Origin of the sequence: Acidovorax facilis (assembly GCF_050626955.1) — a bacterium.
Taxonomy (GTDB): domain Bacteria; phylum Pseudomonadota; class Gammaproteobacteria; order Burkholderiales; family Burkholderiaceae_C; genus Acidovorax; species Acidovorax facilis.
In genome coordinates this window covers 4,429,241-4,483,540 of sequence record NZ_CP192460.1, presented here as the reverse complement: position 1 = coordinate 4,483,540, position 54,300 = coordinate 4,429,241, and the positions used below count along the sequence as shown (strand labels likewise).

General features: G+C 66.5%; 55 protein-coding genes (2 of these 55 only partly in view). 30 read left to right on the top strand and 25 right to left on the bottom strand.

Going from position 1 to position 54,300, the window contains the following annotated elements:
- Together ACQ4MJ_RS20560 and ACQ4MJ_RS20555 are read right to left on the bottom strand one after the other, a co-directional pair.
- Positions 1–147 carry the 5' portion of a Bug family tripartite tricarboxylate transporter substrate binding protein gene (locus ACQ4MJ_RS20560; protein ID WP_431151458.1) on the bottom strand. 849 nt of this gene lie to the left of the window's left edge, so the window shows 147 of its 996 coding nt (coding positions 1–147); its start codon is at positions 145–147; its stop codon lies off the left edge, out of view.
- Positions 148–237: 90 nt separating this feature from the next.
- On the bottom strand, positions 238–2,190 hold the full coding sequence (locus tag ACQ4MJ_RS20555) for an AMP-binding protein (RefSeq protein WP_431151459.1): 1,953 nt from the start codon (positions 2,188–2,190) through the stop codon (positions 238–240).
- Positions 2,191–2,447: 257 nt separating this feature from the next.
- Between ACQ4MJ_RS20555 and pssA the strand changes: the two genes are divergently transcribed.
- From pssA to ACQ4MJ_RS20540, 3 genes are read left to right on the top strand one after another with little or no spacing between them, the layout of a single operon-like run.
- Positions 2,448–3,074 carry a CDP-diacylglycerol--serine O-phosphatidyltransferase gene (gene pssA / locus ACQ4MJ_RS20550; protein WP_055397283.1) on the top strand — a complete coding sequence of 209 codons (627 nt, stop codon included), beginning with the start codon at positions 2,448–2,450 and terminating at the stop codon, positions 3,072–3,074.
- A 55-nt stretch (positions 3,075–3,129) separates the two neighbouring features.
- Positions 3,130–3,495 (top strand): hypothetical protein, encoded by a 366-nt coding sequence (locus tag ACQ4MJ_RS20545; protein WP_147433790.1) that lies wholly within the window; start codon positions 3,130–3,132, stop codon positions 3,493–3,495.
- A 58-nt stretch (positions 3,496–3,553) separates the two neighbouring features.
- Positions 3,554–4,396: a PhzF family phenazine biosynthesis protein gene (locus ACQ4MJ_RS20540; protein WP_431151460.1), complete on the top strand. Its 843-nt coding sequence runs from the start codon at positions 3,554–3,556 to the stop codon at positions 4,394–4,396.
- A 48-nt stretch (positions 4,397–4,444) separates the two neighbouring features.
- On the opposite strand, the gene ACQ4MJ_RS20535 is transcribed toward ACQ4MJ_RS20540, so the two are convergent.
- The gene (locus tag ACQ4MJ_RS20535; RefSeq protein WP_431153163.1) at positions 4,445–5,392 is read right to left on the bottom strand and encodes a LysR substrate-binding domain-containing protein; all 948 of its coding nucleotides are present in this window, start codon (positions 5,390–5,392) and stop codon (positions 4,445–4,447) included.
- A 66-nt stretch (positions 5,393–5,458) separates the two neighbouring features.
- Between ACQ4MJ_RS20535 and ACQ4MJ_RS20530 the strand changes: the two genes are divergently transcribed.
- Both ACQ4MJ_RS20530 and ACQ4MJ_RS20525 read left to right on the top strand, forming a co-directional pair.
- Complete coding sequence (locus tag ACQ4MJ_RS20530; RefSeq protein ID WP_431151461.1) at positions 5,459–6,604, top strand: MFS transporter; 1,146 nt, start codon at positions 5,459–5,461, stop codon at positions 6,602–6,604.
- A gap of 57 nt (positions 6,605–6,661) precedes the next feature.
- A complete protein-coding gene (locus ACQ4MJ_RS20525) occupies positions 6,662–7,174 on the top strand; it encodes a hypothetical protein (protein WP_431151462.1) in 513 nt (170 codons plus the stop codon).
- 100 nt (positions 7,175–7,274) lie between these two features.
- Here the strand turns inward: ACQ4MJ_RS20525 and ACQ4MJ_RS20520 are convergent, their stop codons facing one another.
- Complete coding sequence (locus tag ACQ4MJ_RS20520; protein ID WP_431151463.1) at positions 7,275–8,201, bottom strand: DMT family transporter; 927 nt, start codon at positions 8,199–8,201, stop codon at positions 7,275–7,277.
- Between the two features lie 25 nt (positions 8,202–8,226).
- Positions 8,227–9,774: a hypothetical protein gene (locus ACQ4MJ_RS20515; RefSeq protein WP_431151464.1), complete on the bottom strand. Its 1,548-nt coding sequence runs from the start codon at positions 9,772–9,774 to the stop codon at positions 8,227–8,229.
- Positions 9,775–10,078: 304 nt separating this feature from the next.
- On the opposite strand from ACQ4MJ_RS20515, the gene ACQ4MJ_RS20510 reads away from it, so the two are divergent.
- The 5 genes from ACQ4MJ_RS20510 (at position 10,079) to minE (ending at position 13,407) form a co-directional block, all read left to right on the top strand.
- On the top strand, positions 10,079–10,837 hold the full coding sequence (locus tag ACQ4MJ_RS20510) for a hypothetical protein (RefSeq protein ID WP_431151465.1): 759 nt from the start codon (positions 10,079–10,081) through the stop codon (positions 10,835–10,837).
- A gap of 207 nt (positions 10,838–11,044) precedes the next feature.
- Positions 11,045–11,347, top strand: a complete 303-nt coding sequence (locus ACQ4MJ_RS20505) for a hypothetical protein (protein WP_055397269.1) — start codon at positions 11,045–11,047, stop codon at positions 11,345–11,347.
- A gap of 165 nt (positions 11,348–11,512) precedes the next feature.
- Positions 11,513–12,274 carry a septum site-determining protein MinC gene (minC, locus tag ACQ4MJ_RS20500; protein ID WP_431151466.1) on the top strand — a complete coding sequence of 254 codons (762 nt, stop codon included), beginning with the start codon at positions 11,513–11,515 and terminating at the stop codon, positions 12,272–12,274.
- Positions 12,275–12,318: 44 nt separating this feature from the next.
- Positions 12,319–13,137, top strand: coding sequence for a septum site-determining protein MinD (gene minD, locus ACQ4MJ_RS20495; RefSeq protein WP_055397265.1), 819 nt, complete (start codon positions 12,319–12,321; stop codon positions 13,135–13,137).
- A gap of 3 nt (positions 13,138–13,140) precedes the next feature.
- A complete protein-coding gene (minE, locus tag ACQ4MJ_RS20490; protein WP_010465263.1) occupies positions 13,141–13,407 on the top strand; it encodes a cell division topological specificity factor MinE in 267 nt (88 codons plus the stop codon).
- Positions 13,408–13,494: 87 nt separating this feature from the next.
- Here minE and ACQ4MJ_RS20485 read toward each other — a convergent pair whose 3' ends face one another.
- Together ACQ4MJ_RS20485 and ACQ4MJ_RS20480 are read right to left on the bottom strand one after the other, a co-directional pair.
- Positions 13,495–14,085, bottom strand: coding sequence for an MOSC domain-containing protein (locus ACQ4MJ_RS20485; RefSeq protein ID WP_431151467.1), 591 nt, complete (start codon positions 14,083–14,085; stop codon positions 13,495–13,497).
- Positions 14,082–14,603 carry a flavin reductase family protein gene (locus tag ACQ4MJ_RS20480; protein ID WP_055397294.1) on the bottom strand — a complete coding sequence of 174 codons (522 nt, stop codon included), beginning with the start codon at positions 14,601–14,603 and terminating at the stop codon, positions 14,082–14,084. Before ACQ4MJ_RS20480 ends, ACQ4MJ_RS20485 begins: the two co-directional genes overlap by 4 nt.
- A gap of 94 nt (positions 14,604–14,697) precedes the next feature.
- On the opposite strand from ACQ4MJ_RS20480, the gene ACQ4MJ_RS20475 reads away from it, so the two are divergent.
- Together ACQ4MJ_RS20475 and ACQ4MJ_RS20470 are read left to right on the top strand one after the other, a co-directional pair.
- Entirely contained in the window at positions 14,698–15,486 is a 789-nt protein-coding gene (locus ACQ4MJ_RS20475) for an alpha/beta fold hydrolase (RefSeq protein WP_431151468.1), read from the top strand.
- 113 nt (positions 15,487–15,599) lie between these two features.
- Positions 15,600–16,358, top strand: a complete 759-nt coding sequence (locus ACQ4MJ_RS20470; protein ID WP_055397259.1) for a YdcF family protein — start codon at positions 15,600–15,602, stop codon at positions 16,356–16,358.
- Between the two features lie 4 nt (positions 16,359–16,362).
- Here the strand turns inward: ACQ4MJ_RS20470 and ACQ4MJ_RS20465 are convergent, their stop codons facing one another.
- Positions 16,363–16,938: a flavodoxin family protein gene (locus ACQ4MJ_RS20465; RefSeq protein WP_121421841.1), complete on the bottom strand. Its 576-nt coding sequence runs from the start codon at positions 16,936–16,938 to the stop codon at positions 16,363–16,365.
- Positions 16,935–17,594: a TetR/AcrR family transcriptional regulator gene (locus ACQ4MJ_RS20460; protein ID WP_431151469.1), complete on the bottom strand. Its 660-nt coding sequence runs from the start codon at positions 17,592–17,594 to the stop codon at positions 16,935–16,937. The genes ACQ4MJ_RS20465 and ACQ4MJ_RS20460 overlap by 4 nt, the downstream gene beginning before the upstream one ends.
- An 88-nt stretch (positions 17,595–17,682) precedes the next feature.
- On the opposite strand from ACQ4MJ_RS20460, the gene ACQ4MJ_RS20455 reads away from it, so the two are divergent.
- On the top strand, positions 17,683–18,375 hold the full coding sequence (locus ACQ4MJ_RS20455; protein WP_431151470.1) for a hypothetical protein: 693 nt from the start codon (positions 17,683–17,685) through the stop codon (positions 18,373–18,375).
- Positions 18,376–18,415: 40 nt separating this feature from the next.
- On the opposite strand, the gene ACQ4MJ_RS20450 is transcribed toward ACQ4MJ_RS20455, so the two are convergent.
- Entirely contained in the window at positions 18,416–19,315 is a 900-nt protein-coding gene (locus tag ACQ4MJ_RS20450; protein WP_228896959.1) for a LysR substrate-binding domain-containing protein, read from the bottom strand.
- Positions 19,316–19,428: 113 nt separating this feature from the next.
- Here ACQ4MJ_RS20450 and ACQ4MJ_RS20445 point away from each other — a divergent pair, with 113 nt between their 5' ends.
- Positions 19,429–20,133 (top strand): SDR family oxidoreductase, encoded by a 705-nt coding sequence (locus ACQ4MJ_RS20445; protein WP_228896958.1) that lies wholly within the window; start codon positions 19,429–19,431, stop codon positions 20,131–20,133.
- A gap of 66 nt (positions 20,134–20,199) precedes the next feature.
- Here the strand turns inward: ACQ4MJ_RS20445 and ACQ4MJ_RS20440 are convergent, their stop codons facing one another.
- Complete coding sequence (locus ACQ4MJ_RS20440; RefSeq protein ID WP_228896957.1) at positions 20,200–21,543, bottom strand: D-amino acid dehydrogenase; 1,344 nt, start codon at positions 21,541–21,543, stop codon at positions 20,200–20,202.
- Between the two features lie 176 nt (positions 21,544–21,719).
- Here ACQ4MJ_RS20440 and ACQ4MJ_RS20435 point away from each other — a divergent pair, with 176 nt between their 5' ends.
- Together ACQ4MJ_RS20435 and ACQ4MJ_RS20430 are read left to right on the top strand one after the other, a co-directional pair.
- Complete coding sequence (locus tag ACQ4MJ_RS20435) at positions 21,720–22,640, top strand: LysR family transcriptional regulator ArgP (protein ID WP_055397292.1); 921 nt, start codon at positions 21,720–21,722, stop codon at positions 22,638–22,640.
- Positions 22,641–22,724: 84 nt separating this feature from the next.
- Positions 22,725–23,339 carry a TetR/AcrR family transcriptional regulator gene (locus ACQ4MJ_RS20430; protein ID WP_431151471.1) on the top strand — a complete coding sequence of 205 codons (615 nt, stop codon included), beginning with the start codon at positions 22,725–22,727 and terminating at the stop codon, positions 23,337–23,339.
- An 88-nt stretch (positions 23,340–23,427) separates the two neighbouring features.
- Here ACQ4MJ_RS20430 and ACQ4MJ_RS20425 read toward each other — a convergent pair whose 3' ends face one another.
- The 5 genes from ACQ4MJ_RS20425 to ACQ4MJ_RS20405 all read right to left on the bottom strand — a co-directional run bounded on the left by ACQ4MJ_RS20425 (position 23,428) and on the right by ACQ4MJ_RS20405 (position 27,431).
- Complete coding sequence (locus ACQ4MJ_RS20425; protein ID WP_121421846.1) at positions 23,428–24,366, bottom strand: fasciclin domain-containing protein; 939 nt, start codon at positions 24,364–24,366, stop codon at positions 23,428–23,430.
- Positions 24,367–24,423: 57 nt separating this feature from the next.
- Complete coding sequence (locus ACQ4MJ_RS20420) at positions 24,424–24,879, bottom strand: fasciclin domain-containing protein (RefSeq protein WP_121421847.1); 456 nt, start codon at positions 24,877–24,879, stop codon at positions 24,424–24,426.
- A 179-nt stretch (positions 24,880–25,058) separates the two neighbouring features.
- Positions 25,059–25,481, bottom strand: coding sequence for a universal stress protein (locus tag ACQ4MJ_RS20415; protein ID WP_176887810.1), 423 nt, complete (start codon positions 25,479–25,481; stop codon positions 25,059–25,061).
- Between the two features lie 110 nt (positions 25,482–25,591).
- A complete protein-coding gene (locus ACQ4MJ_RS20410; RefSeq protein WP_431151472.1) occupies positions 25,592–26,437 on the bottom strand; it encodes a metallophosphoesterase in 846 nt (281 codons plus the stop codon).
- A gap of 34 nt (positions 26,438–26,471) precedes the next feature.
- Complete coding sequence (locus ACQ4MJ_RS20405) at positions 26,472–27,431, bottom strand: LysR family transcriptional regulator (protein WP_431151473.1); 960 nt, start codon at positions 27,429–27,431, stop codon at positions 26,472–26,474.
- Positions 27,432–27,557: 126 nt separating this feature from the next.
- Here ACQ4MJ_RS20405 and ACQ4MJ_RS20400 point away from each other — a divergent pair, with 126 nt between their 5' ends.
- Positions 27,558–27,998, top strand: coding sequence for a hypothetical protein (locus tag ACQ4MJ_RS20400; protein ID WP_055397233.1), 441 nt, complete (start codon positions 27,558–27,560; stop codon positions 27,996–27,998).
- Positions 27,999–28,181: 183 nt separating this feature from the next.
- Here the strand turns inward: ACQ4MJ_RS20400 and ACQ4MJ_RS20395 are convergent, their stop codons facing one another.
- From ACQ4MJ_RS20395 to norR, 5 genes are all read right to left on the bottom strand, one after another.
- Positions 28,182–30,053 (bottom strand): phosphoenolpyruvate carboxykinase (GTP), encoded by a 1,872-nt coding sequence (locus tag ACQ4MJ_RS20395; RefSeq protein WP_431151474.1) that lies wholly within the window; start codon positions 30,051–30,053, stop codon positions 28,182–28,184.
- A 293-nt stretch (positions 30,054–30,346) separates the two neighbouring features.
- The gene (queC, locus tag ACQ4MJ_RS20390; RefSeq protein WP_431151475.1) at positions 30,347–31,057 is read right to left on the bottom strand and encodes a 7-cyano-7-deazaguanine synthase QueC; all 711 of its coding nucleotides are present in this window, start codon (positions 31,055–31,057) and stop codon (positions 30,347–30,349) included.
- An 88-nt stretch (positions 31,058–31,145) separates the two neighbouring features.
- Positions 31,146–31,292 (bottom strand): hypothetical protein, encoded by a 147-nt coding sequence (locus tag ACQ4MJ_RS20385; protein WP_199727054.1) that lies wholly within the window; start codon positions 31,290–31,292, stop codon positions 31,146–31,148.
- Positions 31,293–31,368: 76 nt separating this feature from the next.
- The gene (locus tag ACQ4MJ_RS20380; protein ID WP_121507949.1) at positions 31,369–32,568 is read right to left on the bottom strand and encodes a threonine ammonia-lyase; all 1,200 of its coding nucleotides are present in this window, start codon (positions 32,566–32,568) and stop codon (positions 31,369–31,371) included.
- Positions 32,569–32,682: 114 nt separating this feature from the next.
- Positions 32,683–34,248: a nitric oxide reductase transcriptional regulator NorR gene (norR, locus tag ACQ4MJ_RS20375; protein WP_431151476.1), complete on the bottom strand. Its 1,566-nt coding sequence runs from the start codon at positions 34,246–34,248 to the stop codon at positions 32,683–32,685.
- A 238-nt stretch (positions 34,249–34,486) separates the two neighbouring features.
- Here norR and ACQ4MJ_RS20370 point away from each other — a divergent pair, with 238 nt between their 5' ends.
- The 6 genes from ACQ4MJ_RS20370 (at position 34,487) to ipdC (ending at position 42,343) form a co-directional block, all read left to right on the top strand.
- On the top strand, positions 34,487–36,769 hold the full coding sequence (locus ACQ4MJ_RS20370; RefSeq protein WP_431151477.1) for a nitric-oxide reductase large subunit: 2,283 nt from the start codon (positions 34,487–34,489) through the stop codon (positions 36,767–36,769).
- A 71-nt stretch (positions 36,770–36,840) separates the two neighbouring features.
- Positions 36,841–37,269, top strand: a complete 429-nt coding sequence (locus ACQ4MJ_RS20365) for a hemerythrin domain-containing protein (protein ID WP_055402463.1) — start codon at positions 36,841–36,843, stop codon at positions 37,267–37,269.
- 217 nt (positions 37,270–37,486) lie between these two features.
- Complete coding sequence (locus tag ACQ4MJ_RS20360) at positions 37,487–39,505, top strand: ribonucleoside triphosphate reductase (RefSeq protein WP_431151478.1); 2,019 nt, start codon at positions 37,487–37,489, stop codon at positions 39,503–39,505.
- Between the two features lie 99 nt (positions 39,506–39,604).
- Positions 39,605–39,814, top strand: coding sequence for an anaerobic ribonucleoside-triphosphate reductase (gene nrdD / locus ACQ4MJ_RS20355; RefSeq protein WP_218301327.1), 210 nt, complete (start codon positions 39,605–39,607; stop codon positions 39,812–39,814).
- A 34-nt stretch (positions 39,815–39,848) separates the two neighbouring features.
- Complete coding sequence (locus ACQ4MJ_RS20350) at positions 39,849–40,496, top strand: anaerobic ribonucleoside-triphosphate reductase activating protein (RefSeq protein ID WP_431153164.1); 648 nt, start codon at positions 39,849–39,851, stop codon at positions 40,494–40,496.
- Between the two features lie 188 nt (positions 40,497–40,684).
- Positions 40,685–42,343 carry an indolepyruvate/phenylpyruvate decarboxylase gene (gene ipdC, locus ACQ4MJ_RS20345; protein WP_431151479.1) on the top strand — a complete coding sequence of 553 codons (1,659 nt, stop codon included), beginning with the start codon at positions 40,685–40,687 and terminating at the stop codon, positions 42,341–42,343.
- 68 nt (positions 42,344–42,411) lie between these two features.
- Here ipdC and recQ read toward each other — a convergent pair whose 3' ends face one another.
- Positions 42,412–44,283: a DNA helicase RecQ gene (gene recQ, locus ACQ4MJ_RS20340; protein ID WP_431153165.1), complete on the bottom strand. Its 1,872-nt coding sequence runs from the start codon at positions 44,281–44,283 to the stop codon at positions 42,412–42,414.
- Positions 44,284–44,456: 173 nt separating this feature from the next.
- The gene (locus ACQ4MJ_RS20335) at positions 44,457–45,887 is read right to left on the bottom strand and encodes a PLP-dependent aminotransferase family protein (RefSeq protein WP_431151480.1); all 1,431 of its coding nucleotides are present in this window, start codon (positions 45,885–45,887) and stop codon (positions 44,457–44,459) included.
- 108 nt (positions 45,888–45,995) lie between these two features.
- Between ACQ4MJ_RS20335 and ACQ4MJ_RS20330 the strand changes: the two genes are divergently transcribed.
- From ACQ4MJ_RS20330 to yegQ, 5 genes are all read left to right on the top strand, one after another.
- Positions 45,996–46,457: a rhodanese-like domain-containing protein gene (locus ACQ4MJ_RS20330; protein ID WP_431151481.1), complete on the top strand. Its 462-nt coding sequence runs from the start codon at positions 45,996–45,998 to the stop codon at positions 46,455–46,457.
- Positions 46,451–46,921, top strand: a complete 471-nt coding sequence (locus ACQ4MJ_RS20325) for a GNAT family N-acetyltransferase (protein ID WP_431151482.1) — start codon at positions 46,451–46,453, stop codon at positions 46,919–46,921. Before ACQ4MJ_RS20330 ends, ACQ4MJ_RS20325 begins: the two co-directional genes overlap by 7 nt.
- Before the next feature lie 50 nt (positions 46,922–46,971).
- The gene (locus tag ACQ4MJ_RS20320; protein ID WP_431151483.1) at positions 46,972–48,036 is read left to right on the top strand and encodes a homocysteine S-methyltransferase family protein; all 1,065 of its coding nucleotides are present in this window, start codon (positions 46,972–46,974) and stop codon (positions 48,034–48,036) included.
- Positions 48,037–48,320: 284 nt separating this feature from the next.
- Entirely contained in the window at positions 48,321–49,256 is a 936-nt protein-coding gene (ttcA, locus tag ACQ4MJ_RS20315; RefSeq protein ID WP_431151484.1) for a tRNA 2-thiocytidine(32) synthetase TtcA, read from the top strand.
- A gap of 36 nt (positions 49,257–49,292) precedes the next feature.
- The gene (gene yegQ / locus ACQ4MJ_RS20310; RefSeq protein ID WP_431151485.1) at positions 49,293–50,735 is read left to right on the top strand and encodes a tRNA 5-hydroxyuridine modification protein YegQ; all 1,443 of its coding nucleotides are present in this window, start codon (positions 49,293–49,295) and stop codon (positions 50,733–50,735) included.
- 65 nt (positions 50,736–50,800) lie between these two features.
- On the opposite strand, the gene ACQ4MJ_RS20305 is transcribed toward yegQ, so the two are convergent.
- Positions 50,801–51,112: a hypothetical protein gene (locus ACQ4MJ_RS20305; RefSeq protein WP_431151486.1), complete on the bottom strand. Its 312-nt coding sequence runs from the start codon at positions 51,110–51,112 to the stop codon at positions 50,801–50,803.
- 138 nt (positions 51,113–51,250) lie between these two features.
- Positions 51,251–52,252 (bottom strand): LysR substrate-binding domain-containing protein, encoded by a 1,002-nt coding sequence (locus ACQ4MJ_RS20300; RefSeq protein WP_431151487.1) that lies wholly within the window; start codon positions 52,250–52,252, stop codon positions 51,251–51,253.
- A gap of 174 nt (positions 52,253–52,426) precedes the next feature.
- Here ACQ4MJ_RS20300 and ACQ4MJ_RS20295 point away from each other — a divergent pair, with 174 nt between their 5' ends.
- The gene (locus ACQ4MJ_RS20295; protein WP_431151488.1) at positions 52,427–54,067 is read left to right on the top strand and encodes an argininosuccinate lyase; all 1,641 of its coding nucleotides are present in this window, start codon (positions 52,427–52,429) and stop codon (positions 54,065–54,067) included.
- Positions 54,068–54,172: 105 nt separating this feature from the next.
- Positions 54,173–54,300, top strand: partial view of an SH3 domain-containing protein gene (locus ACQ4MJ_RS20290; RefSeq protein ID WP_228896940.1) — the start only. Its footprint extends 1,267 nt past the window's final position; the window shows 128 of its 1,395 coding nt (coding positions 1–128); its start codon is at positions 54,173–54,175; the stop codon falls past the right edge of the window.

Genomic DNA, 54,300 nt, shown 5'->3' with positions numbered 1-54,300 from the left:
GGTGGCGCCACCAGCGGCAAACGGCACCACGATCTTGATGGGCTTGTTGGGGTAGGCCTGCGCGAAGGCGGTCGTGCCAGTGCAGGCGGCGGCCAGCGCTGCGGCGCCGAGCCAGGTGCGGCGGGACATCAGGGGGTGGAAGGGCATCGGTTTGTCTCCTGTCATGGTTATCAAAATTTACTCAGCGGGCTCCGCATGCATGGTGGCGGGCCGGGGCTTGGCTGTCACGCCATGGGCTTATGAGGTCTGGGGGCTCCCTGCGGCGGGGGCGGTGGTGATGCGCACGGTGATTGGCAGGGGCGCGAGCACCTCGCGCAGGCGGGCGGCCAGTGCGTCTGCCTGTGCGCAGGGGGCCACAGCCACACGCACCGCGTTGTCGCCTTCGGGCTGCACCTGGGGACGGAGGCCGTTCGTGACGGGTCCGCACACCCCATCGACCAGCGCTTGCACCGTGTGGCAGGCCGCGCGCTGGCGCAGCTCGGGCTTGTAGATCTTGCCCACGTTCGTCACGGGCATGGTCTCCAGCACCTGCACCCAGCGCGGGCGGGCCACGGCTTCGTCCACGCGTTCGGCGGTGAAGGCCAGCAGTTCGGCCTCGGTCACGGCCTGTGCACCGGGCACCAGCGTGGCGTAGACCACGGGCAGCTCGCCCGCATAGGCGTCGGGCGCACCCACGGCGGCGCACAGCTGCACGGCGGGGTGGGCGCCCAGCGCGTCTTCGATCACCTTGGGGTCGATGTTGTGGCCGCTGCGGATGATGAGGTCCTTGGAACGACCGCTCAGGTGCAGGCGACCCTGGTCGTCCACAAAGCCGAGGTCGCCGGTGGCCAGCCAGCCATCGTGGGTAAACGCCTTGGCCGTGTCGGCCGCGTCGAGAAAACCCGAGAACAGGTTGGGGGACTGGAAAAGCACCATGCCCGGCTGGCCGGGTGGCAGGTCCTGGTCGGACGCATTGCCCTGCGCATCGAGCGCCACCACGCGCAGCTGCGTGTAGGGCAACCGCCAGCCCACGCAGCCTGCGGGCGCGCGCACGCCCGGCGGGGTGATGGTGGCGATGCCCGCCATCTCCGTCATGCCCAGACTTTCGTGGATGTGCAGGCCAAACAGGCGCTCAAACCGCGCCGCCAGCTCGGGCGCCAGGATGGCCGCACCCGTGCGGCAGTAACGCAGCGTGGAGATATCGGCGCCGCCCAGCCCCACGTTGGCCAGCGCCGCCAGCACCGTGGGCACGGCCGACAGGTAGGTGCAGCGGTAGCGCTCCACCAGCCGCCAGTAGTTGGCGATCACCTCGCGGTTGCGGAACAGGCCGGTCGTGGGGATGATGGTCTCCACCCCCGCCGACAGCGCCGCGAGCGAGCCCGGCAGCACGCCTGCCACATGGAACAGCGGGTAGCCGTTGATGCCCACGTCCTCGGGCCGTATGCCCTGCATCTGCACGCTGCCCCAGGCCGTGAACACCTGTGCGCCGTGGCTGTGGCGCGCCAGCTTGGGCGCGCCGGTGGTGCCGCCGGTGTGAAAGTACGCCGCGATGTCGGTGGCGGCAATGTGGCGACCGCTCACCAGGTGGTCGCCAGGGTGCTGGTGGCGTTCGGCCAGGTCCACCACACCGGCAGGCAGCGGGCCCGCCGCGCCGGGGGCTTCCGTGTGGGGGGCCACACGCAACACGGTGGTGAGTGTGGGCACCAGGGCGCGCAGGCGCAGCGCCTTGCTCCAGTAGCCCACATCACCTTCGCCGCCATAGGCAATCAGCACCTTGGCACCCGCCAGGGTCATCATGGCTGCGATCTTCTCGTCGGTGAGCATGGGGTTGAGTGGTTGCACGATGCCCGCCGCCTCGCCGCCCCACAGGGCCAGGTGGTATTCCAGGCAGCCGGGCAGCAGCACGGCCACGGCATCCTGCGGGCCCACGTCAAGGTGGTGCAGCAGGTTGGCTGTCTGGTGGATGCCGGTGAGCAGCTGCGCATACGACCAGCGGATGGGTTCGTCTGCGGGGTCGGCCGTGGGCAAAAAGCTCAGCGCCGTCTTGTCGCCAAACGCCGCCGCCGAATTCACAAAGATTTCGTAGGTGCTTTGCACTGGCAGCGCTTCGGCCAGAGGGCGGGCTTCATGCCGTTCTACATCCTGCAGGCTGCGCACCGGGGGACCGGGGGAGAAAGGCGTGTGGAGCGGGGGCATCTGTGGGAGGCGCATGGCGGGTCTCGGGTCTGATGGGGCTGCGGGTCGGTCACCGGCGGGGGGCGGATGCGGCATCGTCCTACCCGGCTGCGCCCGCCGCGTGGCCACAGTCTGTCTGTGTGCCGGCGCAAAAGCAGTCACGCAGATGTCAGAGAGGGTTCAGGACCCCCTGCGAGACCGTCCGCAAGCTCTCAGCGCCGGGTGGTGCTGCGGCACACCCATAATGGACCTTGTTGATTGCCACTGCGCGCCCCGCCGCGCGCCTTCCCTCCATGAACACTCCGCAGCCGCCCAAACGTTTTTCGATGATCCGTGAGTTCCACCTCGCCGACTGGTTCACGCTGGGCAATGCGGTCTGCGGCGTGGGCGCGCTGTTCTCGGTCATGTCGTACCTGGAAACGAACGACGTGCTGCATGTGTACTTTGCGTGCGCTCTGGTGCTGGCCGCGCTGATCTTTGATGTGCTGGACGGCCGCATCGCGCGCTGGCGACAGAAGAGTTCAGCCATGGGCCGCGAGCTGGATTCGTTGGCCGACGTGATCTCCTTCGGCGTAGCGCCCGCCATCATTGCCTACGGCTGCGGCATGCAGGGCCTGTATGACCGCATCGTGCTGGCCTACTTCGTGGCCTGTGGCGTGTCGCGCCTGGCGCGCTACAACGTCACGGCCGAAACCCTGTCGGGCGACGACGGCAAGGTCAAATACTTTGAAGGCACGCCGATTCCCACCTCGATCATGCTGGTGGCGTTGATGGCCCTGGCCGCCTATCTGGGCGCTGTGCGCGAGAGCCTGTGGTTTGGCAAGGTGCTCATTGGCGGCTTTACGCTGCACCCGCTGGTGCTGCTGTTTGCGGTGTCGGGCTCGTTGATGATCAGCCGGATTCGCATTCCCAAGCTCTGAGCCACTCGACACTCGGCACGGCGCTGAGCCCCGCACTTTTCCATGGTGGCAATCCATGAAGCCGACTGCCAAAAGAGCCAAGCATGTCCCCAATCGTTTTCGCCGTGAGCACCTGGTACGGAATGCGGCGCTCGCGATGTGCCTTGTCGCATCGGGTGCGGCTGCGGTCTATTCCAACCAGCTGAAGCTTTCTGCAGGCCGAGGCAGATCGCTGGTTGTGCTGAGCGATGGCCCTATGTGGCTCGCACTAGGGGCCATGGTTTGTGGGGTGCTGGGGCTTCTGGCCGTCGTGGTGGACCATCTGGATCGTCGTGACAATGAGCGCGCGTACGAGGCGTTTCAGTGGATATCGTTGCGTTTGGGTGGGGTGTTATTGGCCTCTGCGCTCATTGTTCATTTTTGCGTCACGATGCTGCGTTGAGCGCTGTTGCAGCGGTTGGGCCGTTTGACAAATCCATCTTCTCCCTTGCTTCATCACCATGTCTCTTCAAAAAATCGCAGCGTTTTCCGACGGCGCGCAGGGCGGCAACCCCGCCGGTGTGTGGATCGGTGACGAGCTGCCTGCCCCCGCTGATATGCAGCGCATCGCTGCCGAGGTCGGCTTTTCTGAAACCGCGTTTGCCGCCCCACTGGGCGATGGCCGTTGGCGCGTGCGCTACTTTGCGCCCGAGAGCGAGGTGCCCTTTTGTGGCCACGCCACCATTGCCTTGGGCGCCGCGCTGGCGCAGCGCGAGGGCGACGGCGTGTTTGCGCTGTCGCTGAGCCAGGCCGAGATCACGGTCGAAGGCCGCCGCCAGGGCGATCTGGTGCAGGCGGCGCTGCAGTCGCCCCCCACGCGCAGCGGGCCTGTGCCTGCCACGTTGCTGGCCGACGCGCTGGCCCTGTTTGGCCTCAGCGCGGCCGATTTGGACCCGCGCATCCCGCCCGCGCTCATCCATGGCGGTGCGGACCACCTGGTGCTGGCCCTGCGCAGCCGTGCGGCGCTGGCGGCCATGCACTACGCGCTGGACGCCGGCCGCACGCTGATGGTGAACGCCAAGCTGGTGACCATCGTGCTGGTGTGGGTGGAGTCGGACCGGCTGCTGCACACCCGCAATGCCTTTGCCTCGGGCGGCGTGCTGGAAGACCCGGCCACGGGCGCCGCCACGGCCGCACTGGCGGGCTACCTGCGCGACCTGGGCTGGCCGCATGGCGGCGCCATCGATGTGGTACAGGGCGAGGACATGGGCATGCGCTCGCGCCTGCGCGCCGAGATCGGGCCGGTGGCGGGCAGCTCCATCCGCGTGTCGGGCACGGCACGGTGGATGAGCGACGGCGAATAACGTTTCTTGCTACAAATAATATAGCTTTTAGCGCTTGATGGTAAAGCGCTAGGGCTTGTTTTGACTTGAATGTTGCGCTGTGCGCCCCGGCCCTGACGGCGGCAGCGCACCTGGCAGCGCGTCCATCTCTTGCCGAAGCCATTGCACCAGACACAGCGTCTCCGGCGACGGGTCCGGGGCCGTGCCGAAGTAGTGCCGGGTCAGCGGCAGCCGCAAGCTGGGCAGGGGCGACACCAGCCGCCCCGAGGCCAGGTCGTGGGCAATCAGCGACACCGGGGCCATCGCAAAGCCCAGCCCATCCACGGCGGCCTGCAGCACAAAGTGCAGATGGTCAAACTGCAGGCAGCTGGCGGGCTGGAGTGTTGGCAGGTCCACCTGCTTCTTCCAGCTTTCCCAGTCCTTGCTGCGCGACTTGGACAGCAGCAGCACGTGGGACGACAACGCCTCGGGCCGCGTGACCGGGCGCTGGGCGAACAGCGTCGGCGACCCCACCACCAGCGCTTCGTCTTCCAGAAACGGGTGGATCTGCATGCCTGGCGGCCACCCGCGCGGGCCGCGCCGCAGGGCCAGGTCGAAGGCCTCGGCCGCGTGGTCGGGTGCCAGCGTGCTGGTGATGACCTGGGGCTCGATGTCCGGGTGCTGGGCCACAAAACCCGGCAGCCTAGGGATCAGCCAGCGCACCGCAAAGCTGGGCCGCACATTGATCTTGACGCTGCGCAGCCCGGCATCGCCCCGCAGCGACTGGGCGGCGGCGCCGATTTGCGCCAGCGCGGGCCCGACCTGCGCGTGAAACTGATGCCCTGCTGCCGTGAGCAGCACCTGCCGCGTCTTGCGCTCGAACAGCTCCACGCCCAGGTGGGATTCCAGCGCCTTGATCTGGCGGCTGATGGCGCTGTGGGTGACGTGCAGCTCCAGCGCGGCGCGGGTAAAGCTCTGGTGGCGCGCCGCCGCTGCAAAGGCGCGGACGGCGTTCAGCGGGGGCAGGCGGGGTGGCATGCGTGCAATTTTGTCACGCATGGCGCGCAGCAATATCGTTTGTCGCGCCCGGCACTGCCGCGCACCATGCGGGCCATGCCACAGCCTTCAGACAACACCTTGGCCTCAGACCACCACTCGCGCCGCGCCGCCTTGGCGCTGGGCCTGTCACTCCCCGGGGACACGGTGCTCTACCTGCTGCTGCCGATGTTTGCCCCGGCGTTTGGCGTCACCCTGTTCGAGGCGGGCATTCTGCTGGCCGCAAATCGCCTCGTGCGCATTGCGGGCTACGGGGCGGTGGCGCGGTTCTATGCCCGCCATGGCGAGCGCCTCACCTGCTCGCTGGCCGTGCTGGCCGCCGCCGCGTGTGCGCTGGGGTACGCCACCCTCAGCGGCTTCATCGCCTTGTTGGGCCTGCGGCTGCTGTGGGGCCTGGCGTTTGCGGCGCTGAACCTCGCCACGCAGGCGCTGGCCACGGCCGAGCCTCTGGGCGCAGCGCGCCGCGCCGGGCAGTCGCGCGCCTTTGCAGCGCTGGGGCCCATGCTGGCCCTGCCTGCGGGGGGTGTCTGCGCGCTGTGGTGGGAGCCCCGGGCGATCTTCTGGGTGTTTGCCGCCGTCGCGTTGTGCGCCTTGCTGGCCACGCGGCATTTGCCCGCCCAGCCGCATGCTCTGCCGCCACCGCCCAAGCGCTGGGACAGGTTGCCGGGTCGCCTGGACCGCTTTTCGTTCGTTGAGGGGTTGGTGCTGGACGGCCTGTTCATCATCGGCCTGTCGTACCTGGGCCGCGATGTGCTGCCAGGCCATCCGGTGGTCGTGGCGGGGCTGTTGCTGTCGGTTCGCTACCTCGCCGAGATCGTGCTGAGTGCGGTGGGTGGCGACCTGGCCGAGCGCTATGGCGCCGAAGTGCTGCTCGTGGGTTTCGCGGTGCTCACGTCGCTGGCCCTGGTGGGTTTTGGCCTGGGGTGGCTGTGGACCAGCGCACTGGCCATCGTGATTTTGCGGGCCCTGCTGCTGCCGCTGTTGCCGCCGCTGGTCGCGCGCCGCACACCGGGGCCGGGGCGCATCCAGGCCCTGGCAACGCGGTCGGTCTGGCGGGACCTGGGTGCCGGTGTGGGCCCGGTGCTGGCGGGGGTGCTGCTGCCCATTGCGCCGTCCGCCTGGGTGTATGGCGTCGCAGCCTTGTTGCTGTCGGTCACGGCCATCGCCTGCTGGGCGCCGCGCAGCAACGGATGAGGCGCGGATCGGCCATCGCCCCCCTTTTTTACAACCTTCCGTTTTGGAGAAGTCCCCGTGAACATCCACACCACATTGATCCGCTGCGCCGGTGGCACCGTTGACCTGCCCGCGCGGCCCATGAACCACCGCAGCGATGGCGGGCATGTGCTTGTCCACCCGCCGCGCCCCGTCTGGGAACGCAGCGAGCTGACGCCCGAAGAGCTGGCGCATTGGTCGTGCCTGGTGGCCGCCACGGGTCGGGCCATGCTCGACACCTTGCCGCAGCTCGCCGGTGGCTGCCTGAACTACTGGGAGGCGGGCAACAACGCGCTGAACCCACTGGCCCATCCCCAGGGGCCGAAAACCCCCGCGCTGCACCGCAAGATGCACCTGCATGTGTTTGGACGAAGCCCCCGGGCCACCCACCCGGACTGGCTGTGGGGCGAACCACCCCGGTTTCCGAATTTTGCGCAGTCTGAGGCTTGGACCCAGCAGTTCACGCGGCTGGAGGACGATGAAGGCGCCGCGCTGGGTGCGCGCATTCAGGTGTTGCTGGATACGCGGTATGCACTGAGACTGGTGGGTTGATGACACCTGAAGGCAAAGATTTGCTATTAATAATATAGCTATCAGCGCTTTGTGGTAAAGCTCTAGGCCGTATTTTAAGCAAACTCTTTTGCCAGGGGTACTACGCCACCGCAGGCCGCCGGTTCACCAGCACGATGCCCGCCGCCACCAGCACCAGTGCCGCTACCAGCCCCGGCGTGACCGGTTCGCCCAGCCACACCGCGCCAAACAGCAGCGCAAACACGGGCGTGAGGAACACAAACACCGAGATCTTGGTGGCAGGGTAGTGCGCCAGCATCCACATCCAGGCGAGGTAGCTCACAAACGCGCCCACCAGGGCCTGCACCAGCAGCGAGCCCCAGGCAAACGTGCTGAACTGCCAGACCCACGCTTCGCCCAGTCCCAGCGACAGCACTGGCAGCACGGCCGTGCTCACCGCCACTTGATAGAAAAGTTGCTTGGCGGGGGCCACACGCGCCAGCGGCGTGGTGCGGATGACCACCGTGGTCAGCGCCCACATCAGGCCCGCGGCCAGCCCGAGCAGATCGCCCAGCCATGCCTGGGGCAGGGCGGCATTGGCAGGGCCCAGCAACCCGTCCCCCAGCGCCAGCCCGACGCCCACAAACGCGGCAGCCAGGCCCAGCCACTGCCAGCCTTGCAGCCGCTCGCCGGGGATGAAGCGCGGCAGCAGCAGCGCCACCCAGAAAGGCGAGGCATACAAAAACACCGTGAGCCGCGAGGCGGTGGTGTACTGCAGGCCCAGGTAGATACACGCAAACTCGCCCGCAAACAGCGCCCCGGCCAGCAGCCCGGCGCGCGCTGCCCCAGCAGGCTCGGCCGCTGCCGACAGCCGCACGCCGCGCCACAGGCACCAGGCCGCCACGGCCACCGTAGCCAGCGCAAAGCGCACAAAGGCCTGGAACACGGGCGCCACCTCGGCCACCGTGGCCTTGACCAGCACCTGCTGGAAGCCCCAGAACATGCAGCAGGCCAGCAGCAGGCAGACCGCGAGCGCATCCAGGTGGGTTTTGCGGGTCAGTAGGGTCATCGGGTGCTGTGGTGCCGACGCGCAATCACGGGCATGCCCAGGCGCTGCCGCCAGTGCTGCGTGTGAACAGCGCGTTGCCATAGGACAGCGCGTTGCCGTCGGATGCCAGCGCCCAGGAGCCGCTCAGCCCGCGGGACACCACGGCCTGCCGCTTCCAGGCGCCGCCCGTGCGGGCATACAGGCCGATGTACCAGCCGTCCGAAGCCAGGCCAGGACACGTGAGGTCAGACGGCTGTATGTCGAGCGCAGCAGTGGGGTGCCCCGGCACGTTGGTCGCGTGCACGGCCAGGGTGCTGCCGTCGCCGGAGAGTGCCAGGTCGCTGGTCACCCATCCGAAGATGTCGATGATGCTCACGATCCCCACAGCCAGGCGCACCTGCTGGGTCCAACTGCCGTTGCCTTGTCGGGCGAATACCCGCACTGCGGGGGTACTCGACGCCCTCGCATCGCCAAGGCGCCAACCGCCTTCGTTCATCGCCAGGGTGCTGCCGTCGGCAGAAAGCGCCATTGACAGCACCGTCGGGCCGCCAGATTCCAGGACGGACTGCGCCGACCAGACGCCCGCAGCGCGGGTGTATGTCGCAACCGATCCGACAAGCGTGGCGCCCACGCCGGCTGCGGTGCTGAAATTGGCCGATGCGGCCAGCACGCTGCCGTCGGAGGACAGCGCCATGAGGAAGCCCAGGCTGGTGTTGCAGGGCTGCGTGCACGCGGCTGGAGCACTGGGCGCCTGTACCTGGCCCTGGGGATTCCAAACGCTGCCGTTTCGCTGGTACAGATACACCACGCTCTGGGTGGGGCTGGTGGCTTCGCCCAGGGGCTCCGCGCCCAGAACCGCCAGCGTGCCGCCATCGGCCGACAGCGCGGCCTGCGTACCAAATTGTGCCTTGCCATTGCGCAGCACGGCCTGCTGCTCCCAGGGTTGGGTGCTGCTGGCGCGCGTGAACACATACACCACCGAATCGGCCGCGTTGGCGCTGGGCGAGCGCAGCACCAGCGTAAGCCCGTCTTGCGACAGCCGAGGGCCGCTATCGCCGCCGGTCGAGGACTGCAGCGGTGCACGCCCGGATGGGAAGTCGCGGCTCAGGCTTTTGACCACATCCAGCGACCGGGCCTCTGTGAACGTGCCGCATCCGTTGACATCACACGCGCGCAGCCGGTAGCTGGCGTTCAGGCGCGCAACGAGGCTCAGTACATCCAGGCCATAGATGTTGCCTTCGACGCCGGTGGGGCCGACATTCACATAGTTGAAGCCCGTGCCCGTGGACCTGTCGAAGTCCGGCAGGCGGGCTTCGGGCAGCGGCCCCGAACCATCGGGGTCGGCATGCAGTTCGTAGCGGGTGGCGCCGGGCGTGGCCTCCCAGCGCAGGTATTCGATATTGCCCAGCTCCACCGAGAAATTTGCCGGGGCCGCCAGCGGCGCAGGGGGTGGAGGACTAGGCGTATCGGAAGACGAACCGCCGCCGCAGCCGGCCAGAGCCAGCAGGGTGCAGCCTAGCGCGAGAACCGTGCGCAGTGGGCTGGTCGCGCAGGCGTAGGGATGAAAAGCTTGGAGGGAAAGCGAATGGGACATCAAGGCTCTTCCAGGCAGATGAGATTGAGGTTGTGCCGCAGCGCACGCTCGGGGGCTGGCCACGGCGCGATCAGCCATTACACCATCCTTGTGCAGCAGCTTTTTGTCACGCGCGCGGCACCGCGGACCAGGCGCCGGGGAGCCGCCGTGCGGACGTGCCCAGCTTGCGCCGGCAGGGCGTACGCCTGGCGCTGCAGCGCTCGTCCTACAACAGGTGCAGTGTTGGCGCACAGGCCGCCGACAGGGTCGGCGCTAAGGTCGTAGGGTGGCCGCTCGCGGCTTGGCCCTCCTTTTTTTGCACGGTATGCACAGGACCTTTCACGCCTCCGCTCATGCAGTGCTCTGCGGCTTGCCGCTGTGTCTGGCCGCGTGGGCCCTGGCGTGGGGCCCGGCAGGCGAGCCGCAGCCGGGGGCGCCACGCGTGGCCACCGCCCTGGCTGCGCCGCAGAGCCACGCGCTCGCCGTAGGCGGGACGCCGGCGCGCAGCCTGCCCCGGCGGGCACAGTTCGGCCGCGAGACCGCGTCGGCGGACGCACGGCTCATTGCCCGCTGGGTGTTCCATTCGGGCGATCACGAAGAGCGCGCCGTGGTCGTGGTGGACAAGCGCCAGGCCAAGGTGTACGTGTTTGATCCTGACGGCACTCTGCGGGGGGCGACGCCTGCCCTCTTGGGTTCGGCCGTGGGCGACCACACGGTCCCCGGCATTGGCGATAAGCCCATCGCCCAGGTGCTGCCCGCTGAGCGCACCACGCCAGCAGGCCGCTTCATTGCGGAGCCGGGCACCAACGCCAATGGCGAAGACGTGGTTTGGGTGGACTACGACGCGGCGGTCTCCATGCACCGAGTGCGGGCCAACGTCAAAGCCGAGCGTCGGTTGGAGCGGCTGGCCTCCAGCACCGCCGCAGACAACCGTATCTCCTTCGGTTGCATCAACCTTCCAGTCTCTTTCTACGAAAAAGTGCTGAGCCCCCTGGTGCGTGGCACGGGCGCTGTGGTGTACGTGCTGCCCGAGACACAACCGGCCGCCGCACTTTTTGGCGCCTATGACCTGCCTGCGCAGTGATGCCCATTGACCCACGGTGTGTGCGGGCTTGTTGAACAGGGTGTTTTCGGACTGCGATGGCAAGACCCACACCGTGCAGGCCCGTCCCTGTCCGACACGCGCTCCGGTCTCCAGCTGACGTGGCGCAAGCCGCAAACAACTAGCCTGGGTACAGCTGGCGATGTTGCTGGCGATTTCCAAATTCACCACACACCAAGGAGTCTCCACATGACTGCATCGAACACACTCAAGACATTGCTCGCGGGCCTGGCTACCGTCGCCGTTGTTGGCACCGCTATGGCGCAGGGCACACCACCCACCACCGCAAGCCCCAACGCTGCCACGGGCGCCGGCCAGCAAAGCTCGCAAGGCACGCCGATGGGCACCACGGGCGTTGGCGGTGGGGGCGCCGCGACGGCGACCACGCAAGCCGCTCCAGCACCTGCCGCTGCAGCCCCCGTAACCACAGACAGGACCATGTCGGGCTCCGGCGGCGCGACAACCCGCCCCATGCGCGCTGACCGCAACTAAGCCGGGGAACCCTGGCAATAGCAAGAATGCCGGGTACGCCCGGCTTTTTTTGTGGGTGAGGGCGCGCGAACAGTGCAAACACGCCGTGAACAAGCGCTTACGTGGCCCCACGGTACACTTTGCGCCTTCTGAAACGGTTCCCGCGCTCCTTTCCACACCCCATTCATGGCCCTTACGACGGCGGCGCAGTCCCGCACCAGCTTTGACCTCAAGAGCGCCTCGCTGCCCGTGGTGGCCGTGGTGCTCAAGACCACCGACGCCGCGCAGTTCGCCGCCGACCTGGCCGAGCGCGTGGCTGACGCCCCGGGCTTTTTTGACAACGACCCCGTGCTGATCGACCTGGCCGCCGTGCGCGAGGCCGAGGCGCCCATCGACTTTGCCGCCATCGTGGCCGAGCTGCGCAGCCGCAGCACCCTGCCCGTGGCCGTGCGCGGCGGCAACCCCGCCCAGATGGACGCTGCGCGCGCCGCAGGGCTGGCGGTAGCGCCCGATGCACCGCCTGCCCGTGCGGAGGCCCCCGCCCCCGAGGTGCGCGAGGTCATCCGCGAAGTCGTGCGCGAGGTGGAGGTCGTTCGCGAAGTGCCCATGCCCGGCCCCGGCACCGTGGTGGTGGACAAGCCCCTGCGCTCCGGCCAGCAGGTGTATGCGCGCGGCGCCGACCTGGTGGTGATGGCCGTGGTGAGTTTTGGCGCCGAAGTCATTGCCGACGGCAACATCCACGTCTATGCCCCGCTGCGCGGCCGTGCGATTGCTGGCGCGCGGGGCAACACCGAAGCACGTATTTTTTCGACCTGCCTGGAGCCGCAGCTGGTCTCCATCGCGGGCATCTACCGCACCACCGAGACCGAGTTGCCCGCCGATGTGCGTGGCAAGCCCGCCCAGGTGCGGCTCGACGGCGAGAAGCTCATCATCGAGCCGCTGGCCTGAGTTCCCATTTCATTCGTACCAACCCCACAGAGAATCAGCAACACATGGCCAAAATCGTCGTCGTGACCTCCGGCAAGGGTGGCGTGGGCAAGACCACCACCAGTGCCAGCTTTGCCACCGGCCTCGCCCTGCGCGGCCACAAGACTGCCGTGATCGACTTTGACGTCGGCCTGCGCAACCTCGACCTCATCATGGGCTGCGAACGCCGCGTGGTGTATGACCTGATCAACGTGATCCACGGCGAGGCCAACCTGAACCAGGCGCTCATCAAGGACAAGCAGTGCGACAACCTGTTCGTGCTGGCCGCCAGCCAGACGCGCGACAAGGATGCGCTCACGCAAGACGGCGTGGAAAAGGTGCTCAAGGACCTGGCCGAGATGGGCTTTGAGTACATCGTCTGCGATTCGCCTGCCGGCATCGAAAGCGGCGCGCTCATGGCCATGCACTTTGCCGATGAGGCGCTGCTGGTGACCAACCCCGAAGTCTCGTCGGTGCGCGACTCCGACCGCATCCTGGGCATGCTGGGCAGCAAGACCAAGCGTGCGATTGAAGGCGGCGAGCCCATCAAGGAGCACCTGCTCATCACGCGCTACAACCCCAGCCGCGTGCAGGACGGCCAGATGCTGAGCCTGGAAGACATCCAGGACATCCTGCGCATCAAGCTGATCGGCGTGATCCCCGAGTCGGAAGTGGTGCTGCAGTCGTCCAACCAGGGCACGCCCGCCATCCATGCCCAGGGCACTGATGTGTCCGAGGCCTACAAGGATGTGATCGACCGCTTCCTGGGTGCCACCGACAAGCCGCTGCGTTTCATCGATGCGGAAAAGCCAGGCTTCTTCAAACGCCTGTTCGGGAGCAAATAAGCCATGGCTTCTTTCCTGTCCTTCCTGCTCGGCGAGAAGAAGAAAACCGCCAGCGTCGCCAAAGAGCGCCTGCAGATCATCCTGGCGCACGAGCGCAACGGCCGCAACGCCGCCGAGCCCGACTACCTGCCTGCACTGCAGCGCGAGCTGGTGGCCGTGATCTCCAAGTACGTCAAGATCAACCCCGAAGACCTCAAGGTGCACCTGGAGCGCCAGGACAACCTGGAAGTTCTGGAAGTCAAGATCGAGTTGCCCGACACGGTGCGTTGAAGGCTCGGGTTCGAGCCAAATTGGGCTCTGGCGCTTATCTGGTAAGCGCCAGTAGCTATCAAAATTGATGAATCCAGTGGGGCCTGGCTAGCGCGCGTGTTTTGCCCACTTGCCCGCCAGCGCCTGGGCGATGCTCAGCCCGCGCTGCCCGGCCACCAGCGTGGCGGTCTCTCCGGCGGCGATGGTGCCAGGCTGATCCACCGCAAGGTAGTAGCCGCAGCATCCGGCCAGGGCCATGGTGCGGCCCGCCTGCGCAAAACCCATGACGGCGTTGAACTTGAAGCACGGCTCGCGCGGTGCACTCACCCGCAGCACGCAGTGGGGGAAATGCCATTCGTCGCCCACAAACACATCCGCTTCCAGCGGCCCGTCGATCGTGAGGTTCTCGCCCATGAAACCCGGCGGCAGCGTTTCATCGAACAGGCTCACGCCCCGTTCGCGGCGTTGGGCCTGCCAGAACGCGTAGTGGGCGGCGGGGTAGGCGTATACGGCCTTGCCCAGGCCGCCATGCACGCTCGGGTCGGCCTGCTCGTCGCCTGCCAGCCCTAGCGGGCCCACAGCCACGGGGCCGGTGACGGGGGCCTTGCCGATGGCAGTGAGCACCGAGCGCTCGCCCACCTTCAGGCGCCGGGCCAGGCCGATGTTCACGTGGCGCACGACCACGGTGGGGGTCGTCACAGCGGGTGCTCGGTGTAGAACTTGCCACCGTGGTACAGCAGGGGCGAGATGCCTTCTCGGTGTTCGCAGCGCTCGACCTCGCCCACAAAGATGGTGTGGTCGCCCTCTTTGTACTGGCTGCGGTTGAAGCACTCGAACGTGGCGGCTGCCCCGGCCAGCAGCGGGGCGCCGCTGATGCCGGGCCGATGTTCCAGGCCTGCCCAGCGGTCGATGCCGCGCGTGGCAAAACGCTCGGCCAGTGCCTTCTGGTCTGCGGCCAGCACGTGGATGGCGTAGTGCGAGCCATCGGCAAAGGTGGGCAAGGTGCTGGCGCCGTGCGACAGGCTCCACAGCACCAGCGGGGGTGCCAGCGACACCGAATTGAAGGAGCTGGCCGTGAGCCCCACCAGGTCGCCCGCAGCCGTGCGGGCCGTGACGATGGTCACGCCCGTGGCAAACATGCCCAGCGCATCGCGAAACTCGCGCGTGGAGAAGCTCGGTGGCAGGGCGAGGGTGGGGCGGGGGAGCGAAGGGTTCACAAAAGCGGTGCCAGCGGTGGCAGCATGGGGGAGCAACTATTATCAGGCGCCACCCACCACCGCGCTGTTGCGGGGTTTACTGGTTTTCCACCGCATGGCCGTGCTACCTACCTTCACCACCCTGGGCTCCGGCCCCACCGTGCTCCTGCTGCACGACGCCGATGGCGACCACCTCACCTTTGCCCCCCAGGTGGAAACGCTGGCCACGGTCGGTTACCGCGCCGTGGCCTGGAACATGCCGGGCTATGGCCGCAGCGCGCCCGTGGAGCCGTACACCTTCAAGGCGCTGGCGCAGAGCTGCCTGGCCTTGATCGATGCCCTGCAGGGAGGCCCCGTGACCCTGGTGGGGCATGGCATGGGCGCCATGGTGGCGCTGGAGGCCGCCGTGCGCAGCCCGTCGCAGGTGCGCCGCCTGCTGCTCTGTGCAGGTGGGCCAGCGCTGGATGCGCAGGCCATGGATGACTGGGTGGCGCCCCGCTTGGGTGCCCTGAAGGCGCTGGACGCCGGTGGCAGTATGGAGCAGCTGGCGCAGACGCTGGTGCCCCAGTTCATCGGCACCGGTGCGTTGCCCGAAGGCGTGCGGCTGGCCAGCCATGCGCTGGGCCAGGTGTATCCAGGGGCCTACCGGCGCGCGCTGGAGGCCTTGTCCACGTTTGATCGCGGAGCCTCTGCCTTGGCGCAACTGGCCATACCCGCGCTGCTGGTGGGGGGCGAGCTCGACCGCTGCACACCGCCGGCTGCCCTGGAGGCCCTTGCCCAGGTGATGCCCGATGCGCAGACGGTGTTGTTGCCCCACATCGGGCACTGGCCGCAACTGGAGGACCCGGAGGGGTTCGATGCCGCGCTGCTGGACTTTCTGGCGCAGCGGCGGGTGCTGCACTGAGTTAGCCCCACCCGGCGTGGCCGATTTTTGGGCCTTTCAAACGATTCTTTTTCCCTGCCATGCCCTGGCGCCACCGGGCGGGTTCGCGCGGGTCTGATTGCTCCTCTTGTTTTATGTGGTTTGCCCTGAAAAAAATACTGTCTGCGCTGCTGCTGCCCCCGGTGTCCAGCATCTTGCTGGCGCTGGTGGGGCTGTGGATCGCGCGCTACCACCGCCGCACGGGCATCACGGTGGTGGTGCTGTCATTGCTGTCGGTGCTGGTGCTGTCCTGGCCGCCGGTGTCGGACGCGCTGGTGCGCAGCCTGGAGCGCTATCCGGCGGTCGTCCCCAAGGACTTGCCTTCGTCAAAGGTGCAGGCCATCGTCGTGCTGGGCGGCGGCGCCGACACGGTGGCGCCTGAATACGGCGTGGACGTGCTCAGCCGGGGCGCGCGTGAGCGGGTGCGCTACGCCGTGTACCTGCAGCAGCAGACCGGGCTTCCCATCCTGGCCACGGGGGGCTCCACCGGCGGAACGCGGGCCGAAGCGCTGGTGATGAAAGATGTGGTGGAGCGTGAGTTCAGGGGCCGGGTGCGGTGGACCGAGGTGGAATCCCTTGACACCCGCAGCAACGCCGAAAGATCTGCCGTGTTGCTCAAGGCCGCTGGCATCGAGCGCATTGCGCTCGTCACCCACGGCTGGCACATGGTGCGCGCGGCCAAGACCTTCGAGCGCGCCGGTCTGCAGGTGCTGCCCGCGCCCATGGGCTTCAAGGGCGGCCAGGCGCGCAAGCTGTACCGGGTGTTGCCGCGCGCCTCCGCGCTGGCCGACAGCAGCCTGGCGCTGCACGAATGGCTGGGCATCCTGGCCCAGCACGGGTCGCTGGATCGCTAAGCCGTCAATCTGCGGCCGGTGTCAGCAGAAAACGGCTGGCTGCCTCCATCGCCTGCGCATCGGCCTGCACCGCGCCCGGTGGCCCGCCCTTGCCCCACAGGGCGCCGCCCCAGGTCATCGACAGGAACTGTGCGCACAGCGCCACCGAGTCGATCATCGGCTGGGCCTTGGTGCGGTCGCCGCTGGTGGTGACAAGCGCCAGCGTCTTGGAGGCCATCGGCTCCTTGAAGGCCAGGCCGGGGACGCGCATCCACGCGCTCCAGTGGTCCAGGTAGGTCTTGAGCGGCGAGGGAATGCTGTACCAGTAAACCGGCGCCACAAAGACGATGTGCGTGGCTGCCAGCGTGGCGTCGAGCAAGGTCTTCATGTCGCCTTCGGGCGGTGCATAGGTACCCGAGGTGTGGCGCTGGTCCACGAAGGGCGGCAGGTTCATGCGGGCCAGGTGGTGCCAGGTTTGCGCAGTACCGGCAGGGAGTGCGGCGGCGGCCTGGCGCGCCAGCCATTCGGTATTGCCGGTGTGGCCTGGTTCGCGGGTGGAGGTGGTGAGGAAGAGGTAGTGCGGTGCGGTGGGCGTGGTCATGGTGCCATCGTAGCGCCGCCCCCCAGACCCGCGCCGGGTGCCAGGGTTGCGATGCAGAGCTCCACCAGCGCCTGCTCGAATTCGGGGCTGTCCAGCAGGGGCGACTGTTCCAGCGATGCCGCCCGCACCGCGCCCATGAAGGCGCGGGTGAGCACAAACAGCTGGGTTGCCGAGGGTGCGGGCATCTGCTGCTCTTGCGCCACACGCTGCAGGTGCAGGGCCAGCCGCTCGCTGGCGCCGCGCACCGAGATCAGCACGGACGCGCGGTAGTCGAGCTTCCACGACAGGCGGGCAAGTGCGCGCCCTTCCCGGGGACCGCCGCCAAAGGCCTGCAGGTAGTGGCGCACATACCCGCGCACCTGCTGCTCGGGCGTCCAGCCTTCGGTGCGGGCCTGGGCGAGCAGGGCGTCCAGCTCCAGCATCACCCGGTCGCAATGCTGGTCGAGCATGGCCAGGAGGATGGCTTCCTTGCTGGGAAAGTACTGGTAGAGCGAGCCCACGGACACACCCGCAACCTCGGCGATGCGGTTGGTGGTGAGCGCGTCCTCGCCCTGGGTGGCCACGATGCGTGCGACGGCTTCGAAGATGGCATCGACCGTGAACTGCGAGCGTTCCTGGCGGGGCGAACGGCGGGGGGCGGAGGAGGCAGGGGACATGGAAAACCTGAGCGCAATGCGAGTAGGCGGAGACGGCGCTGCTGCCTATTCTGCCGCCAGTCCCTTGCAACATCCGGAGAAAACCTTCATGCACGAAACCAGCCAACTCGCCCTGGGAGCCGCCGCTGTCGGCCTGGCTGGCACCTGGGCATGGCGCCAGCGCCTTGCACTGCGGCCCGTGCACCGCGCCAGTGCCATCGCGCTGGCATTGTTCCTGGCGGCCCACTTGCTGGGCCACCTGGCGGGGCTGGCCGGAGCGGCAGCGCACCAATCCGTGCTGGAAGCCCTGCGCCTGGTCTATCGCCAGCCGTTGGTCGAAGGCGTGCTGCTTGGCTGTCTGCTGTTCCAGATGGGCAGCGGCCTCACCTTGCTGTGGCGCGGGCGGGGCCGGCGCCGTGGGGGCGTGGCGTGGATGCAGGCCATCTCGGGGGGCTATCTGGCGCTGTTCCTGTTGATCCATGTGACGGCCGTCTTGGCGGGCCGGTTTCAGGGCGTGGACACGAACCTGCAGTTTGCAGCGGCGGGCATGCACACACCGCCCTGGCAGTGGTTCTTTGGCCCGTACTACTTTTTCGCCGTGTTCGCGCTGGGCACGCACGTGGGCTGCGCTTTGTACTGGAACCTGCCAGAGCCTCTGCGGGCGCGAGCATTGGTGGGGGCCATGCTGGCGGGCTGGATGCTGGCTGTTTGTTTGGTGGTGCTGCTGGCGGGCGGATTCCATGCGCTGGAGATTCCGGCTCGTTACCTGGCCCCCCTGGCCGGGCTCGCAGGTCGGGGTTGAAGGGGGCCAGAGCATCCGCGCTGCGTGCGGTCTTTGCGGTTTATGCGCCGGCCTGGCTTCGCAGCCAAGCTCTCACGCCCGCGACGACCTCTGGTGCGCGTTGCTTGCGCGGAGCCACCAGGTAGTAGCCGGCGCCCGTGTGTGCTTCTTCCTCAAACACCTTGGCCAGCCGACCGGTGGACAGGTCCTGCGCCACAAAATCTTTCTGCACCAGCGCGAGTCCCTGGCCGGTCAGGGCCGCGTCGATCGCGAGTGTCGTCTGGTTGAACCAGATGGCCTGCGGTGTGGGATCTGAAGCCCCGGGAGCGGGCGGCGTGTGCTGCGCAAGGTAGTCGGCCCATGGAGACTGGGAGTCGTGCAGCAGCACGTAGCGGCCGATGTCACCCGCGGTGCCGGGTGGCCCCGAGCGGCGCAGCAACAGCGGGCTGCCCACCGCCACCAGGCACTCTTCGAACAGGAGATCGGCCGTGAGCCCCGGGCCGAATGGGGGGCGGCCGTAGCGCACCGCCAGGTCCACGGCCTCGGTCTGAAAGTGCGAAAGGTGCTCGGTCGCCAGGATCCGCAGATCAACCCCAGGGTGAAGGCGCGTGTAGTCCGCCAGCCGTGGGATGAGCCACTTGGTGGCGAAGGTCGGGGTGACGCTGACCGTCACATGCAGGGGCTCGGGCCGCAGGCCCTGTGTGGCATCGGCGAGCATCTCGAACGCGCGCCGCACGCTGGTGGCATAGCGCTGGCCGTTGTGGGTCAACACGAGGGTGCGCGGGTGCCGCTCGAACAACTTGAGGCCCAGCTCCGCCTCCAGCGCACGAATCTGCTGCGCCACGGCGCCCTGGGTCACGCCGAGCTCCAGCCCGGCCAGCCGAAAGTTGAGATGGCGGCTGGCGGCCTCGAACGCTCGCAGCGCATTGAGAGAGGGCGTAGGCCCCAACGGGGAGGTCATGGGTGTAGATTTTCTACTGGATTGAAGCACGGCGGCTGCTCCGTCCGGTCGTCCAACACGCAAAGGATACGGAACAATTGCCAGATGCCGGTGTGCGGCATCCAAGGACGATCATGGCAGTAGAAAAAGTAGCGCTCATCTCCGCGGGCGGCACCGGCGTTGCCGCTGCCACCGCCCGTCGGTTGGCAGAGGATGGTTTTCAGGTCGGCATTCTTTCGTCGTCGGGCAAAGGCGAGGCCTTGGCCCAGGAACTCGGAGGCGTTGGCGTCACGGGGTCCAGCCAGTGCCTGGCGGATCTGGGCCGCCTGGTGGATCTGGCGCAAGCCCGCTGGGGCCGAGTCGATGTGCTCATCAACAGCACCGGCCATGAGCCGCGCGCGCCTTTGTTGTCTCTGGCGGATGAGCGGTGGCTGCAGGGGACGGACACCTATCTGCAGAGCGTGATCCGACCCACGCGGCTGGTGGCCCCCTTGATGCAAGCGCAGCGTGGTGGCGTGATCGTGAATCTGTCGTCAGCCTGGGCGGTGGACCCGAGCGCGCTGTTTCCGACATCGGCGCTGGTTCGCGCCGGGCTGGCTTCATTCACACGGATCTTTATCGACAGCTATTCGCGGCACAACATCCGCATGAACAACGTGCTGCCGGGCTGGATCGACACCTTGCCCGTGTGGGAAGAGCGCCGCACCGCCGTGCCCCTGCAGCGGTATGGGCAGGCCGCCGAAGTGGCCGCGACCATCGCGTTCCTGGCCTCGGAAGGGGCGGGCTATATCAACGGGCAGAACCTGCGGGTGGACGGCGGACTCGCGCTGGCCACCTGAGTGCCCGCGCAACGAGCGGGTTGGTGTGATGGATCCACCCAACCCTGGCAGGCTGTGTGGGTGCTCTCAGGCGGCCAGCGCCGTGGCCGATGCGCGCCGTGCAGATCCTTGGTGGCCCAGGAAGCCGAAGTTCATCGCGGGCTGTTCGCCGCTGATCAGCTCGGCCAGCGCCTTGCCCGAACCTGCACCGTGTGTCCAGCCCAGCGTGCCGTGGCCCGCGTTCACCCAGAGCTTGCCCACGCGGGTCTGCCCGATGAACGGGATGTTGGTGGGGGTGGCCGGGCGCAGGCCGGTCCAGTACTGCGGGTCGCCGCCTTGTTCGGGCGTGCGGGTGTCGCACACGCCGGGCAGGATGGCCTCGATGCGGCGCGAGAGCATGTGGCAGCGTGCGCGCGCCAGGGAGCTGTCGAGCGTCAGGTCCCAGCCATTGAGTTCGATGGTGCCCGCCACGCGCAGGTAGTTGCCCAGGCGGCTCATGGCGATCTTCTTGCCGTCGTCGATGGTGGAGACCATGGGCGCGCCCTCGGGCTTGAGCAGCGGGAACGTGGCGCTGTAGCCCTTGCCAGGATAGATCGGTAGGTCCACGCCCACGCTGCGCAGCAACGGTGCGCTGTACGAGCCGCAGGCGACGACGACGGCGTCGGCCTTCAATATGAAGTCTTTTTTGCCGCCAGCGCTTGTCTGTTTTGGCATGACAGCTACTGAATCAATAGCATTGCCGATTTTGTTCAGGCGCAGCACATCGTGGCCGTAGAGGAACTGCGCCCCGCGTGCCATGCAGCGGCGGGCCAGCTCCTGGGTGAACACGCGGGCGTCGCCGCTTTCGTCGGTGCTGGTGTAGGTGCCGCCGGTGATCTTGTCGCCGTAGGCCTTGAAAGCGGGCTCGATCTGCAGCAGTTCGTCGCGGCTGACCAGGCGGCGCTGCACGCCGTGCTTGCGCATGAGCTCCACCGCGTGGCCGGCGGCGTCAAAGGATTTCTGGTCGGTGTAGAAGTGGGCAATGCCGCGTTCGAGCCGGTTGTATTCGATGCCCGTGGTGCTGACCAGGTCCTTGAGCGCGGCATGGCTGTAGGCGCCCAGCGCCACGATCTGCTGCACATTGCGCTCGAACGCGGCGTCGTTGCACTGCGCCAGGAACTGCAGGCCCCAGCGCCACTGCTGCCAGTCCATCTGCGGGCGAAACAGCAGCGGGGCTTCCTTGTCGAACATCCACTTGAGCGCCTTGAGCGGCGCCTCGCGGTTGGCCCAGGGCTCGCAGTAGCTCACCGAGATCTGTGCTGCATTGGCAAAACTGGTTTCGAGCGCAGCATCGGGCTGGCGGTCGACCACGATGACCTCGTGACCGCGTTCAAGCAGGTGCCACGCCGTGCTGATGCCGATGATGCCGGCGCCGAGAACAATGGTTTTCATATGCGGAATGCCTTGTGAGCCTTTGCGTGCCACCCGCCCCAGTGCGGGACACGATGGGGCGCAGTGTGCGCGACATTGCATTCAACTAAAAGCAAAATTAAACTTACTCCAAAAACATCAGCGCACCTAATAAACGGTGCGGTAGAGACAACCCTCTTTTGTTCGAGCCCGAGACCATGAGCACCTACGATCCCGCCGCCCTGGAATGCCTTGCCGCCATCGTTGAAGAGGGCGGCTTCGAGCGCGCTGCGCAGCGCCTGAACGTCACACAGTCGGCCGTCTCACAGCGCCTGCGCGCGCTGGAGGCGCAGGTGGGCTCGGTGCTCATCGTGCGCAGCCGACCCCTGCGGCCGACCTCGGCGGGGCAGTTGCTGCTCAAGCACACCAAGCAGATGCGCCTGCTGCGCGCAGACCTGGAGCGCGACCTGCACGAGCTGGCGCCCAGCGCCCCGGGCGGCACGCGCGAGGATGAGCGCATCTCGATTGCCATCAACGCAGACAGCATCGCCACTTGGGCGATGGGCGCGCTGCACGAGCTGGTGCGCCAGCGCCTGCCGCTGGAAATCATCGTGGACGACCAGGATTTCACGCAGGAATGGCTGCGCTCTGGCCAGGTGCTGGGCTGCGTGACCACGCTCAAGCAGGCACTGCGTGGGTGCAAGATGGTGCCGCTGGGCGCCATGCACTATGTCGCCGTAGCGTCGGCCAGCTATGCGGAGCAGTACCTGCCCCAGGGGCTCACGCCGCACAACTTTCGCGAGGTGTCGTTCCTGTCGTTCAACCGCAAGGACGACATGGCTGCCGAGTTTGTGGCGCGTGCATTCGGGCTCAAGCGCGTGGCACTCAATCACCTGTTCGTGCCGGGTTCCGAGGCGCAGATGCGCGCCGTGGCCGCAGGCTGGGCCGTGGGTGTGATGCCCGAGCTGATGGCGCGCGAGGCGCTGGCGGACGGCAGCATGGTGAATCTGGCACCGGGCCGCTCCCTGCCCATCCAGCTGTACTGGCACTGCTGGAACCTGGAGTCGGCCGTGCTGGACGCCCTGACGGCGGCCCTGACCGCCACCGCCGCGCGGACGCTGGAAGCGCCTGCGGCATGATTCCTGCAGGGTAAAGCGTGAACGACGTAGTTGTATTGCAACTTAGTCATTTATTTTTTTACTGCAATGTATAAAATACAAGCCATGCAAACGCCGCAACCCAAAGTTTCGTTCAAAGAGCAGATGCACCAGGCGCGCGAGGATGCCATCCTCCAGTCCACCTGCCAGCTCCTGGGCGAAAAGGCCTTCGATGCCATGACCATGGACGACGTGGCCAATGCCGTGGGCATTGCCAAAGCCAGTCTGTACAAGCACTTCTGCAGCAAGGAAGAGCTGTGCAGCGCCGCCATGGTGCAGATTCTGGGCCGTGTGCAGGCCTACCTGGCAGATCTGCCCAGTGAAATGCCTCCGCTTGAAAAGCTCCATGCGCTGGTGCGCTGGTCGCTGGAGCGGCTGCTGAGCAACGAAATGCCGCTGCTGCCCAGCCGCAACTCCACGCTGCGCGCGGTGCTGATGGCCAACAAGGACTACCTCAACGGCCTCGTGGCCGTAAGCGACCAGATTGGTGAATGGATCACCCAGGCCCAGGCACAGGGCGTGATCAGCCCCACCTTGCCGCCGCTGGTGGTGCTCTACACGTTGTATGCGCGCGCCTGCGACCCGGTGGTGAGTTTTCTCAAGGAAGGCGGCCAGTATTCCGATGCGGAAATCGTGGATCTGGTGGTGCGCACCTGTTTCGACGGGCTGGCAGCGCGGTAGTCGCGTCTCCTTTCCAGCGTTTCGTACGCACCCAAAAAAGAAAGCCCGGCATGCCGGGCTTTCTTGCGTGGGGCTCACAGCCACTGGCTTACTTGGGCAGGATCACCTTGTCCACGACATGGATCACACCGTTGCTGGTGAATACGTCGGCCATGGTGATGTTGCTGGTGCGCAGGTTCTGGTCGGTGATCACGAGGCTTGCGTTCACCGTGAAGGTTTGTCCCTGGACGGTGGCAATGGCGGTATTGATGGGGACCTCGGCCTTGAGCACGCGCGCCGGTACCACGTGGTAGGTAAGCACCGTGGTCAGCAGCGCGGTGTCCGCCAGCAGGGCTTCCTTGGTCACTCCGAGCTCGGCCAGCAGCGCTGCAAAAGCGGCGTTGGTCGGTGCAAACACCGTGAACGGGCCGGCTCCCTGCAAAGTGGTGGCCAAGCCGGCCGCCACCACGGCTTCCACCAGGATGCTGAAGTCCGGCAACGCCGAGGCAGTGGCGACGATGTCCTTGTTGGCTGGCAGCAGCACGCGGTCCACCAGATGCACTACGCCGTTGCTGGCCTGGATGTCCGTGGCCGTGATGGTGGAAACGCGGTTGCGACCATCGGTGATCTTCAGGCCGTTGGCCGACTCGATCTTGAAGAAGCCGCCTGACACGGGCGTGATGGCCTTGCCCAGGGGGACGTCTGCACGCGGGACCCTGCTGCCGAGCACGTGGTAGGTCAGTACCGCTGTCAGCAGGGGCTTGTCGGCCAGCAGGGCCTCCTTGGTCACGCCCAGCTCGCTGAGCAACGCTGCAAAGGCGGCGTTGGTCGGGGCGAAAACCGTGAGCATGCCGGTGCTCAGAGTGGGCGCCAGACCGGCGGCGACCACTGCTTCGACGAGGATGCTGAGGTCAGGATTGTTCTGGGCGACTTCGACGATGTTGCGCTGAGGCTCATCGTCGCCGCCGCCACAGGCCTGCAACAAGGTGGCGCTGGCGCCCACGGCGGCGGCCAGCAAGACGGTACGGCGGTTGAATGCGGTGTTCATGGGGCTTCTCCTCGCTAGTGGATGGTGGTGGAAGGGACGAGCGGTTAGTCCGCGGGCTTACTTGGGCATCAGAACGGTGTCGATGGCGTGGATCACGCCATTGCTGGCAGCCACATCGGTCGCGATGACCTTGGACTGGTCCACCATCACGCCCATGCTGGTGGACACGGTGATCTCCTGGCCCTGCACGGTCTTGACCTTTCCGGCCTTGACGTCCTTGGCCATCACCTTGCCGGGGACCACGTGGTAGGTCAGCACCTTGGTCAGTGCGGCCTTGTCGGCCAACAGGCCGTCCAGAGTGGCCTTGGGGATCTTGGCGAAAGCCTCGTCGGTGGGCGCAAACACCGTGAAGGGGCCGGGGCCCTTGAGGGTGTCCACCAGGCCCGCAGCCTGCACGGCCGCCACCAGGGTCTTGAAATTACCCGCCTTCACGGCGGTATCGACGATGTCCTGGGCCATCACGGTGAAGGTGGCGCCTGCGGTCAGGGCCAATGCGATCAGGGTTTTTTTCATGGGTCGTTCCTCGGTTTCGATGGAAATGACACGCCAGGATGGGCGCAGCGAGAATGTATAACCAATTGGTCGTTAAGTAAACCAACAAGTTATGTTGTAACTGATCGGTTTCATTTGGGCAAAAAAAAGCCCTGCCGGAGCAGGGCTTTGGTGGTGGGCCGGGCTGTTTGTTGTTCGGCTTAGCGAACGATCAGCAACGGCACCTTGCAATGGGCCAGCACCTGGGTGGTGACCGAGCCCATGACCAAGGTGGCCAAGGCTCCATGGCCGTGGGAGCCCATCACCAGCAGGTCAAACTTGCCGCTGTCAGCCACCTTGGCGATGTTCTCACCCACGGCGCCCACCTTGACGACGCGCTTGGCGTCCACACCATGGCGCGCCAGGAATTTGCAAACGGGCGACAGGATTTTGTCCGCCTCTTCGGCGTGGTAGCTGTCCACCACTTCCTTGCCCAGAGCGGCGCGCGCGCGTGTCGGCAGCGGGGCCTGCACGGTCAGCGCGGTGTACTGGTGGCTGCCACCGAGCAGCTCCTCGTGGGTAGCCAGATAGGCCAGCATTTTTTTGGTGTAGGCGCTGCCATCGACAGCAAGCAGGATGTTCATGGTGTTCTCCGAATAGGGTTGGGTCAGACTACCGTGCGCGGACTTCTGTTGTCTTGACCTGGGTCATGTTTTTCTTCTGCGCTGCGGGGCGGCAGAGCCCCGTCTCGTGATCATACGGGGATGCAGCATTGCGCCTTGAAAGCCGCCTGTTCGCCTTTGCGCGCATAGCCCAGGGGGTTGGCCACCACGCGGCACTGCCAGGGGGTGCCGTTGCCGTGAAAACCTTGCACCGTGTAGTCGCTCGGGGCGTGCAGATGGCCGTGCAGCCACAGCTGCGCGTGGGGCAACAAGCTGTCCAGGGCGTTGCAGAACCCCGCAGTGCCGGGCACCAGTCCGTAGCGCGGATCGGCACTGCGCAGGCTGGGTGCAAAGTGGGTGACGGCCACCGTGGGGCCTTCAAAAGGCACCGCAAGTGCTTGCGCCAGCCACTGCTGGCAGACCAGTGCGTGGTCGCGCATGGCTTCGGCCAGAAAAGGCTCTGCGTGGCGGGTGCCGCCCGTCTTGCGCAGGTAGAAGTTCGCTGCACGAAAGGCCTTGTCGCGCAGTTTCAGCCTCCTGCCAAGGTCGGTGCTGCCTTCATGGTCTGCGAGTGCATCGAAATCGCTCCAGAGTGTGGTGCCCACAAAGCGCACACCTTGAAGCTCGACGGTCTCGCGCTCCAGCCAGGTGATTCCCAGGCGGTCACAGGTGCGGCGCAGCCGCTCGTGGGCAGCGTCGAAATCCTGTGCATCGTATTCGTGGTTGCCGGGCACAAAAAGCACGGGGGTGGGCCAGCCTGCACCCCCGGGCAATGGTGAAAACCGGGCCAGGCCAAAGTCTTCGTCGCCCAGCTGCGAGCCTTCCTGGTAGGAACCCACGTCGCCAGCAAGCACCAGCACATCGGCGCCGGGAGCCGGTTCGGGGACGAAGTGGGGATGCGCCTCAAGGTGCAGATCGGACAAAAGCTGGATATTCATGCTGGGCGCAGTCTACGGGTTCAGGCTGGGCGCCTCACTCGTCGGGGAAAGTCCGGCGCGCTGAGCGCGCCAGGGCGTGCAGCAGCCAGGTCATCGCGGCCTGCTGAGGCCCACGCCGGCGCCAGAGTGCGTCCACATGCACGGGCGGGACGTCCAGCGGCAGGGCCCGCTGCACCAGCGCGTCGGCAATGCCGGTCACGGGAACAAAGTGGCGGGGCAGCACCGTCAACAGGTCCGAGCCCGACACCACCCGACCGGCCGTGAAGAATTGGTTGACCGTGATCACCACCTTGCGCTCGCGGCCCAGGGATGCCAGGGCCTCGTCGATGAAGCCGAAGGGGCGCCCTGAGAAGCTCACGAGCATGTGGCGTGCGGCGCAATAGGTGTCCAGCGTCAGGGGCGCATCGGCCAGAGGGTGGCCTTGCCGCATCACGCACACGTATTCGCCGTCGTACAGGCGGCGGCTTTCAAAGGCCACTGCGCCCCCGGATTGCGCGCGGGCGGTCAGGTCTGCCAGCACCGCAGGGAAATAGCCCACCGCCATGTCCGCCGCCTCCTCGTCCAGCAGGCGGCGGGGGTCGCGCGTGGTCAGGGGCAATACCCGGATCGAAATGCCGGGAGCCTCCCGCTCGATGATTTCGACCAGGGCCGGGACCAGGGTGGCGGCCGTGGCATCGGCCATGGCCAGCACAAAGGTGGATTCGGCCGTAGCGGGCTCAAAATGTCCCGGCGCCAGGGATTCCTGCAGGTGGGCCAGGGCCTCGCGCACAGGAGGCCACAGGGCCAGCGCACGCGCAGTGGGCTCCACGCCCTGGCCGCTGCGCACCACCAACTCATCCCCCAGCACATCGCGCAGGCGCCGCATGGCGTTGCTCACGGCAGGCTGGGTGACGGACAGCTTGTGCGCTGCGCGTGTGAGGCTGCGCTCGGCCATGACCTCGTCGAAAACACGCAGCAGGTTCAGGTCCAAGGAGCGGAAGTTCAAGGGGGTCATGGTCAATTCATCATCAATATGAATATCAATGATTCAAAATATAAACTTGAACATGCAAAGGGTAAACCCTAATATCACCCCATCGCCCGGCAATCTCGCCACAAGCGTTAGAAAAGGGAAACCGAAATGACCAGCTTTGCACACGTTGAGTACCCCACCGAACACCCCGGCGTTGTCCGCGCCGAAAACGCCGCTGCCGCCCTCAAGAGCGTAGCCGCCAACTTTGATGGCGCCCGTGGCGCTGCCACGCTTCTGCTCGCGGCCGTGGTATCGGCCTTGCTGGTAGTGGCCAACCAGGTCATCGACACCTGGAGCGAAGGCCACCTGCTCGCGGCTTGGATGGTGCTGTGGCTGGTCGCGTTTGCGGCCCTGGCTTTGCTGACCGCCCCCGCACGCCGTGCCGGTGCTGCCCTGCGTGTGGCCGCCCTCGGCTGGGCCGAAGCCCGCCGCCGCGCTGCGGATGACGAGCGTACCTGGCAAGTGGCTGTGAAGGACCCCCGCATCATGGCCGAACTGAACCACGCCATGGGCATTGCCACCGTGGAAGACATCCGCAAGTACTACTGAGAAGATGATGCACGGTCCACCGTGCAGTGATCGGATTTTTTGAAGCCGTGGCGAGTGTTCGCCACGGCTTTTTTCATGGCCGCGGGACAGATCGCGCTGATCCAGTATCCGCATCCACAAGCGCAAAAAAACCGCCCCTCCTTTTCAGAAGGGGCGGTTGTCAGGACTGAGAAGATCCCGGAATCAGCTTGCCAGGCGCTTTTCGAGCGCAGCCTTGGTAGCGAGCAAAGCAGGGGGCAGGTGGTAAGCCAGCTGCTCAAAGTGGGCATCGTGCAGCTTGAACTCATCGGCCCAGGCTGCCTTGTCGATGCTGGTCACGGCAGCAAACTGCTGGGCATTGAAATCCAGCCCCGTCCAGTTGATTTCGGCGTACTGCGGAGCCACACCAAACATGGTTTCCTGGCCTGCAGCCTGGCCTTCGATGCGGTCGATCATCCACTTGAGCACGCGCATGTTGTCGCCATAACCCGGCCAGACGAACTTGCCGGCTTCGTCCTTGCGGAACCAGTTCACGCAGAACACCTTGGGCAGCGCCTTGCCGGTGGCGGCGATTTGGCCTTCCATGTTCAGCCAGTGCTGGAAGTAGTCGCTCATGTTGTAGCCGCAGAACGGCAGCATGGCGAAGGGGTCGCGGCGCACCACGCCTTGGGCGCCAAAGGCTGCAGCGGTGGTTTCAGAGCCCATGGTGGCAGCCATGTACACGCCTTCCGTCCAGGTGCGGGCTTCGGTCACCAGCGGCACGGTGGTGGAGCGGCGGCCGCCGAAGATGAAGGCATCAATCGCCACGCCATTGGCATCGTCCCACTGGGGGTCGAGCGCAGGGTTGTTGGTGGCAGCCACCGTGAAGCGCGAGTTGGGGTGGGCAGCCTTGGCGCCGGTTTCCTTGGCGATCTGGGGCGTCCAGTCCTTGCCTTGCCAGTCGATCAGGTGGTCGGGCAGCTTGCCGGTGTCCTTTTCCATGCCTTCCCACCACACGTCGCCGTCGTCCGTCAGGGCCACGTTGGTGAAGATCACGTCCTTGTCCAGGCTGCGCATGCAGTTGGGGTTGGTGTGCATGTTGGTGCCGGGGGCCACACCAAAGTAACCCGCCTCGGGGTTGATGGCGTACATCTTGCCGTCGGCATGGGGCTTGATCCAGGCGATATCGTCACCGATGGTGGTGACCTTCCAACCGGCAAAACCCGCCTCTGGCGGCACCAGCATCGAGAAGTTGGTCTTGCCGCAGGCGCTGGGGAAGGCCGCTGCCACGTGGTACTTCTTGCCTTGGGGGTTGGTCACGCCCAGGATGAGCATGTGTTCGGCCAACCAGCCTTGGTCGCGGCCCATGGTGGACGCGATGCGCAGGGCCAGGCACTTCTTGCCCAGGAGCGCGTTGCCGCCGTAGCCCGAGCCGTAGGACCAGATTTCGCGCGTTTCTGGGTAGTGGACGATGTACTTGACCTTGGGGTTGCAAGGCCAGCTCGTCGTGTCCTTCTCACCTTCGGCCAGGGGTGCGCCCACCGTGTGCATGCAAGGCACGAACTCGCCTTCCACGCCCAGCACGTCGTACACGGCCTTGCCCATGCGGGTCATCAGGCGCTGGTTCACGGCCACATAGGCGCTGTCGGTCAGTTCCACGCCGATGTGGGCGATGTGGCTGCCCAGCGGGCCCATGCTGAAGGGCACCACGTACATGGTGCGGCCCTTCATGCAGCCGTCAAACAGGGGCTGCAGCGTGGCGCGCATTTCGGCGGGAGCCATCCAGTTGTTGGTGGGGCCAGCGTCTTCCTTGGCGGCCGAGCAGATGTAGGTGCGGTCTTCCACACGGGCCACGTCTGATGGATCGGACCAGGCCAGGAAGCTGCTAGGGCGCTTGGCGGGGTTGAGCTTCTTGAAGGTGCCGGCATCGACCAGCTGCTGGCAAAGGCGGTCGTACTCTTCCTTGGAGCCATCGCACCAGTAAATGGTGTCGGGTTTGCACAGGGCGGCCATGTCGGCCACCCAGGCAAGCAGCCGGGCGTTTTTGACGTAAGCGGGGGCGTTGAGGTTCAGGCCCTGCATCGTGGGTGCGTTCATCGGGGAGCTTCCTAAGTTGAAAAACGTTTTTTCAAAGGAAGCGGACCGGGCGGGTCACGGCGAGGCCTGGCGCAGTTGCGGTGCTGAGCGCTGCCTTTGAAAAAACGGCTTTCGTGCTCAGTCGGCGGGCGGGAGCGTGTGTCAGCCCCACGGGTGGAGGCTAGTTCCACGGATTCCGCGGGTCGGCTGGGATGTCGATTTTATGAACCTGCCGCCCTTTTGTCTGTCAGACAGGGGTCAAAACCATGCAAAAAAAACATGAGGTTATGCATGGCTGTGTCCGCTCCCTCGCCTCAAACGCTGGCCGAACCGCCCTTCCACCGTTCGTAGCCACTCCTGCGCAGCGCGCAGGCCGGGCACGTGCCACAGCCGTGTCCCCAGGCATGCAGCGTGTCGCGCACACCGTGGTAGCAGGTGTGCGAGTCGTTCACGATCAGATCGACCAGCGCTTGTCCGCCCAGGGACCGGGCCAGTTCCCAGGTCTCGGCCTTGTCCAGCCACATCAGCGGGGTGTCGAAGGTGAAACGCTGGCCCATGCCCAGGGACACGGCTACCTGCAGGGCCTTGAGCGTGTCGTCACGGCAGTCGGGGTAGCCCGAAAAATCGGTCTCGCACATGCCGCCCACCAGGGTGTGCAGGCCCCGGCGGTAGCCCACGGCAGCCGCCAGCTGGAAGAACAGCAGGTTGCGCCCCGGCACAAAGGTGTTGGGCAGGCCTGCGGCGGTCATCTGGATTTCGGTGTCGCTGGTCAGCGCCGTGTCACTGATGTGGCCCAGCACCGCCAGGTCGAGCATGTGGTCTTCCCCCAGCTTGGCCGCCCAGTGCGGGAACTGTGCACGCAGCGAGGACAGCACCGTCTGGCGTGCCTGCAGCTCGATGTGGTGGCGCTGGCCGTAGTCAAAGCCGATGGTTTCCACGTGGGCAAAGTTTTCCAGCGCCCAGGCCAAGCAGGTCGTGGAGTCCTGACCGCCGGAAAATAAAACGAGTGCGTGTCCGGGTCTCATGGGGTTCTCCAGGTCAGACGGGATAAGGGGGGGCGGGACGAAAAAAAGCCCCGCGCTGCGGGGCTTTGGGTGACGGCCGCAGAAGCGTTCAGGCCATCGTCACGGCAATAAAGGCCAGCAGGAACATCATGATGCCACCCACCACAGGCAGCACCACGGGGACCAGGTGAACCACGTTTTCCACGGGGTCGTTCGATGGTGTTGCGGGGGCGTGCGAGGTGTTGTGGTCGGACATGGTGGGCTCCAGATGCTTAAAACTTGCGCAATTCTAGCTGCGACTGTCCCTTCGGGGCGCAAAACCCTGCTGTCGCTCAGATCAGATCGGCCTGCATGCCCGCCGTACGCAACTGCCCCAGCACCTCATCCACATGGGTCTTGCCCCGGGTTTGCAGCACCAGTTCGATCTCCACGTTCTGCGCGGCCAGCATGGTGAAGGCGCGCTGGTGGTGCACCTCCTCGATGTTGGCGCCTGCGTCGGCCACGGTGGCGGTGATGCGCGCCAGCACGCCGGGCACATCGCGCGCGCTGACCTTGATGCGCGCCAGGCGCCCCGAGCGCACCATGCCGCGTTCGATGATCGCCGCCAGCAGCAGCGGGTCGATGTTGCCACCGCACAGCACCAGGCCTACGCGCTTGCCCTTGAAGCGCTCGGGGTAGCGCACCAGCGCAGCCAGGCCCGCAGCACCAGCGCCCTCGACCAGGGTCTTTTCGATCTCCAGCAGCATCAGCACTGCCTGCTCGATGTCGCCCTCATCCACCAGCACCAGATCGTCCACCAGGCGCTTGACGATCTCCTGCGTGATCTTGCCCGGCGTGCCCACGGCAATGCCCTCGGCGATGGTGGATGTGCCCTGTGGATGGCTTGTTCCTTTGACGGCATTCACCATGGCCGGGAAGCGCATGGTCTGCACGCCGATGACCTCGATGCCTGGCTTGAGTGCCTTGGCCGCCGTGGCCACGCCCGAGATCAGCCCGCCGCCGCCCACGGCGATCACCAGCGTGTCCAGGTCGGGTACGGCCTGCAGCATCTCCAGGCCCAGCGTGCCCTGGCCGGCGGCCACGCCTTCATCGTCATACGGGTGCACAAAGGTCAAGCCCTGCGCATCGGCCAGCGCGTAGGCGTGGGCGCGGGCTTCTTCCAGCGTGTCGCCATGCAGCACCACCTCGGCGCCAAAACCGCGCGTGCGCTCCACTTTCACGCCGGGGGTAAAACGCGGCATCACGATCACGGCGCGCAGGCCCAGTCGCTGCGCGTGGTAGGCCACGCCCTGCGCATGGTTGCCCGCGCTCATGGCCACCACGCCGCGTGCGCGCTCAGCGTCCGTCAGCAGCGTGAGCCGGTTGCAGGCACCGCGTTCCTTGAACGAGGCGGTGAATTGCAGGTTCTCGAACTTGAGAAACACCTGCGCGCCCACGATTTGCGAAAGCGTTTTGGATTCAACGCACGGAGTGTCCAGCACGTGGCCTTGTAGGCGGGTGGCGGCATCACGGATGTCTTGAAGGGTCAGCATGGGCCGATTGTGGCGCAGCGGCGTTCGCAGGGGTCCGTTGAGGTGTGATTTGGCATCAAATCAGCCTCTGGCGCTTATCTGGAAATCGCTAGTAGCTATGGTTTTTGAAGCTGCTTACTTGATCCCCAGCCTGCGCGCCAGCTTGTGCAGGTTGCTGGCGTCCACCTCCAGCGTACGCGCGGCCTGCGCCCAGTTGCCCTGGTGGCGGGCCAGGGCCTGCGTGATGGCGAGCCGCTGGCAGGCATCCACGGCTTCGCGCAGCGGGCCTTCGGCGGTGGTGGGGGTGGGCGGCGTGGTGGCCACAGCGGGGGCACCGGCATCCAGGGCGGTGGAGGCCACGCTGGCGGCGTCGGCGTCCAGGTCGAGCAGCGCGGGCTCCAGCGTCACGATGTCGGCGCGGCTCACGCCCCGGCTCAGGGCCTTGAGCGCCGCGCGGCTGACCACATGCTCCAGCTCGCGGATGTTGCCGGGCCAGGGGTAGCGGCGCAGTGCATCCTGCGCGCTGGCAGACAGCCGCAGGCTGCGCAGGCCAAGGCGCGCGCGGTTCAGTTCCAGAAAACGACCTGCCAGCAGCAGCACATCGTTGCCCCGTTCGCGCAGCGGCGGGATGGGCACGGGGTACACCGACAGCCGGTGGTACAGGTCGGCGCGGAACGCGCCGTCGCGCACCTGCTCGCGCAGGTTGCGGTTGGTGGCGGCGATCACGCGCACGTCCACGCGGCGCGGTCGGTCGGCGCCCAGGCGCTGGATCTCGCCGTTCTGCAGCGTGCGCAGCAGCTTGGCCTGCACGGCCAGTGGCAGCTCGCCCACCTCGTCGAGGAACAGCGTGCCGCCCTCGGCCGCCTCGAAGCGCCCTGGCCGGTCGGCCACCGCGCCCGAGAACGCGCCGCGCACATGGCCAAACAGCTCGCTCTCGGCCAGCGACTCCGGCAGCGCCGCGCAGTTCACGTGCACCAGCGGGCGGGTAGCGCGCGTGGACTGGCGGTGCAGCAGGCGTGCAAACAGCTCCTTGCCCACACCAGTTTCGCCCAGCAACAACACGGGCAGGTCCGAGCCCGCCACCACCGTGAGCTCGTGCAGCAGGCGCAGCAGGGGCTCGCTCTGGCCGACGATCTCCATGTCGCCATCGCCCGCGCGGGTGGTGCGCTCGTCGTCGGCGCTGCGGGTGTGTGGGGCGCTGCGCAGCGCCTGCACCTCGCGCTCCAACCGCGAGATGCGCACGGCCGCCTCCACCAGCACCTTGCAGTCGGCCAGCGCGGCGCGTGCGGCCTCGCCGAAGGTGCCGGTTTGCAGCGCGTCGAGCGTCAGCACGCCCCAGGCCTTGCCGTCCACCCACAGGCTCACGCCCATGCAGTCGTGAACGGGCAGGGGCTCGCCCACCAGGGTGTCGAGCAGGCCGTCGTAGGGGTCGGGCAGGGTGCTGTCGTGGTCAAAGCAGGTCACCTCGCGCCGCGCCAGGATGGCCGCGAGCCGGGGGTGCTGGCTGACCACAAAGCGCCGGCCCAGCGCCTCGCGCACCAGGCCCTCCACGGCCACGGGGCGCAAGTGGTCTTCTTCCAGCTGCAGCAGGGCCACGGCGCCGCAGTGAAAGCGGGTGCGCAGGTGGTCGGCCAGCCGCTGCAGGCGCACAGCCTGGGGCAGGTCGGTGGCCAGGTCGGCCAGCAGGGGGCTATGGTCCATGGTGATATTTACCTTCAATGGGTGAATTAAACCCCATTTGAGAAGGGTCAAAAAAACCATGACCGGTGTAAGTGGTTGATTTGATAGGCCTGCAGCCCTGGCCCGGCGCTTGCGATGTGGGCAGGGACACCGATTCACTCGTTCCAAAAAGCCATGACCACAAGACCCCGACCCCACGCCGCCAGCGCACGCTGGCGCCGCCCCTTCGTTGTTGTTCTGTTGAAGCAGGAGGCCCGCCATGGGTAACTATCGCAAGCTCTGGTTCACGCTGATCGGCGTGCTCATCGTCACCTTCAGCCTGCTGGGCTACTACGGCGCCGAGGTCTACCGCACCGCGCCGCCCATCCCCGCGAAGATCGCCACGGCAGGGGGCGAAGTGCTTTTCACCCACGACAGCATCCTCGACGGACAGACTGCGTGGCAATCGGTGGGCGGCATGCAGCTGGGTTCCATCTGGGGCCACGGCGCCTACCAGGCGCCCGACTGGACGGCCGACTGGCTGCACCGCGAGCTGCTCAACTGGCTTGAAGTGGCCGCTGAGCGCGCGCACGGCAAGCCCTTTGCCGAGCTCGACGCCGCCGCCCAGGCCGTGCTGCGCGACCGCCTGAAGACCGAGTACCGCACCAACACCTACAGCCCCGAGACGGGCGTGGCCACGGTGTCCTCGGTGCGGGCCGACGCGATCGCGATGACCGCGCTGTACTACGACCAGCTTTTCAGCGACGTGCCCGCGCTGCACAACACCCGCGAGCACTTCGCCATGAAGGAGAACACCCTGCCCAGCGCCGAGCGGCGCGCGCAGATGACGGGTTTCTTCTTCTGGACGGCCTGGGCCGCCGCCACCGAGCGCCCTGGCACCACGGCGACGTACACCAACAACTGGCCCCACGAGCCGCTGATCGGCAACAAGCCCACGGCCGAGAACATGGTCTGGTCGGTGATGAGCGTGGTCGTGATGATGGCGGGCGTGGGCTTCCTCGTGTGGGGCTGGTCCTTCCTGCGCAAGCATGACGAGGTGGAGCCCACGCCACCCCAGCACGACCCGCTGTCGCGCGTGCCGCTCACGCCCTCGCAGCGCGGGCTGGGCAAATACCTGTTCCTCATCGTTGCGCTGTTCAGCTTCCAGGTGCTGCTGGGCGGCTTCACGGCCCACTACACGGTGGAAGGCCAGCAGTTCTACGGCATCAACGTGTCACAGTGGTTCCCCTATTCGCTGGTGCGCACCTGGCACATCCAGAGCGCGCTGTTCTGGATCGCCACGGGCTTCCTGGCAGCCGGCCTGTTCCTCGCGCCGCTCATCAACGGCGGCAAGGACCCGGCCTGGCAGAAGCTCGGTGTGGACATCCTGTTCTGGGCGCTGGTCGTGGTGGTCGTGGGCTCGTTCGTCGGCAACTACCTGGCCATCGCGCAGATCATGCCGCCCGAGTGGAACTTCTGGCTGGGCCACCAGGGCTATGAATACGTGGACCTGGGCCGCCTGTGGCAGATCGGCAAGTTCACCGGCATCGCCTTCTGGCTGGTGCTCATGCTGCGCGGCATCGTTCCGGCGCTGCGCACCCCCGGCGGCGACAAGAACCTGCTGGCGCTGCTGACGGCGTCGGTGGTGGCCATCGGCCTGTTCTACGGCGCGGGCTTCTTCTACGGCGAGCGTACCCACCTGTCGGTGATGGAGTACTGGCGCTGGTGGGTGGTGCACCTGTGGGTCGAGGGCTTCTTTGAAGTGTTCGCCACCACCGCGCTGGCCTTCATCTTCTCGACGCTCGGCCTCGTGTCGCCACGCATGGCCACGGCCGCCAGCCTGGCCTCGGCCTCGCTGTTCATGCTGGGCGGCGTGCCCGGCACCTTCCACCACCTGTACTTTGCGGGCACCACCACGCCGGTGATGGCGGTGGGCGCATCGTTCAGCGCGCTGGAAGTGGTGCCCCTGGTGGTGCTGGGCCACGAGGCCTGGGAACACTGGCGCCTGCAGCACCGCGCGAAGTGGATGGCCAACCTCAAGTGGCCCCTCATGTGCTTCGTGGCCGTGGCCTTCTGGAACATGCTGGGCGCGGGCGTCTTCGGCTTCATGATCAACCCGCCCATTGCGCTGTACTACCTGCAAGGTTTGAACACCACGCCGGTGCACGCCCATGCCGCCCTGTTCGGTGTCTACGGCTTCCTCGCCCTGGGCTTCACGCTGCTGGTGCTGCGCTACATCCGGCCGCAGTTGGTGTTCAGCGAACGGCTCATGAAGACGGGCTTCTGGTGGCTCAACGCGGGCCTGGTGCTGATGATTGCCACCAGCCTGCTGCCCATCGGCCTGTTCCAGTTCCACGCCAGCGTGACCGAAGGCCTGTGGTACGCCCGGGGCGAAGCCTTCATGCAGCAGCCCTTCATGCAGACCCTGCGCTGGGTGCGCACCTTTGGCGACGTGGTCTTCATCGTCGGCGCGCTGGCCATGGCCTGGCAGGTGGTGAGCGGGCTGTTCGGCTCGCGCGCCCCGGCGCAAGCGGGCCCCTACCTGGCACAGGCCCGTCGCTGAAATGCACTGTGCGCGGCGGCTGCCACAAGCGGCCACCGCGCTCACACACCGTTTGCCCACAAGGACTGACCATGAACCTCGACAAATTCAAACACCAGCACACTGACATTCTGCGCAGCATCGCCACCTTGCGCGCCCTGGCCCAGGCGGGCGTAGAGGCCAATGCCAGCGCCATCGCGCAGGGCATCGTGGCCATGAGCGGCACCATCAAGCTGCACCTGGCCGTGGAAGACCAGGTGCTGTACCCCGCACTGCAGCGCGGCGGCAACGCCGAACTGGCGCGCCTGGGCCGCCAGTACCAAAGCGAGATGGCATCGATCGCCAGCGCCTACGACGCGTTTGCACGCCGCTGGAACACCGCCGAGGGCGTGCGCCGCGATGCCCAGGGCTTTCGCAACGAGGCCAACGTGGTGCTGCGCCGTGTGTTCGAGCGCATGCAGCGCGAAGACCATGACTTCTATCCGCGCATCGAGGAGGAAGAAGCCACCGCCTGCCATTGAGCAGCACCCTCCTGCACCCCACTGCATGCCTGCGCATGCACCTCTGATCCATCGGTAGGGCCTGACGGCACCTTCCTTTCCGCCGGCCCCTGTGCCGGCGTTTTTTACCCCTGCTTACCGCCTCGATTGTGTTGAATCAAACTACCTATAGTGTTTGATGGGTATCGTGGACACCATAGGTAGTGTTTTTAACCCGTTCCACAGATTGGTCGAACCCATGGCGTCCACCCTTGCCACCTTGCCCCGCGAAGTCGTTTTGCGCAGCGGCCAGCGCGTTCCGTTTGATGCCGAACGCATCCGCGCCGCGCTGGCCAGCGCCGGGCAGGCCTCGGGTGAATACGGCGCCGACGAAGCGGCATTGCTCACCGCCCAGGTCACCAAGGTGCTCATCCACCGCTTCCAGGGCGAGGCCCCCACCATCGAGCAGATCCAGGACGTGGCCGAGCAGACGCTGATCGCCGCCAACCACCTGGCCACCGCGCGCGCCTACATCGTCTACCGCGAGCAGCACGCCACGCTGCGCGCCGACAGGCAGACGCTGGTCGATGTGGAAAGCTCCATCAACGAATACCTCACGCGTGCCGACTGGCGCGTGAACGCCAACGCCAACCAGGGCTACTCGCTGGGCGGGCTGATCCTGAACGTGGCGGGCAAAGTCACGGCCAACTACTGGCTCTCGCACGTGTACACGCCCGAGATCGGCGAGGCGCACAGGAGCGGCGACATCCACATCCACGACCTCGACATGCTCAGCGGCTACTGCGCGGGCTGGTCGCTGCGCACGCTGCTGCACGAGGGGCTCAACGGCGTGCCGGGCAAGGTGGAGGCGGGGCCGCCCAAGCACATGAGTTCCGCCGTGGGGCAGATCGTGAACTTCCTGGGTACTCTGCAAAACGAGTGGGCGGGCGCGCAGGCGTTCTCGTCGTTCGACACCTACATGGCGCCTTTCGTGCGCATCGATGCCATGGATTACGCCGCTGTGCGCCAGTGCATCCAGGAGCTGGTCTACAACCTCAACGTGCCCTCGCGCTGGGGCACGCAAACACCGTTCACCAACCTCACGTTTGACTGGACATGCCCTGACGATCTGCGCGAGCAAGTGCCGGTGATCGGCGGCGTGGAGATGCCGTTTAGCTATGGCGAGCTGCAGGCCGAGATGGACCTGATCAACCGCGCCTACATCGACGTGATGACCACGGGCGACGCCAAGGGCCGGGTCTTCACCTTCCCCATCCCCACGTACAACATCACCAAAGATTTTCCGTGGGAGAGCGAGAACGCGCAGCTGCTGTTCGAGATGACGGCCAAGTACGGCCTGCCGTACTTCCAGAACTTCATCAATTCCGAGCTGGAGCCGAACATGGTGCGCTCCATGTGCTGCCGCCTGCAGCTGGATTTGCGCGAGCTGCTCAAGCGTGGCAACGGCCTCTTCGGCAGCGCCGAGCAGACGGGCAGCCTGGGCGTGGTGACGATCAACTGCGCACGCCTCGGGTATTTGCATGCGGGCGATGAAGCCGGTCTGTTTGCCGCGCTGGACCGCCTCCTGGAGCTGGGCAAACAAAGCCTGGAGACCAAGCGCAAGCTGATTCAGCGGTTGATGGACCAGGGCTTGTTCCCCTACACCAAGCGGTATCTCGGCACTTTGCGCAACCACTTTTCCACGCTGGGCGTGAACGGCATCAATGAGATGGTGCGCAACTTCACGGCAGACCAGCACGACATCACCAGCGAATGGGGCCATGCGTTTGCCGTGCGCCTGCTCGACCACGTGCGCGAGCGCATGACCGCCTTCCAGGAAGAAACCGGCCACCTCTACAACCTGGAAGCCACGCCTGCCGAAGGCACGACCTACCGCTTCGCCAAGGAAGACAAGAAGCGCTGGCCCGCCATCCTGCAGGCGGGCACATCCGAGCAGCCTTATTACACCAACTCGTCGCAACTGCCCGTGGGCTTCACCGACGACCCGTTCGAGGCGCTGATGCGACAGGAGGCACTGCAGGGCAAATACACCGGCGGTACCGTGCTGCACCTGTACATGGGCGAGCGCGTTTCCAGCGGCGCGGCCTGCCGCGAGCTGGTGCGGCGCGCGCTGACGAACTTCCGCCTGCCCTACATCACCGTCACGCCCACGTTCTCCATTTGCCCCACACACGGCTACCTGGCGGGCGAGCACCCGTTCTGCCCCCGCTGCGACGAAGAGCGGCTGGACGCCAAGCGGCGGCGTCTGGCCGCCTAGATCTTGAGCAAAAAGTGGCCCTGGCGCTTGATAGTCAAGCGCAAGTAGCTATCAAAAAAGAAGCAAACCATTTCCTCCACCCCCCGAAAGGACCTCGGCATGAGCCATTTCTCCGCTACCGAACACACCGCCATCTCCAGCGCCGCCGCCGTGCAGCTCACCGACGACGAGCGCCAGCCCTGCGAGGTCTGGACCCGCGTGATGGGCTATCACCGCCCCGTGGCCAGCTTCAACACGGGCAAGCAGGGCGAGCACGCCGAGCGCCGTTTCTTTTCAGAGCAGACGCGTGGTGGAAGCAACGCCTGCTGAGGCGCCGCCAGCCGCGGCGCTGCGGCTGGGCGGCATGACACCGCTCACCACCATCGATTTCCCCGGCCGCCTCGCGGCCGTTTTGTATTGCCAGGGCTGCCCCTGGCGCTGCGGCTATTGCCACAACCCCGAACTGCTCGATGCCACCGAACCGCCCTCGCTGCCCTGGGCGCAGGCGCTGGCCTTTCTGGAAAGCCGGCGCGGCCTGCTGGACGGCGTGGTTTTCTCGGGCGGCGAGCCCACGCTGCAGGCGGGCCTGGGCGCGGCGCTGAACGCAGTGCGCAGCCTGGGCCTGCAGACCGCCCTGCACACCGGCGGCATGTACCCCGAGCGGCTGGCGGCACTGCTGCCGCAACTCGATTGGGTGGGTCTGGACATCAAGGCCCCGCCGCAGCGCTACAACGCCATCACCGCCACGCCCGGCAGCGGTGCGCGCGCCTGGGCCGGGCTGGAGGTGCTTCTGGCCTATGGCACCGACCACGAATGCCGCACCACCTGGCACGCGGGCCTGTTTGGTGTGGATGAGTTGCTGGACCTGGCCCAGGCCCTGGCCGCGCGCGGCGTGCGCCGCTGGGCGCTGCAGGAATGCCGCGCACCTGGCGCACCGGCCTGGGCGCTGACCACGGCGCACCAGCAGCAACTGGCCGCGTGGTTCCCCTCCTTCACGCTGCGCCGGGCCTGAGCGGGCGGGGCTCCGGGTTTGGTCGGTGCTTCGCGCAGATTTGTTGCGCTTCTAGGTCGAAAACAGAACGAATCTGCGAACTCGCGCTAGGAGTCGCTGGGTTTGATGCGCATCAGAGCCGCCTTGGTCACGCCGCGTGGATCATCCGCCACCGCCGCACAACGGCACCACCTGCAAGGAACACGCCCATGACCCCCCTCGGCCTTCAACTGCTGCACGCGCTCAAGCACCACGGCGCGCGCGAGATCTTCGGCATCCCCGGTGACTTCATCCTCCCCTTGTTCAAGCAGATCGAGGAGAGCGGCATCCTGCCGCTGGTCACGCTCAGCCACGAGCCCTCGCTGGGCTTTGCCGCCGATGCCGCCGCGCGCATGCACTGCGGCCTGGGCGTGGTGGCTGTCACCTACGGCGCGGGCGCGCTCAACGTGGTCAACGCCGTGGCGGGGGCCTATGCCGAGCGCTCGCCGCTGGTGGTGCTGGCCGGCTGCCCCGGCGAGGTCGAGGCGCACTCGGGCCTGGTGCTGCACCACCAGGTGCGCCATGTCGATTCGCAATGGCGCATCTTCCGCGAGATCACCTGCGACCAGGCGCGCCTGTCCGACCCCGCCACCGCGCCCGCCGAGCTGGCCCGCGTGCTGCGCAGCTGCCGCGAATACTCGCAGCCCGTGCTCATCGAGGTGCCACGCGACATGACGCTGCACCCCATGGCCGAGGTGCCCCTGCTGCCGCCCAGCCCCTTCAATGAAGCCGCCGTGGCCGAGTGCGCCGACGAATGGATGGCCCGCATCCAGGCAGCCCAGCGCCCCGTGCTGGTGGTGGACGTGGAGGTGCGCCGCTTTGGCCTGGAAGCCCGCGTGGCCGAGCTGGCGCGCCGTCTGCAACTGCCCGTGCTCACCACCTTCATGGGCCGGGGCCTGCTGGCGGAGGAGGGCGTGCACTCCGGCGTACAGCTGCACGGCACCTACCTGGGCGTGGCGGGCGCGCCCGAGACCAGTGCGCTGCTCGACGACTCCGATCTGCCCGTGATGCTGGGCGCCATCCTGTCGGACAGCAACTTTGGCGTGAGCGCCCAGCGCATGGACTTCCGCCGCGCGCTCATCGCCGCGCACCGCGAGGCGCGCGTGGGCCACCACCTGTACCCGAACATCCCGCTGGCCGCGCTGGTGGAAGCGTTGCTGGCCCGCGCCCCGGCCGCAGGCGCCAAGCCGCCGCGCGCCCTGCCGTCCCCGCCCACTTGCCCCGAAGGCCTGGTGGCCGACGATGCGCCCGTGTGTGCGGCCGACCTCTCCCGCGCGCTCAACGACCGCATCCGCGCGCAGGGCCCTATGAACATCGTCGCGGACATTGGCGACTGCCTGTTTGCTGCGATGGAGCTGCTGCCCACCCCGCTGGTGGCGCCGGGCTACTACGCGTCCATGGGCTTCGGCGTGCCGGCCGGCATCGGTGCGCAGGTGGCCACGGGCCAGCGCAGCCTGATCCTGGTGGGCGACGGCGCCTTTCAAATGACGGGCTGGGAGCTGGGCAACTGCCCGCGCCTGGGGCTGGACCCCATCGCCATCGTGCTCAATAACCAGACCTGGGAAATGATCCGCGCCTTCCAGACCGAATCGCGCTGCGCCGCCCTGGGCGACTGGCACCTGGCCCAGGCCGCCGATGCGCTGGGCGGGCGCGGCCACCGGGTGCACACGCGGGCGCAGTTCAAGGCGGCGCTCGATGCCGCGTTTGCCGAGCGCGGTCGCTTTCAGCTCATCGAGTTGATGGTGCCACCGGGCGACAGCACGCCCACGCTGCGGCGTTTTTCGGAAGGCATCCGGGCCCTGCGGGCGCGGGCGGCGTCGGGCGCCTGAGCTCGAAGGATCTGTTCACGTAGGCCCGCACGCATCGCATCCCGGGGCAGCAAAGCGCGGCAGCGGGGCTACCCCGCGCGCACCACGCGCAGCACGTCTGCCCCGTACGCCTCCAGCTTTTTCGCCCCCATCCCGCTGATGCCCTGCAGGTCGTCGAGCGTGCCGGGGTTGCGCTCGGCAATCGCGGCCAAAGTGGCATCGTGAAAGATCACATACGCAGGCAGGTTGTGCTCCTTTGCCACCTCGGCGCGCCAGGCCTTGAGGTTGATGAAACGCACCTGCGCATCGGGGCCAAGATTGGCGGCCGCGGCGGGCGGCGCGCTGCCCGTGCCCTTGCGGGTGCGCGTGCGTTTGGCCGGTGCGGATGACACCGACTCGCGCAACTGCACCGGCACCTCGCCCTTGAGCACCGCGCGCGAACCCTCGGTGAGGCACAGCGTGTCAAAGCTGTGGCCGCTGTCCAGCATCACCTTCTGCAGGCCTAACGCGCCGGTGGCGATCAGCTGGCGCAGCACGCCGCGCAGCTGGGGCTCGGTCAGGTCCGCGCCGATGCCGAAGGTGGAGATTTTTTCGTGCCCGAACTGCGCGACCTTCTCGGTCTTCTTGCCGCGCAGGATGTCCATGATGTGCCCCGTGCCAAAGCTGATGCCGCTGGCCTGGTTCACGCGGTAGATGGTGGAGAGCAGCTTGCGTGCCGCATCCGTCGCATCCCACACCGCCGGTGGGTTCAGGCAGTTGTCGCAGTTTCCGCAGGGTGTGGACTGCTCTCCAAAGTACGCCAGCAGCCGCACGCGTCGGCAGTCGGTGGCCTCGGCCAGCGCCAGCAGCGCGTCGAGCTTGCCGCGCAGCGCCTGCTTGAACTCCTCGCCCGCAGGGCTCTCGTCGATCATGCGGCGCTGGTTGACCACGTCATTCAGGCCGTAGGCCATCCAGGCATCGGCGTTCAGCCCGTCGCGGCCCGCGCGGCCCGTTTCCTGGTAGTAGCCCTCGATGTTCTTGGGCATGTCCACATGGGCCACAAAACGCACATCCGGCTTGTCGATGCCCATGCCGAACGCGATGGTGGCCACCATCACGATGCCTTCCTCGCGCAGGAAGCGATCCTGGTTCTTCTGACGCACTTTCGTGTCCAGACCCGCGTGGTAGGGCAGGGCAGTGATGCCCGCGTCGCTCAGCGTGGCGGCCAACTCTTCCACGCGCTTGCGCGACTGGCAATACACCACGCCCGCCTCGCCCGCATGCTCACGCTCGATGAAGCGCAGCAGCTGCGTGGTGGCGTCCTTTTTCTCTTCGATGCGGTAGCGGATGTTGGGCCGGTCAAAGCTGCTGATGAACAGCCGCGCATCCTCCAGCTGCAGCCGCTCGACGATGTCCTCGCGCGTGAGCGCATCGGCCGTGGCGGTGAGCGCAATGCGCGGTACTTGCGGGTAACGCTCGTGCAGCAGCGTGAGCGCGCGGTATTCGGGGCGGAAATCGTGGCCCCACTGGCTGACGCAGTGTGCTTCGTCGATGGCGAACAGGCTCAGGTGGCCGCCGCTGTACAGGCTGTCGAGCAGGCCCAGGAAACGGGGCGTGTTCAGCCGCTCGGGCGCGGCATACAGCAGCGTGAGGTCGCCGGTCTGCAGGCGCAGCTCCACGTCCTGGGTCTCGTCGTAGCTCAGCGTCGAGTTCAGGAACGCCGCATCCACCCCCGCCTCGTGCAGCGCGCCCACCTGGTCGTGCATCAGCGCGATCAGCGGCGAAATCACGATGGTCACCCCGCGCCCCTGCTGCTGGCGCACGATGGCCGGCACCTGGTAGCACAGCGACTTGCCTCCGCCCGTGGGCATCAGCACCAGCGCGTCGCCGCCGCCAATCACATGCTCGACGATGGCTTGCTGCGGGCCGCGGAACTGTTCGTAGCCGAAGACATCCTGCAAGACAGACTGGGCAGGGGACAACACGGAAGACGGGCGAGACACCAAGCGAATACTCTGAAAATGAGAGCGCCCCACGCTGGACCCACCTGCGCTGGACGCCAATAAAGCCAAAAATTTGTGTACGGGCCCGTGCTACGAACCGTGCGATGCAAGGCCCGTATTGTGCGCTGCGGGCCTGCGCCGCTGGTTGGGGGTCAGCGCAGCGCGCGGACAGCGCTTTCGATCACCTCAGGCGGGATGGCGGCAAAGCCCAGCCGCCATCCCGCGATGGGAGGTGCTGCATGGTAGAGCTCGCTGAGGCTGGGGGTTGCAATGCCGCGCGCCAGCGCGCGGCGCGTTTGCTGCTGCTCGCTGCCCTCGGTCAGCCGCACAGCCATCTGCAGCCCGCCCCGGCTGTCCAGGGGCTCGGCCCAGGGCAGGTGGGTGTGCAGCGCCTGCAGCAAGGCGTCGCGTCGGCTGCGGTACAGCTGGCGCATCAGCCGCAGGTGGGCTGCAAAGTGGCCCTGGTCCATGAAGTCTGCCGCCACGGCCTGCATGGGCTGCGAGGGGTGGCCGTCGTAGATGGTGCGTGCGGTCACCAGGGGCTTTACCAGCGGTTCGGGCAGCACCATGTAGGCCAGCCGCACCGAAGGAAACAAGGACTTCGAGAACGTGCCGATGTAGAGCACGCGGCCGTGCGCGTCGAGGCCCTGCAAGGCGGGCGTGGGCTGGTGGTCGTAGAGGAATTCGCTGTCGTAGTCGTCCTCGATCAGCCAGGCCCCCGTAGCCTGTGCGTGGTCGATGAAGGCCAGGCGGCGCTGCAGGGACATGGCGCGCCCGGTGGGGAACTGGTGCGATGGCGTGAGGTAGATCAGGCGTGGCGGCGTCTGGGTGGGCACCAGCTGGGCGCCTTCGCTGTCCAGCGGCATGTCCACCACCTGGGCCCCGCTGGCGTGGAACGCGGTGCGCGCGCCTGCGTAGCCCGGGTCCTCCATCCAGACGGTATCGCCTTCGTCCAGCAGCGTCGCGGCCAGCAACTGCAGGGCCTGTTGCGAGCTGGTCAGCACCAGCACCTGGCCCGCATGGCAACGCACGCCGCGCGACTGCGCGAGGTAGCGCGCGATGGCCTCGCGCAGTGCGGGCAGGCCTTGGGGGTCGCCGTAGAACAGCAGGGGCCCGGCGTCCTGGCGCAGGCGGCGCTGCATCAGCTGGCGCCACAGGTCCACCGGAAACGCTCGCAGGTCTGGGCTGCCCGCCACGAACGCGCGGGCGCGGTCGGGCTCGGCGCAACCGCCGGTATCGACCATGCGCTGCCCGCGCCGCGACAGCGCGGGCAGTGCCGCCGCCGGGGCCATCCGGCGCGCCCGGGACCGCGCCGCCCCGGCACGCTGCATGTCGATGGCCACGAAGCTGCCCTGGCCGACATGCCGGTGCAGGTAGCCCTCGGTTTCCAGCTGGGCATAGGCCGCCTCCACCGTGACCCGTGAAAGACCCAGGTCGCGCGCCAGATCGCGGGTGGAGGGCAGGCGCTCGCCCAACACGGCCTGGCCGGTGCGCACGGCCTCGCGCAGCGCCGCGCACAGGCGCTCGCGGCGGCCGCCTCCGTGGGCGTCCTCCAGCAGCGTGAGCAACAGCCGTGGTTTCATCGGTAATTGGTCTTATCTGTGATGGAGGATTGGCATTATCAATCAGGCCAAATCGTCGGAAACTTCATCCCATCGCAACACCACACAGCCACACGAGAGGACTTTTCCATGACCCACGCAGCCCCCGCCTCCGCCGTCCTGGCATTCCCCGCACCCAGCCCCGAGCAATCGCGGGACTTCATGGCCGCCAAGCTCAGCTACCACGCCGATGCCTGGGACGTGGCCGAAGACCTGCGCAACGGCATCGACGCCATCGTGGTGGTCGACACCCGCTCCACGGCGCATTACGAACAGGGCCATGTGCCGGGCGCCATCAGCTTTCCCCACCGCACCATGGACGAGCAGAGCACGGCGCACCTCGACCGCAGCAAGGTCTATGTCACTTACTGCGATGGCATCGGCTGCAATGGCTCGACCCGGGGCGCGTACAAGCTGGCGCGGCTGGGCTTCACGGTCAAGGAGATGCTGGGCGGGCTGGACTTCTGGATCCGCGACGGCCAGCCTGTGGCCACCGGCCCGGAGCGGGGCGCCATGCCGTCGGCCCGCCCCGCCATCGAGTGCGCATGCTGAGCCATCCGCCGCATCGCACCGGCTGGACCCTGCGCGCCGCAGGCGCCGCTGACGCGCCCGCGCTGGCCGACCTGTGCGCCGCCCACGCGGCGTACGAGCGCATCCCCTACAGCGCCGACGGCCATGCCCACCGGCTGGCCCAGGGGCTGGAGGTGGGGCGGTTGTTCGCCTGGCTGGGCTATTGGGGTGAGCAGGCAGTGGGATATGCCAGCGCCACGCTGGACTATTCGACTCTCGCCGCGCGCTCTTACCTGCATCTGGACTGCCTGTACCTGGAGCCTGAAGCGCGTGGCTGCGGCCGGGGCGCAGAGATGATGGCCGCTGTGCAGCACCGCGCCCAAATGCTGGGCTGCGAGGCGATGCAGTGGCAGACGCCCGTGTGGAACGAGGGCGCCATCCGTTTCTATGACCGCCTGGGGGCAACGCGACTTGCCAAGCAACGCTACACGCTCGTGTGTGGGTGAGAAAGCCCCTGGGCCACCGGCAGCCCCAGGGGGCTTTCTACAATCGGGGGATGAAAACGCTTGCCTACACGCGCGCCGCGCAACTGCCCGACATCCTCGCCCAACGCATCGTCATCCTCGACGGCGCCATGGGCACCATGATCCAGCGCTTCAAGTTGGGCGAGGCGCAGTATCGGGGCGAGGGCTACACCGGCCCGGATGGGGCGGGCGACCGGTTCAAAGACTTCCCGCGTGACGTGAAGGGCAACAACGAGCTGCTCAGCATCACCCGCCCGGACGTGATCCGCGACATCCACGAGCGCTACCTGGCCGCAGGCGCCGACCTGATCGAGACCAACACCTTCGGCGCGACGACCATCGCGCAAGAGGACTACAAGATGGCCCACCTGGCGCGCGAGATGAATTTGAAATCTGCCCAGCTGGCCCGCGCCGCCTGTGACAAGTACAGCACGCCCGACAAGCCCCGCTTTGTCGCAGGCGCCCTCGGCCCCACGCCCAAGACGGCCAGCATCAGCCCCGACGTGAACGACCCCGGCGCGCGCAATGTGGACTTCGAGCAGCTGCGCGCCGCTTACTACGAGCAGGTGGAAGCGCTGGTCGAGGGCGGCTCCGACGTGCTGCTGGTCGAGACGATCTTCGACACGCTCAACGCCAAGGCCGCGCTGTTCGCCATCGACGAGTTCTTTGAAAACAGCGGCGAGCGCCTGCCGCTCATCATCAGCGGCACCGTCACCGATGCCTCGGGCCGCATCCTCTCGGGCCAGACGGTCACGGCCTTCTGGCACAGCGTGCGCCACTCGCGCCCGCTAGCCATAGGCCTGAACTGCGCCTTGGGTGCCACGCTGATGCGCCCCTACATCCAGGAGCTGAACCGCGTGGCCGAGGACACCTTCATCAGCTGCTACCCCAACGCCGGCCTGCCCAACCCCATGAGCGACACCGGCTTTGACGAAACGCCTGAAATCACCAGCCGCCTGGTGCATGAGTTCGCGGCCGAGGGGCTGGTCAACATTCTGGGCGGCTGCTGTGGCACCACACCGGACCACATCGGCGCCATCGCCAAGGCAGTCGAGAACGTGCCCACCCGCAAGATGTTCTACCCAGCAGAAGCCTAGAGTAGCTGCCACCCTGAGTCGCCTGCGGCGCCTTCCCCCAAGGGGGACGCCGCCAGCGCGGCGGGGCGGCCCTTGCGCGGCGGCCTTTGGTCTGGGCCGCGCCGGTTTCGCGCGCTGCGGGTTTTGCAACGCCCACCCAAGGGTGAGAGATTCGCGCTGAATGAACGGTTTGTAGGAAAATTGGCACCTGGTGCTTGATGGTCAAGCGCCAGGTGCTATCTAATTAATAGCAATTGTTGCCGCTCTGAAGTGCGGCAACGCAGTGCCGTTCCAGGCAGCCCACCATGATCGACAACGCTATCTTGCCCGCCGACACGGCACCTGCCGACGATGCTGCTCAAAAAGCCGCCGCCCACGCCGCGCTCAAGCTCGAAAAGCGCCTGGTGCGCCAGGTCGCGCAGGCCATCACTGACTTCGGCCTTGTCGAAGACGGTGACAAGGTGATGGTGTGCGTGTCGGGCGGCAAGGACAGCTACGGCCTGCTCGACGTGCTGCGTATGCTGCAGCAGCGCAACGGCCACAAGTTCGAGCTGATCGCCGTCAACCTCGACCAGAAGCAGCCCGGCTTTCCGGCCCATGTGCTGCCTGAATACCTGACCCAGGTGGGCGTTCCCTTCCACATCGAAACGCAGGACACCTACAGCGTCGTCAAGGAGCACATCCCCGAGGGCAAAACCATGTGCAGCCTCTGCAGCCGCCTGCGCCGGGGCATCCTCTACCGTGTGGCCGACGAGCTGGGCTGCACAAAAATAGCGCTGGGCCACCACCGCGACGACATGCTGCAGACGTTCTTCCTCAACATGTTCTTCGGCGGCAAGCTCAAGGGCATGCCGCCCAAGGTGCAGAGCGACCGGGGCGACCATCTCATCATCCGTCCGTTGGCTTATGTGGCCGAGGACGACCTCACCCGCTGGGCCGAGCACCGCAAATTCCCGATCATCCCCTGCACGCTGTGCGGCAGCCAGGAGAACCTGCAGCGCAAGCAGATCGGCCAGATGCTGCGCGACTGGCAACAGCTCTACCCCGGCCGCATCGAGAACATGGCCGTGGCGCTGCGCAACCTGGTGCCCTCGCACTTCATGGACCCGCGCCAGTTCGACTTCAAGGGGTTGGTACCCAACGGCGTGGCCGACGCCGATGGTGACAAGGCCTTTGACGCCGAAGAACTGCCTGCGCAGGCCGTGGGCATGCTCGCGGGCCTGCCCCTGATGCCCCGCTGAACCCGACCCCCGACGATTTTTAGATTGGGCCACCCCATGACCACCCTCAAAGCCCCCGAACTGCTCCTGCCCGCTGGCTCGCTGGACAAGATGCGCGCCGCCTACGACTTTGGCGCCGACGCCGTGTACGCAGGCCAGCCGCGCTACTCCTTGCGCGCGCGCAACAACGAGTTCCGCCTGGAGCAGATCAAGCAAGGCATTGACGAGGCCCACGCACGCGGCAAGAAGTTCTTTGTGACCAGCAACCTGATTGCGCACAACGACAAGATCCGCACCTACCTGCGCGACATCGAGCCCGTGATCGACTGCAAGCCGGATGCCCTCATCATGGCCGACGCGGGCCTGATCATGATGGTCAAGGAAAAATGGCCCGAGCAGGTGGTGCACCTCTCGGTGCAGGCCAACACCACCAACTGGGCGGCCGTGAAGTTCTGGCAAAAGATGGGCGTGGAGCGTGTGATCCTGTCGCGCGAACTCAGCCTGGACGAGATCGAAAAAATCCGCCAAGAATGCCCCGACATGGAGCTGGAAGTGTTCGTGCACGGCGCGCTGTGCATTGCGTATTCGGGCCGCTGCCTGCTCAGCGGCTACTTCAACCACCGCGACCCCAACCAGGGCACCTGCACCAACGCCTGCCGCTGGAACTACGCCACGCACGACGCCGACATCGACCCCACCACGGGCGAAGCCATTGCGCAGAAGATGGAGGGCGACTTCAACTTCGAGGCCGCGCAGCAGAAGGCCGAACAATCGTTTGCATCGACCACCGGCAACGGCGAGCGCCACCCCAAGGCCGACAAGGTGTATTTGATCGAAGAAGCCGGGCGCCCCGGCCAGCTCATGCCCATCATGGAAGACGAGCACGGCACCTACATCATGAACAGCAAGGACCTGCGCGCGGTGGAGCATGTGGCGCGCCTGGCGCAGATCGGCGTGGATTCGCTCAAGATCGAAGGCCGCACCAAGAGCCTGTACTACGTGGCCCGCACCGCCCAGGTCTACCGCCGCGCCATTGACGACGCCGTGGCGGGCCGCCCCTTCAACCCCGAGCTGCTGATCGAGCTGGAAGGCCTGTCCAACCGCGGCTACACCGGCGGCCTGCTGGAGCGCCGCCCCAGCAACGATTACCAGAACTACATCAACGGCCACTCGGCCACACAGCGCAGCCAGTACGTGGGAGAGGTGCTGGGTGCAGAGGGTCAGGCCGATGTGGGCTTGCAAGGTGACTGGGTGCAGGTGGAGACGAAGAACCACTTTGCCGTGGGCGACCTCATTGAAGTGGTGCACCCCAGCGGCAACATCACCGTGCGGCTGCAGGAAATGCGCAACGTGGAAGGCCAGCCCGTGAACGTGGCCCAGGGCAGCCCCGTGCGTGTGTGGATTGCGCTGCCTGCGCGCTACAGCGGGGCCTTGCTGGCGCGCGTGATCGAAGCGCAACCGCTTGCACCAGCGGCTGCCGAGCCTGCCCTGGCTGCATAGCCTGCCAGGGCGCTGCCTGTTTGCTGTCCGTTGGCTGCTGCCGTTGTGTGAGCAGATTGGACGGCCTACCAGGCGGCTATTACATGCACCGTGGCCCAGGCCATGACGCCGTAGGCGCCCATTGCCGCCAGGGTGGTGGCCTTGGATGCTTGGCGGTCTCGCAGCAAGACCCAGAGCGCAAGGAATGACATCGCATACATCACCGCAGACAGGATGTAGGCCTCGGGCGCCGGTATGAAGGTGGACGGCCCGCCGCGCCGTGGTGATGTCGCAAAGCCTGCGTGGGCCACGATCAGCGATCCGCCCAGCAGACCCAGCACCGCGAGCGCGGCGATCGAAATCTTGGCGGGTAGGTTCAACGGGGTAGACGATGGCATGGTGAGGGCGCCACAAGGTGGCGCGGTGGTGGGGTCGGGCTTCTGGGGTGGTAAATTGCCTTCTATTGCTTTACTGTATTGGATTTGTTGCTATCAAAATAGAAGTGAGTGCCCTGGCGTGCAATAGCCTGCCCGTGTTCAACCGGGGCACATCGCGCCAGGCTCGGGCTCTTTGCCGATGGTCAACACGTCAAGCACACCGCGCACACCGAGCACATGCTCGATGAAAGCACGACAGGGATGTGAGCTATCCGCCCACACCGCCGCTTTCACCAACACACCCAGAGGGCCCACGTCCTGGGGTTTCCACGACAAGACGGCCAGATTTTTGCGCCGCACCAAGGGCAACACAAAGCTTGTTGGCACGCAGACCAGCATGTCGCTGTCGGACAGCATCGCGTAGATGATTTCTGCCGAGCGGCTCGACACGCGACACAGTTCCGGAACCCCGCCCAAATCGTCGAACAGGCTATCCACCTGTTGTGGGCCCAGCCCTGTGAGTGGCGGGCTCAGCCAGCGTTGTGACAGCAGCTCGGCGGCCGTGACGGTTGTCTGTTGAGCCAGCGGGTGGCCTGGACGGCAGGCAATGACGAATTCATCCGGCAGCGCGGCATGAAACTCGAACCCTTGCGGCAGCGGGGTCGGTTCGCGGCAGATCGCCAGGTCCAGGCTTCCTTCCTGGATGCTCTCCAGCAGGTTGTCGATGGTGACTTCGTGCACATCGATGGCGGCGCTGGGGTGCAGGGCGCAATAGGCCGGGATGGCGGCCGTCAGCAACCCGTTGATGCCCGCCGCGATGCTGCCGATGCGGATCAGCGCGGACGCGGCCCCTTGCTGCATCAGCGCCGCGTTGCCAGCAGCCGCTTGCAGGGGCACCAGCGAAGCGCGCAGCAGTGGCAGAACCGCCTCACCCAGGCGGGTCAAGCGCATGCCCTTGGCGTGCCTTTCAAAGAGGGCGCCGCCCATAGAACTCTCCAGCTCCGCCAGCGCATGCGTCGCTGCGGGCTGGCTCAGGCCAATGGCAGAGGCCGCGCGGTGCAGGCTTTGCAGGTCGGCAATCGCAATCGCCAACTGCAGGTGCTTGAGGCGCACACGGCCCAGGATGCGATTGAACAGGACGGAGGGCGTCAGGTCTGGCATGGGGTATTCAAAATTTGAATCTTGTTGAAAAAGAAGCATTGGCCCTGTGGTGACTGCTGTGCAACGATCGCGTGCCTTCGGGTGGACGCAAGCCTGCCCGGGGTTCATTCAACTAACGAATCTTATTCCCGCAGATGCGCAAGCTAGTGCGCAGGAACTCAGGAGACAAAACCCATGCCGTCATTGCAGCGCCCCACCTTGGGCGAGATCACCTCGCGCCCGTCCCGTTTCCTCATCGCCCCGGTGATGGCCGCCATCTTCGCCATGGGCCATGCCCACGCGGCCGATACCCTCGACACCGCGTGCAAGACCACGGCCGAGTGCCAGGCGCAGGTGGCCAAGATCCAGGGGGTGGTCAAAGGGGACGCCACCAGCGCGCTGTCCAAGTCGCAAGACACGTTCTACTGGTTCGGTCGCATCAACATGGCATCGACGGTGGTGAATGCCGAGCAGGGCATCATCCCCAAGGCCCAGGCGGGTCGCATCGCGCGCGGTGTGGAGCATTCGATCGCCCAGGCCACTACGCCTGGTGGCAAGCGCCCCACCGATGTGCTGCAGGTCGAGAAGATCATCACGGATGCCGTGGGCCCTGAGGCAACGCTGATCCACACCGGGCGCAGCCGCCAGGACATCCATTCCACCTTGAATGCCGCGCAGTTGCGTCTGGAGATGCTGGACTTTGCCGATGCGCTGGACCAGGTGCGCGCACGGCTCATCACCACGGCGCAGGCCCACACCGCCACCTATGTGCCCGCCTACACCAATGGCGTGCAGGCCATGCCCATCAGCTACGGGCACTACCTCATGGCCTGGGCCGATTCGTTCGCGCGCGACTCGGTGCGCATTCGCGAGGCCTATGCCCGCATCAACCTCAGCCCCATGGGCACGGCGGTGCTGTCCAACTCCAGCTGGGGCATCAACCGTGAGCGCCTGGCGCAGTTGCTGGGGTTCGATGGGCTCATCGTGAATTCGCTGGATGCAGGGCAGATCAGCACCTACGACATTCCCATCGAGGCCACGTCCATCGCCAGCTCCACCGCCATCCGTGTGGGGGCCTTCATGCAGGATGTGCACACCCAGTACCACCAGACGCTGCCCTGGCTGCTGCTGGCCAGCGGCAAGACCTACACCAGCAGCGCCATGCCGCAAAAGGCCAACCCCGGCATCATCCAGAACACGCGGGCCAAGGCCAGCGATGTGGTGGCCTCGGCGCAGGCGTCGTTGTGGCGGGCGCATAACGTCACGCCCGGCATGATCGACTACAAGAACACCTGGAGCCCGGCCAGCGCCAAGACCTTTGTGCAGGGCGTGGAGATGCTCCAGCAGTTTGCCGATGTGCTGGACTCGCTGCGCATCGACCCCGCACGCGCGTTGGACGAACTCGAATCCGAATGGACCACCTCGATGGAATTGGCCGAGGCGCTGCAGCGCAGCCATGGCGTGCCGTTCCGCGTGGGTCACCACTTTGCGTCGGATGTGGTGGTGTATGCCAAGGAGCGCAACATCCGGCCGAAAGACTTTCCGTACGCCGAAGCCGTGCGCATCTACCGCGAAGCGGGCAAGAAATACGACCTCAAGGACCAGCGCCTGCCGCTGGGTGAAGCCGCGTTCCGCCGCGCTTTGTCGCCCGCAGACATGGTGACCACACGCACCGGCACAGGCGGGCCGCAGCCGCAGGAGGTCACGCGCATGGCGACCGTTGCCAAGGACACCCTGGCCAAAGACCGCGTGTGGTCGGGCGAAGCGCGGCAGCGGCTGCTGGCGGCTGAGGCTGCCTTGAATGCGGCTTTTGAGGGTGTGAAGTCGTTGCCTTGAGTGTGGGCTCGCGGGCTGTGTGCTTCAGACAGGCCGAAGGGCCCGACCGGAGTGGGTCTCCCGGGCGGGCGATACTCACGCCCATCGCGAAGGGAGTCAACACACATGAGCACGACATCGAAAGCCCAGCAACGCTTCCGAGTTCCCGCCGCGTTAGCGGTCGCCATGGCGGCTGCGGCGGTTGCCGCGCTGACGGGCGCCAGCGCGTGGGCCCAGGCCCCGGCTGTAGCACC

Excerpts from the sequence above, each read along its gene's own strand:
- ACQ4MJ_RS20380 (WP_121507949.1), bottom strand. The coding sequence starts at position 32,568 with ATGCTGACCCTTCAAGACATCCGTGATGCCGCCACCCGCCTACAAGGC.
- ACQ4MJ_RS20405 (WP_431151473.1), bottom strand. The coding sequence starts at position 27,431 with ATGACCCCCTTGAACTTCCGCTCCTTGGACCTGAACCTGCTGCGTGTT.
- ACQ4MJ_RS20350 (WP_431153164.1), top strand. The coding sequence starts at position 39,849 with ATGACACCGCTCACCACCATCGATTTCCCCGGCCGCCTCGCGGCCGTT.
- ACQ4MJ_RS20360 (WP_431151478.1), top strand. The coding sequence starts at position 37,487 with ATGGCGTCCACCCTTGCCACCTTGCCCCGCGAAGTCGTTTTGCGCAGC.
- ACQ4MJ_RS20365 (WP_055402463.1), top strand. The coding sequence starts at position 36,841 with ATGAACCTCGACAAATTCAAACACCAGCACACTGACATTCTGCGCAGC.
- ACQ4MJ_RS20335 (WP_431151480.1), bottom strand. The coding sequence starts at position 45,887 with ATGAAACCACGGCTGTTGCTCACGCTGCTGGAGGACGCCCACGGAGGC.
- ACQ4MJ_RS20320 (WP_431151483.1), top strand. The coding sequence starts at position 46,972 with ATGAAAACGCTTGCCTACACGCGCGCCGCGCAACTGCCCGACATCCTC.
- ACQ4MJ_RS20505 (WP_055397269.1), top strand. The coding sequence starts at position 11,045 with ATGACTGCATCGAACACACTCAAGACATTGCTCGCGGGCCTGGCTACC.
- ACQ4MJ_RS20330 (WP_431151481.1), top strand. The coding sequence starts at position 45,996 with ATGACCCACGCAGCCCCCGCCTCCGCCGTCCTGGCATTCCCCGCACCC.
- ACQ4MJ_RS20470 (WP_055397259.1), top strand. The coding sequence starts at position 15,600 with ATGTGGTTTGCCCTGAAAAAAATACTGTCTGCGCTGCTGCTGCCCCCG.
- ACQ4MJ_RS20530 (WP_431151461.1), top strand. The coding sequence starts at position 5,459 with ATGCGGGCCATGCCACAGCCTTCAGACAACACCTTGGCCTCAGACCAC.
- ACQ4MJ_RS20455 (WP_431151470.1), top strand. The coding sequence starts at position 17,683 with ATGCACGAAACCAGCCAACTCGCCCTGGGAGCCGCCGCTGTCGGCCTG.
- ACQ4MJ_RS20395 (WP_431151474.1), bottom strand. The coding sequence starts at position 30,053 with ATGAACGCACCCACGATGCAGGGCCTGAACCTCAACGCCCCCGCTTAC.
- ACQ4MJ_RS20440 (WP_228896957.1), bottom strand. The coding sequence starts at position 21,543 with ATGAAAACCATTGTTCTCGGCGCCGGCATCATCGGCATCAGCACGGCG.
- ACQ4MJ_RS20305 (WP_431151486.1), bottom strand. The coding sequence starts at position 51,112 with ATGCCATCGTCTACCCCGTTGAACCTACCCGCCAAGATTTCGATCGCC.
- ipdC (WP_431151479.1), top strand. The coding sequence starts at position 40,685 with ATGACCCCCCTCGGCCTTCAACTGCTGCACGCGCTCAAGCACCACGGC.
- ACQ4MJ_RS20295 (WP_431151488.1), top strand. The coding sequence starts at position 52,427 with ATGCCGTCATTGCAGCGCCCCACCTTGGGCGAGATCACCTCGCGCCCG.
- norR (WP_431151476.1), bottom strand. The coding sequence starts at position 34,248 with ATGGACCATAGCCCCCTGCTGGCCGACCTGGCCACCGACCTGCCCCAG.
- ACQ4MJ_RS20535 (WP_431153163.1), bottom strand. The coding sequence starts at position 5,392 with ATGCCACCCCGCCTGCCCCCGCTGAACGCCGTCCGCGCCTTTGCAGCG.
- ACQ4MJ_RS20415 (WP_176887810.1), bottom strand. The coding sequence starts at position 25,481 with ATGAACATCCTGCTTGCTGTCGATGGCAGCGCCTACACCAAAAAAATG.
- ACQ4MJ_RS20435 (WP_055397292.1), top strand. The coding sequence starts at position 21,720 with ATGAGCACCTACGATCCCGCCGCCCTGGAATGCCTTGCCGCCATCGTT.
- ACQ4MJ_RS20445 (WP_228896958.1), top strand. The coding sequence starts at position 19,429 with ATGGCAGTAGAAAAAGTAGCGCTCATCTCCGCGGGCGGCACCGGCGTT.
- minE (WP_010465263.1), top strand. The coding sequence starts at position 13,141 with ATGGCTTCTTTCCTGTCCTTCCTGCTCGGCGAGAAGAAGAAAACCGCC.
- pssA (WP_055397283.1), top strand. The coding sequence starts at position 2,448 with ATGAACACTCCGCAGCCGCCCAAACGTTTTTCGATGATCCGTGAGTTC.
- ACQ4MJ_RS20510 (WP_431151465.1), top strand. The coding sequence starts at position 10,079 with ATGCACAGGACCTTTCACGCCTCCGCTCATGCAGTGCTCTGCGGCTTG.
- ACQ4MJ_RS20370 (WP_431151477.1), top strand. The coding sequence starts at position 34,487 with ATGGGTAACTATCGCAAGCTCTGGTTCACGCTGATCGGCGTGCTCATC.
- ACQ4MJ_RS20515 (WP_431151464.1), bottom strand. The coding sequence starts at position 9,774 with ATGTCCCATTCGCTTTCCCTCCAAGCTTTTCATCCCTACGCCTGCGCG.
- ACQ4MJ_RS20425 (WP_121421846.1), bottom strand. The coding sequence starts at position 24,366 with ATGAACACCGCATTCAACCGCCGTACCGTCTTGCTGGCCGCCGCCGTG.
- ACQ4MJ_RS20545 (WP_147433790.1), top strand. The coding sequence starts at position 3,130 with ATGAAGCCGACTGCCAAAAGAGCCAAGCATGTCCCCAATCGTTTTCGC.
- ACQ4MJ_RS20450 (WP_228896959.1), bottom strand. The coding sequence starts at position 19,315 with ATGACCTCCCCGTTGGGGCCTACGCCCTCTCTCAATGCGCTGCGAGCG.
- ACQ4MJ_RS20520 (WP_431151463.1), bottom strand. The coding sequence starts at position 8,201 with ATGACCCTACTGACCCGCAAAACCCACCTGGATGCGCTCGCGGTCTGC.
- ACQ4MJ_RS20385 (WP_199727054.1), bottom strand. The coding sequence starts at position 31,292 with ATGTCCGACCACAACACCTCGCACGCCCCCGCAACACCATCGAACGAC.
- ACQ4MJ_RS20400 (WP_055397233.1), top strand. The coding sequence starts at position 27,558 with ATGACCAGCTTTGCACACGTTGAGTACCCCACCGAACACCCCGGCGTT.
- ACQ4MJ_RS20465 (WP_121421841.1), bottom strand. The coding sequence starts at position 16,938 with ATGACCACGCCCACCGCACCGCACTACCTCTTCCTCACCACCTCCACC.
- minD (WP_055397265.1), top strand. The coding sequence starts at position 12,319 with ATGGCCAAAATCGTCGTCGTGACCTCCGGCAAGGGTGGCGTGGGCAAG.
- ACQ4MJ_RS20460 (WP_431151469.1), bottom strand. The coding sequence starts at position 17,594 with ATGTCCCCTGCCTCCTCCGCCCCCCGCCGTTCGCCCCGCCAGGAACGC.
- minC (WP_431151466.1), top strand. The coding sequence starts at position 11,513 with ATGGCCCTTACGACGGCGGCGCAGTCCCGCACCAGCTTTGACCTCAAG.
- ACQ4MJ_RS20410 (WP_431151472.1), bottom strand. The coding sequence starts at position 26,437 with ATGAATATCCAGCTTTTGTCCGATCTGCACCTTGAGGCGCATCCCCAC.
- yegQ (WP_431151485.1), top strand. The coding sequence starts at position 49,293 with ATGACCACCCTCAAAGCCCCCGAACTGCTCCTGCCCGCTGGCTCGCTG.
- ACQ4MJ_RS20475 (WP_431151468.1), top strand. The coding sequence starts at position 14,698 with ATGGCCGTGCTACCTACCTTCACCACCCTGGGCTCCGGCCCCACCGTG.
- ACQ4MJ_RS20325 (WP_431151482.1), top strand. The coding sequence starts at position 46,451 with ATGCTGAGCCATCCGCCGCATCGCACCGGCTGGACCCTGCGCGCCGCA.
- ACQ4MJ_RS20555 (WP_431151459.1), bottom strand. The coding sequence starts at position 2,190 with ATGCGCCTCCCACAGATGCCCCCGCTCCACACGCCTTTCTCCCCCGGT.
- ttcA (WP_431151484.1), top strand. The coding sequence starts at position 48,321 with ATGATCGACAACGCTATCTTGCCCGCCGACACGGCACCTGCCGACGAT.
- queC (WP_431151475.1), bottom strand. The coding sequence starts at position 31,057 with ATGAGACCCGGACACGCACTCGTTTTATTTTCCGGCGGTCAGGACTCC.
- nrdD (WP_218301327.1), top strand. The coding sequence starts at position 39,605 with ATGAGCCATTTCTCCGCTACCGAACACACCGCCATCTCCAGCGCCGCC.
- ACQ4MJ_RS20420 (WP_121421847.1), bottom strand. The coding sequence starts at position 24,879 with ATGAAAAAAACCCTGATCGCATTGGCCCTGACCGCAGGCGCCACCTTC.
- ACQ4MJ_RS20430 (WP_431151471.1), top strand. The coding sequence starts at position 22,725 with ATGCAAACGCCGCAACCCAAAGTTTCGTTCAAAGAGCAGATGCACCAG.
- ACQ4MJ_RS20300 (WP_431151487.1), bottom strand. The coding sequence starts at position 52,252 with ATGCCAGACCTGACGCCCTCCGTCCTGTTCAATCGCATCCTGGGCCGT.
- ACQ4MJ_RS20540 (WP_431151460.1), top strand. The coding sequence starts at position 3,554 with ATGTCTCTTCAAAAAATCGCAGCGTTTTCCGACGGCGCGCAGGGCGGC.